Below are 57,671 nucleotides of genomic sequence, written 5' to 3'. Positions count from 1 at the left end.
TTCCGTGAGAACTTCGTAGACGGATTGAATATTATCATCCTTCTTCTTCTATTCATTGTACTCATCGCGTTAACCGTTCTTCTGACTCAAGGTGTACGTAAGGTTCCTTTACAGTACGGTAAACAAATGGTGGGAAGAAAGATGGTCCAGGCTAAATCTCAGAGCATTCCTTTTAAAGTGAATGGCGCGAGTGTTATGCCGATCATATTCGCTTCTTCTTTATTACTTTTTCCGCAAACAATCATTCAGCAGATCTCCGAGCTTCCTAATTGGGCGGGCTGGGTTTTATTATTGGATTATCTGAATCCATTCTCGCAGACTTGGTATCACGCTGCGTTTTATTTCTTTGTGTATATTGCGCTCATCGTCTTCTTTGCATATTTCTACACTGCAATCCAATTCAATCCGGGAGAACTTGCGGAGAATCTTCGTAAGTATAACGGATTTATTCCTGGGATTCGTCCAGGTTCTCATACTAAAGAATACATTGAGAAGGTCCTAAATAGGATCACTCTTCCTGGCGCTGTTTTCTTAGCAGGACTTGCATTAGCTCCTTATATCATTATTCGTTTCTTAAATTTAGGGACCAACTCCGGTGGTGGATCCTTGGTATACACTTTCGGCGGAACCTCACTACTGATCATGGTAGGGGTGGCATTGGAAACTCTGAAACAATTAGAGTCCCAATTGCTGATGAGAAACTACGACGGTTTCTTGAAAAAAACTAAGATCAAGGGAAGGTCTTAAGAAAATGAATTCTATCATTTTCATGGGCCCACCGGGTGCAGGTAAAGGCACCCAGGCGAAGATCCTTTGTGATACTTTGGGAATTCCTCAGATCTCTACAGGAGATATTCTGAGAGCTGCCGTTAAAAACGGGACCCAAATGGGATTGGAAGCTAAGAAATACATGGATGCCGGAGATTTAGTCCCGGATTCAGTGGTTATCGGTATTATCAAAGATCGTCTCGTAGAGCCCGATTGTAAAAACGGATTCTTACTGGATGGATTTCCAAGAACCGTCGAACAAGCGGAAGCTTTGGATAAGATCCTAAACTCGGAAGGTTTAAAGATCAAGAGAGCGATCAATTTGGAAGTTCCGGATGAGGAACTTCTACAACGTTTATTAAAACGTGCTGAAATCGAAGGTCGTTCCGACGACAACGAGACAACGATCAAGAGTCGATTGGAAACTTATAACAAAAAGACTCTTCCGTTATTGGACTACTATGCTGCAAAAGGAAATCTCTCCCGTGTAAACGGAGTGGGAAACTTGGATACAGTCACAAAACTCATCGAGAAGGAGTTAGCTTAACTTGGCGAAAGAAGATGCAATCACCGTGGACGGTACCGTTTTGGAACCTCTCCCAAACGCAATGTTCCGCGTTGAGCTGGAAAATGGTCATAAGGTTTTGGCTCATATTTCCGGTAAAATGAGAATGCATTATATCAGGATCCTTCCAGGCGACAAAGTCACCGTGGAACTTTCTCCTTACGATTTGACCAAGGGTAGGATTACCTACCGCAAAAAATAGGAACACGTTATGAAAGTAAGAACTTCCGTAAAAAAAATCTGCACTAGCTGCAAAGTTATCAGAAGAAAAGGTGTGATCCGAGTGATCTGCACCAACCCGAAACACAAGCAAAGGCAAGCATAATCATGGCTCGTATCGCAGGTATTGATCTTCCAAGAGAAAAAAGAATCGTTGTTGGTCTAACGTATATTTACGGAATCGGCCGATCCACTTCTCGCAAACTTCTCGCGAAAGCGGGAGTAGATGAGGCTATCAGAGTGAAGGATCTTTCCGACGCTCAAGAAGCCGCTCTAAGAAAGGCAATCGAAGAAAGTATCAAGGTAGAAGGGGATCTTCGCTCCGAAAACCAACTCAATATCAAAAGGTTGATGGATATCGGATGTTACAGAGGCCTGCGTCATAGAAGAGGTCTTCCGGTTCGTGGTCAAAGAACCAGAACGAACGCCCGTACTCGTAAGGGTGTCAAAAAGACCGTTGCCAATAAGAAGAAGGTGACTAAGTAATCATGGCTGAAGATAAAAAAGGCAAAAAAGAGAAAAAGGTTAAGAAGAAGGAGAAGAAGGTCGTTCCTCGCGGAAAGGTCTATATCACCGCTTCTTTTAACAATACCATCATCACCATCACCGACTTGGCAGGAAATACCCTGGCTTGGTCTACTGCCGGTGCTATGGGTTTCCGTGGATCCAAAAAATCCACTCCGTATGCGGCTCAGATCGCAGCGGGGAATGCTGCCGAGAAGGCGATCGACTCTACCGGTTTAGCCGAAGTAGATGTTCTGGTTTCCGGTCCAGGTATCGGACGCGAATCCGCAATCCGATCCTTGGTTGCTAGAGGACTTTCCATTAAAATGATCAAGGACGTTACACCTTTACCGCATAACGGCTGTCGTCCCCGTAAGAGAAGAAGGGTTTAAGGTAGGAATAATATGGCAAGATATAGAGGACCTGTCGTTAAACTAATGAGGAGAGAGGGAGTGAACCTCTACCTCAAATCCAGTTTTACTTTCAATAGAGATAAGTTCCATAAAAAGGGACCTCCTGGTATGCAACCAAAAAGGAAACCGAAAGTTTCCGAGTACGGTTCTCAGCTTCGTGAAAAGCAGAAGTTGAAAAGAGCTTACGGACTTTTAGAAAAGCAATTCCGTAGCCTTTACGAAGAGGCATCTCATGCTCACGGCGTAACCGGTGAAATTCTTCTCCAACTTTTGGAAAGAAGATTGGATAACGTTGTATATCGTTTAGGTTTCGCAGTGACTAGACGTCAGGCGAGAAACTTTATCGCTCACAACCATATTCTGGTGAACGGCGAGAAAGTTGATATTCCGTCTTTCCGTTTGAAAGTAGGCGATAAGATCGAGATCAAACCTAAATTCAGAACTTCCGGTTTTATTACCCAAAATATCCAACTGGCTCAGTCTCTGAATAATATTCCTTCTTGGGTGTCTTCCGATTTCATTCAGTTCTCGGGAGAAATTCTGTCTTTACCGGAACGTCATCATGTCGACATTCCAGTGAAAGAACAGGTGATCGTGGAGTTGTACTCCAAGTAATTTATTGGGAAGGGTTTCCAAGTGTCTCTAAAAAGTTTACTCAAAGGATTTAAACGTCCCAAAAAGATCGAATTTACTACGGAAGCGAACACTCCGAACTACGGAAAATTCGTAGCGGAACCTTTCGAGCGCGGTTTTGCGACCACGATCGGAAATTCTCTTCGTAGAACTCTCATGTCTTCTATCGAAGGAGCGGCAATTTCCGCTCTTCGTATCGAAGGGGTGAACCATGAGTTCTCTTATATCGAAGGAGTCGCTGAAGACGTTACTCGTATCATCCTAAACCTCAAACAAGTTCGTATCAAGTACGAGCCTGAGGACAAGGATCAAAGCAAAGTTATCCATTTGGAATTGAAAGGTGCTGGATATTTCAGAGCCGGAGACCTGGCTGTGGATTCCTCCATCGAGATCATGAACCCGGATCTTCATATCGCGACTTTAAACGAAGACGCGAACCTTGTATTGGATCTCGAAATCCAAAGAGGAAGAGGATACGTTCCGGCAGAAGATAAAAAGAAGGATATTGAAGTTCTCGGAACGATCCCAATCGATTCTATCTTCTCTCCTGTTCAAAAAGTAATTTTCGAAATTTCCGAGACCCGTGTGGCTCAGAGATCCGATTACGAAAAACTGACTCTGGAAGTTTGGACCGACGGATCCATTTCTCCTGAGGATGCAGTTGCGCAAGCGGCTAAAATCCTAAAAGAACACCTTACGGTATTCATCAACTTCGAAGAAGAATTAGAGGAAGAAGAAGACGAGTTAGACGAAGCGGACGAGAAGTTGAAAGCTTCCCTTTCCAAACATGTGGAAGAACTCGAACTTTCCGTACGTTCCCTGAACGTTCTTCGTAGTCTGGAAATCGACTTCGTTGGAGATCTGGTGAAAAGATCCGAAGAAGAGATGTCCAAATCCAAACATTATAGCGAGCAAGGTCTCGCGGAACTGAAGTCTAAACTCGCAGGTTTGGGACTTTCGTTCGGAATGAGAGATTTCTAATATGAACAAAAGAAATAAAGTAAAACATCTCAACCGCGAAAAAGGTCATAGAGATGCGCTGATCAATAACATGATCACTAGTCTTTTCAAATACGAGAGAATCGAATCCACTCAAGCAAAATTGAAAGTGGTTCGTTCTCACGCGGAAAAGATCATCACTAGAGCGAAAAGAAACCTTGCGACTGATATCGCTCCGGCGGTTGCACTTCACAATAAACGTGAAGTCCTGAAAAGAGTGAAAGATCGTAATATCGTTACGAAACTTTTTGAAGATATCGCGGTTCGTTATGCAAGCACTAACGGTGGATACACCAGGATCCTAAAAAAGATCAACAGAGCTTCCGACAATTCTGAAGTAGGGATTTTGGAACTCACTAATAGAAAGGATCGTTCCTCCCTCATCAAAGAGATCAAAGATAAGAGAGAGGCTATTTCCGAGGCTAAAAAAGAGAAAGCGGCAGCTCCTGCTCCGGCTAAAAAGGAAAAAGCTCCTAAGAAGGTAGCTGCTCCTAAAGCTAAACCGGTTAAAAAACCAGCAGCTCCAAAAAAAGCGGTTAAGAAAGCCGCTCCTAAGAAGAAAAAATAATATATATTAATCCCCGAAGAGATGGGAGATATGTAGGCCCCGGTGTTGGAAACGACATCGGGGTTTTTTCTTTTTTGAGGGGTGGAGTATTTAGGATCTTTAGAGACTTAAATGTTTAAGTAAGAAGGATATCGTTTCAGAACCCTTTCGATTTCAGAAACTCGTCTAGTTTGCCCACGAGTGCGCTTTCCCCATCTAACTCTTTCGCTTTTTCCAGAACGGATCTTGCGTCTTCGAATTTATTCAGAAGTCTATAATTGTCCGAAAGATTGATCAGGTTTGCTAATCGATGAGGTTGAGTTTGTCGGACCTTCTCCGCTGCGTCCGCTGCACGTTGGAATTCCTTCATATGTTTATAACATAAGGATAATAAGAACCAGATATTATGAGAATCAGGATCTAAGTTCAAATAACGTTCGAGCCATTTAGAAGCTTTTGAAAATTCCTTTTTGTCGTAATAGATCTGTCCGATCAATCTTGCGGATTCTTTAAAATTTGGAGCTAAGTTCCAAGATAATTCTAGGAGTTCGAGAGCGATCGGTACTTCTTTTTTCGCCAAATGTTGTTTCGCTTGGTTGTACTTTGCTACGGCGTCGTTATACTTAGGATGTTCCGGATCTATCAGTTCCTTATAGCCGATACGAATGAGAGAAAGGTCGTCCGCAATCGCTCCCACTCCGTGTAATTTTCCTGCGATCGTGTCCAGATCTCCTTTGGAATCTTCAACGATACGGACAAATAGGTTTTCGTCCTCGTTCATCTTCCAGTTGACACCGTCTGAACTGATATTGATATCATCCCTTCCGTCAGATCCTAGAAATAGAACATCTCCAGGTTGTAGATTAGATTCATGAATTTTAATATTTCCTCCGAACGGAGATCCTAATTTCCATGCGGAAAGTTCCGGAGCGATGAAAGAGGATCTATCATCTCTGAATAATACCGGCCAAGGATGTTCTGCGTTCAGTATTAACAGCCTTCCCGTTTTGTCATGGATCAATCCGAAAATTGCGGAAGCCATCATAGTTCCGTCGAATGTCCTAAATATTTCGTCCAGCTCTCTATGAGTTTGTAGCATCCAAGCTTCAGGATTGATATCTATGGTCTTTCCATGGCTTGCGGAACGGGTAAGAATATTATTCACAGCAGTCCCAAGTACGATCGCTCCTCCCGCACCTTGGAGAGATTTCCCCATTGCATCTCCATTTAAGAAGAAGGTCCATTTTTCTTTTTCAGCTCCGAACAGAAGATTGCCGCTGATACAAATATCTCCTCCCAGCTCGGATTCCCTATTCTTAAAAGTGAACTTTTTCTTTTGTTCTATATAGAAGATAGTGCTGACATCTTGAGAGGTATTCCAATTTGTCATGAGAGGTTTACTCAAGAGAGAGGTGAGATAATAATCTCCGTCTTGTTGGACTTTTAGAGCCTGGATCTCCTCCATTCTTCTTGTGACTTCCGTTGTTCTTTCATCCACCTTTTGTTCTAAAGTGTTCGCATATTCCTCTTCTACCGCGCCGATCCTACGAAAGATCAGGATCACACTTCTGGTGATATAGGATACCACCGCTAAAAATACTAACTTTAAGGACTGTTCCGAAATGGAAGCATAACCTGGAGAAATAACTTTGAGTTCATCCTCGGTGAATTCTACTCCTCTGAAGATCGTATTTAAGATCACGAGTCCTTGTCCGACTACGCTGAAGATCCCTGAGAGTTTTGCGACTGTTGGTGATAATAATAGTACTGAATATACTATGAAGATCATGTTGATCGCATATAGAATGATCTGACGGATCACTCCGGATGCCATATTCCTATCAGTCCAGGAAGCTACGAACATGACTATGGATAAGATGGTGATATCGGCGAGCACACAAACCTTACCGACCATAGAAGGTATCTTACCGAACTTTTTATAACAATAATGGTTATAGACAGCATATCCGAGCATGGACCCAATCCCGATCAGATACACGATATTTTGGACCATGGAGCTTTGGGTCCAAGCGGCAGCGAGGGAAAGCAGGAAAAGTCCAGCTAGTCCAAATCGGATCCGATTGATTGTAAGTGGACCGGAGGCTATAATCCTCTCCGTAATGAGTTCCTTTTTTTCTTCCATCCCTAATCGGCCTCTTTTTGGAAATCGCCTCTTGTATTTGGATTAGTGAATATATTTTAGAAGGTATCATCTACAAATTTTTTACAGAATGTAGAATACTTGTAAAAATATAATCCTGCTTCCAAATACGTAAGACGAAAAAAATAAGAGAAAAGTAAGTGGCTCCTTTAAAAACAAACTCGCAATTTAAAACTTTCTTTTACTGTTCGGCAGGATAACCGCCGTAAGTCATTTTGCCCGTAAAGTAGATAGGACTTTTCTTTTCGTTTTGGAGTCGAATATTCAGGCCTGCTTGCAGAGTTTGCAATGTCTGGATATTGAACGTAGAGCCTAATCCATCTACCAAAAGTGCATAATGTATGGTCTCGTTAGGATCTTCTTCCGGATCGAGATCATCCCAAACTAATGCTAGATTTCCGGATCCGTTTTCTCTACTTCTATCTTCCGTTAAGATCGCTTCGTTCGATTCTTGTACTAGGGCTCCCGGGATCTGCTTGTTGTAGATTCGTTTTTCCGTTATTAGAACGACGTCGTTTTTATTAAAATGCGGAGGCAGATAAATTTCCGTAGGAGCATCGGAATTCCTTCCTTTCCAAACGACTAAGATGAACCTTTTATCTCCGAAATATTTTGTTCCGTTTTGGACGGTTTTGATCGCGGCCCAGGCGAACACATTATTCCATGTATCGTAGCCGATGGCATTATAATGAGAGCTTATCGCTCTACCTTGGAGTTTTCTTACATAAGCTCTTTGGACCACATGGTAATCCATATTGAAAGTTGTTCCATAATTTCCGACCACGGAGAAGTCTTCGTTATTCCAAGCGTCTTTAGTGGTGATCAATTTAGAACTGTTTCCGTTCATATACTCATGATGTTTATCGTAATAATAATCCCAATGCCATTGGGTTCCTGATACGATCGGATTGTAGAAGTCCGCGAATCTAGTTTTAGTATTTTGGGCTTTGTCGGAAATTTCCATCGCTTGGTAGACTGCATTGATCATTCTAGGAGTGTCTTTTGCACCTACACCTTTTAACCACATTCCGAATTCACTTAAGAAAGATGGAATATTCAAGAATCTAGCTTCTTTTCGGATCTCATCCAGGTATTTGAAATACGTGGCATTGTCTATCCCGGTCAGATCCGTTCCCATTCTTCCTGCATCGTAAAAGTGAGAGTTAAATGCGAATCCTTCTCCTGGAAGGGTTGTTAAATGTCCACCTCCGGTTGCCGGAGCTACTATGCCTACGTTGGTGTTCCAAAATACCAAAGGTTCTGCGAATACCAGTTTATTCTGCCATCCATTTTGGGTAAGTGTTTCCCTTACCTTTCTATAAAAAGGCCAGAGTTTTTGATTATCCCATTGAGCTGGACTTAAACCCTCCATTCCTCCGTCGACAGGCTCATTAAACGGATCTAATCCGACTATATAATCGAATTCTTCGGGACTCAATTTCTCTTTAATATAGGCCGCCGTCTTTCCTATTTGCCAGAGATACTCGGTTTGAACATATCTTGTACCGGAAGAAGTTGAAATGGATGCATTATTCCAGAAGTTACGGAAACCTCTACGGACTGCCTCGTTTGTAAGATTATTCTGGCTCCAGTTAGCGCATATAATGCCGCAATATTCGGAAGGATAAGAACTTCCGGAAATAATCCAGGAAGGTGCTCCGTTTCCGGTATGCCATGAATTTTTATTAAAAAGGTGTCTTGAGTAAAGATCTTGGTGGTAATCCAAAAGAATATACATCCTTTTAGAGATCGCTTTTCTCATTTGAGATATGATTGAGTCCAAATATGGATAATTGATCGTATTTACGGAAGGATGTGTTCCTTCCCACGCGATTGTGAAACGGATCATATTGGCCCCGGTTGTCTTGCCTAATCGGTTAAAAGCAGTTTCCGCATCCGAATCGTTAGCAAACGGTTTAAATCCGTGTTGAGCAAGTTTTACATTTCCTGAAATATTAAATCCTCGGAAGGATACTTCTCTTCCGAAACCGTCTAGGAAAATTTTATCAACGGTTCCATTATAAGTTTTATCACCAACTAAGATCTTCCGCTCTAATTCGTTGTTTATATAGTCCAGATTATGGTTAGCGGAAACGTTCGTATTTGATTCCAAAACGGAATATTCGGATCCGGAATTCGGATTAGGTTGATTCCCAAGTAATCCGAGTAACTCCGGAGAGATGTTTTTTTCCGGAGTGCAGGCAAAAGTGCTGATAGCACCGAGGCAAATTATGTATTTTCGTATTCTCTTCATGAGCAAACAAGATAGTAATGCCTTCCAGATCTCCAAGTCATATTTGATAATATGGAAATTTATAGACTTTGCATATTTTTTCTCTTACTAAATAACTATGTTTAAATTAAGTTTTTTGAAATTGTTTTATAATTAAGGAAATCTGCGGATACTTATATTTCACTTAATAAGAATAAAAAGAAAATACGAGTGAAAATTCGTTAGATTAGTCAACCTTCGTGTATCAGAATGACGATTTTAAGACCGACATTCGGATTGTTTGATCTGAATGGTCATGCGCCAAGTGTAGAAAAAAATATACACTTAGAAAAAGTCTCTCCGAATGATTAATCGACTGAGATCGTATGCGAAAATTTCCTCTTTGAGGCGGTTACAAATTCAAGATAGTCGATAGATCCCGTGTTGCATGTTGTGAATACTAAACGAAAAATAACGGAAAGAAGATTTTGTAAAGAATCCTTTCGGTTAGGTATTCTTTAGGTATTATCTAAATTTTTAATCGGCCACTATGCAATGAAGAATACAATTTTGGAAGAGGTAAACAAGCGGTTAAAGACTCTATTAAGACGAACGGATTTTTAAAGAACGAGTTTGCAGAAGAATTGGATCTGCTTGAAAAGAATAATTTTTGGTTTCGTTTGTTGGAATTCCAACAAACTTAGAATGGCAAATTTTAGTTGCGGAAGATCGAGTTTTATGATAGGGGAGATGCGGAGTGTAAATTTCTCCACCGCTACGCTCCGGCCCCCACCCAAATAGGGCGGGGCCGCCCGCAAGCTAAACCAAACCTACTGTAGATTGCTCTTAGCGCGAGTCCACAAAAGAGCTTTCTATCCTCGGTTTTTCTCCGCTTGTTTTGAGTATTTTCTTTGATATACGAATCGGATTGCTTCCGCTTCCAACCAAGGAACAGGTTTTCCACCCCCTAGGATACGAGATTCTACGAAAGCTTTACTTGCTTTTTCCAGAACCATACATACAGCATGCACATCATCCAAACTTTTATGGGCGCATAGAGCTCCGGCGTTTTGGAGATACACTGCGTTCCTTCTTCCTATAGCGGAGATGATCTTTTTTAGCCCTTTTTCATCGTTTGCGTTAGGCACAACTTTTGCGTTTGGTCCTACAATTTGAGCCATATCGTCCAAGAAAGGGCGAACGGTCTCTCCTGCCATGGAACATGTCATCACGTTTTCCTGAGTGGAATGAACGATAACGTTGAATTCAGGTCTTGCTAAATAGAGAGAAAGATGTTGTGGAGCTTCGTCCGGGATATCTTTCGGAAAGATCTGATTTTCTTCCAAAGGAATTTCCAGAAGCGCATTCTTCGCTTTTTTGCCGATCGTATTTAGATCCGATTTTTTTGGAGTGATCCAGATACTTTTTCCGATCTTAACACTGGCGCATCCGTTCTTCGCTAAAATTCCTTCCTTCACTAATTGAGGCAGAAATTTTTGAAGATCCATCGGGCTATCAGGCGCTTTCATGCTGTTTTTACCAATCCGTAGTTTTTGAGATACCAAGAACGAATGGAATCCCTGTCTCCTTTTTTGTAACCGGAAACTTTTAAGAATTCTTTCTCTATAAATAGCTGGCAGACTCGTTCTAATTCGAGTGCGACTTGGAATGCATCTTCCATGTCTTTTCCAACACAAAGGGTTCCGTGGTTTGCTAATAGTACCGCTTTACTTCCGGATTTATCCAATGCATGGATTGCCATCTTGATCAATTTTTTGGTTCCAGGAAGAGAATAGTCGGTACAAAGCACCGGACCTCCGATGATCTTTTTCATCTGCGGATTTAACACAGGGACATCCTTTCTAGCGGCTGCAACCACCGCTGCCTGTAGCTGGTGAGTGTGGATAACTGCACCAATGTTCGAACGGAGTTTGTAAGCTGCGGAGTGGAGTCCTTTTTCATAGGAAGGTTTGATCTTTCCGATATGAGTTAGGTCGTCGATGTTTACCTGTACGATCTCCTCAGGAGTTAGATCTTCATAAGTCCTGCCGGTTGGAGTGATCGCAAAATAATTTTCATCGATACGTTGGCTGATATTTCCCCAAGTCCTTGCGATCAGACCCGACTTAAGAAGTCGGATCCCGGTATCTCGAACGATTTTTTTGGCCTTATCTATTTCCATGTTCTTCTCCTATTCAGCGGACCTACGGGTTATACACCTTCGACTTTTTGGAAAACTCTTTCGAATCTTTTTAAAGCGTCGTCGATGACTGCGTCCGTGTCGGCTGCGCTCGTATACAATCGGCTTCCTGCTAAAGTAACGATACCTTCCGCCATGTAAGCCGCTCCCATTTCTTCCATCGCTTTTTTGCGAGTGTGAGCTTCTTTGATCGTGGATTTGATCTTCCAGAATTTTTTGATATCGATCTCTAAAAGCATGGTTCCGACGGTTTCCAAGTGGCAGATAGAACCTTGATTGAATGCTACGAAAGGTAGATTATACTTCTTAATTAGTTTTTGTAAACCTGCAGTGATCCTATCTCCCGCTCTTCCTGCTTTTTCACAGGCCTTTTGTTTTTCGATCTCTAAAAGAGTATAATAACCTGCAGCAGAGCTGAGAGGGTTCGCTGCCATAGTTCCGCCGATCAAAGCTTTTTTGACACCGGTTTGGAGTCCTGCAGAAAGATACTTCATGTATTCCTTCTTCCCACCTAATCCTCCTGCGGAAGGATAACCACCGGCTACCACTTTACCGAATACGGTTAGATCGGGAGTAACTCCGTAGTAACCTTGCGCCCCGCTTAGACCGATACGGAATGCGGTAACAACTTCATCAAAAATTAGTAATGCTCCATATTTGTCGCAAAGTTCCCTGACTCCTTTATTGAAGTCCATATCTATCGGGCGAGTTCCACTTTCCGGTCCGATCGGCTCCAGGATAACTGCAGCAGTACCACCTCTCCAGCGGTTTCTTTTTAAGGTTCTTTCCAATGCGTTTAGGTCGTTCGGATAGAATTCTTGGGTATATTTGAAAACATGTTTCGGAATTCCGTGCGATTCAAAATGTCTGGTACCCGGAAGACGGAGTCCGTAAGCAAGCTGATCACTCCAACCGTGATACGCGCCTCCCATCTTCACGATATTTTTCTTTTTAGTGGCAAGCCTAGCGACACGGATAGATGCCATACAAGCCTCCGTTCCGGATCCTAACATACGGAACATCTGCACAGAAGGCATGTGCTCAACGATCTTCTCCGCAAGTCTTAACTCGTATTCATGGAATAAGCCGGTCACAGGTCCTGTGGTTTCTAGAAGTTGTACCACTTTTTTGCGAATATTCGTTGGATTACTTCCTAACACGGTAGGACCGCCGGCTTGTAGGAAGTCTATGTATTTGTTCCCGTCCAAGTCGTATAAATGTGCTCCGGAAGCTTTAGTAAAAACAAGAGGGAAGGGGTAGTTGAAAGCAAGATTATGCTGCACGCCGCCGGGGATATACTCCGAGGCTTCCGCGATCATGGTCTTGGACTTTGAGCATTTTTTTTCGAAATATTCCTGAAGGTATTTCTCCATTTCATTCTTCTTAATGGAGCGAATTGGCTGGCGAATCAGGTCATGAAGTTGTTTATAAACCCCTTTTACGTCTGGGTATTGAGAAATTGCGAAGCCGGTAGACATATCCTTTTTCCTTTTTTTGCGGAATATAGGTTGACAGTGAGTGAATACTCACTCACTGTCAACTAGAAAATACAGAAAAGAAGCTTTCGAGGATTTTTTCCGTATTCCGGAGCTTAAGAACCGCTTAGGTAGTAAATATAGGGAAGTACAGTGACCGAATTTATCTCATCAAAATACAATAGGGATACTTTTGATAAGATCCCGGAAGAAAAAAGGACCAGGATACTTTCCGTAGCGATTGCAGAATTTGCGAACCGAGGGTTCAATAATGCGAACACGAATATTATCGCAAAGAAGGCCGGTATCTCCGTTGGCTCTTTGTACAAATACTTCGATACAAAAGAGGATTTTTTTCTTACAGCTGTAGGTTACGGGATACATCAGCTGGAAAAAACCTTGGAAGAAGTCCTTAGCGAAGATAGCGACCTTTTCGGTAAGATAGAAAGAATATTAAGAATTATCCAAAAACATTCCAGAGAGAATAGAGATATCATTCGTTTATACAATGAGATCACTGCCGAAGGGAATTCCGAATTGATCCGAGGACTTTCCTCGGATATGGAAAGTGTTTCCGCTAAAGTTTATACTTCTTTATTGGCGGATGCGAAAAAGTCCGGATCTATCGGGAAAGAGGTAGACGAGAAAATTTTCGCCTTTTGCATTGATAATCTTTTTATGATACTCCAATTTTCTTATGCGACCGAGTATTATCGCGAAAGAATGAAAGTATATTTGGGAAAAGATTTCGATAACGATGAGAAGGTCGTAAAAGGAATGATGTCTTTTATTCGAAGGGCGTTGGAAAAGAAGTAATCTTAGCTATCGTGCGAAATTCATTCTATACATCACTCCGAACTCCAAAGAAGACGCTCTATTAGTAGCCGGTGTGGATTTTGCGGTTGCATCTATCAAAAAATTACTGAGGAAGACTATGTCTATTGGAGGTGGAGATGTCGCATCTCCTAGCCCTTGAAATCTTTGTTCCATTGAATTTACCGTATACTTCCATTCGAATAATTGGATCCCTACCCAGAAAGAAATTGTAGGAGTCCAGCGATAGAATAGCTTATTCGAAAAATTGAATCCTTTTGCAGTCCAAGTCGTAATCAGATCGGATCGGTAATAATCAAAAAAAGAACCATCTATAGAGCTTGCCGTTCCAACTGCGGCCGCGTACTGAATACCGGTCAGAGATAAATAATGAAGTTCGATCCTATCCTCCCATTTCTCCCCCAAACGAATTGTTGTTTTTACCCCTATCGAAGGTCCTTTCAAGATCTCCAGAAAATTATAATTAAATTTGGTCACAGAAAGTAACAAGTTCGCAAAATAATCGCTAGAGGTACTGTTATTATCCTCAGTTTTACCCCAAAACTGCGAATATCCAAAACTAGGTCTTATATCAAATTTTTGATTGCTGAAGGCTAAGTAAGAAATGTCTAACTTTAAAGAATTTTGTTTTTCAGGAAACGTTCCTTTATTTTCCTGAAGGAAGGAATTTCCTCCATATACAGTAATTCTTTCCGACGTTTTCCCGCCGAAGTGATTTGCAGTTAATCCGAATCCGAATTTTTTCCAATAATAGATCGCCCCCATACTATAAGCAAGGCCACGTTCATAGGCGGAATCGTCTACTTGAGTAGGAATGCCGTTTAGGGTGTTGATCTTTGCACTCATACGACCCGTATAATTTTCAGTAGGAGGACGATAAGAACCCATTCCTGCTCCGAAGTAGATCTCTAGATCCTTTCTGTCTGCTTGATCGATCGTATAAGGGCTAGTTGTTTTGTCTGTTTCCGGTTTTTTGCTCGGTTCAGGGGCTGGGGGAGGAGGTTCTTCTACAACTGTAGTTTGTTGTTTTAATTTTTCTTCCGACTCTTTCTTTTCTTGGACGGTTGGCTCTTTGTAACTAACTCTTTGGATATCTTTCTTGTTGAGTTGTTTGATCTTTCCGTCTTCCATTTTGATCTGCATCGTGGTGGCGGTTTGTTGGATCACGTCTCCTCGCAAGATTTGACCGTTTCTCATATAGATAGTCTGATGTTCTGCAAGCAGTGCGGCCATGGGCAAAGCTAATAAAAGGATGAATAAGTAAATTCTTATGTTAGAGCTTCCCATAACGCTGGCTATTAGAGCAAATCTTAGTTGGGTGAGCAATAACTTATTAAATGGTTAGAGATAAGAGATGCGCTAATTCTTCGATTATTATTGAATGGGGGTGGGGGAAATAAGGGAACTGTTCGGTCTTGGAGATTACCACAAATAGGGAAAAAAGTACGCGCCAAAATACGGATTATAAACCCGTTCATTTTATGGGATATTTAATCTTTTTTCGGCTCTTGGATTTCTTTTTCCCCTTGCATTGTGGGGTTTGCGACAGAGAAGATTTTTTCTCATTGCGGATCGGTATTTGCAAAAGTTGTGTTCGGACTTCTCGGAATTCTAAACCCTCTTTCAGATGTAATGTATGCTCTTCTCCTTTGACTAATTCATCCGAAATCTGCGGTTTCTGCGATTCCAGAAATATATTCTTTACTAAGGCGTTCAGCCTCCGTGATAGAAACGATCTTTTGGCGGAAATATTGAATAAACTTAAGGCAAACAACGAATATCCAGTTTCTATTTTTCTTTCTTTAGGAATACGAAAGGTTTTAAGAGGACTTAGGGCATTAGACTTGGATGCCTGCATACTTCTTCCCAGCTATTCAGGTAACAAAATTTTCAATCCGTCCCTTAGGCCATTCTTACCTAGCGCCAGATTGTATGAAGAGGCAAAAAGAATATTAAAAATCCCTTTAATAGAACCATTGTTGAAGAAAAGCCCGGAAAGACAGGCGGGTAAAACTTTTTCGGAAAGATTCTTTCATGCGTATTCCGCCTGGGAAATCAAATCGGATTGGAAGGATCGTTGTCCTTCTAAAATTCTCTTATTGGACGATGTTTTTACTACCGGAGCGAGCGTGAACGAAGCGAGCAGGATCCTAAGGAAGAATGGTACGAAGTCGGTCTATGTTTTAACGTATCTTAGGACGTCGGATTAAACTTGACTAATCTATATATCCGTTTAGTATAGATAACAAGAGATGGTTCGTAAAATTCTGCATGTGGATATGGATGCATTTTATGCTTCCGTAGAACAAAGGGACAATCCGGATTATCGGGGCAAGCCTATCATTGTGGGAGGTCCTCCCGATTCGAGAGGAGTTGTCTGTGCCGCAAGTTACGAGGCTAGAAAATTCGGAGTTAAGTCCGCTATGCCTTGCTCCCAAGCGGCTAGACTTTGTCCCTCGGGTATCTTTGTGACTCCTCGTTTCGAGGCATATCGCAGAGTATCCTCTAAGATTAAAGAGATCTTCTTAGAATTCACCGACCTAGTGGAAATGCTGTCCTTGGACGAGGCATTCTTGGACGTCACCGAAAATAAGAAAAATATACCCTATGCAAGTCAGGTTGCAAAAGAGATCAGAGAAAGGATTTTTGAAGAGACTCAGTTAACCGCTTCAGCAGGAGTTTCCATCAATAAGTTTTTAGCCAAGATCGCTACCGATCAAAACAAACCTAACGGTATGACGATCGTTCGTCCGGAACAAGCGGAAAAATTCATAGAATCGTTGGATGTATCCGTATTTCCCGGTATCGGAAAAGTTACATTAAGAAAAATGCATGCACTTGGGATCAAAAATGGTAAGGACCTGAAAGAAAAAAGTCTGGAGACGTTGGACCGAAATTTCGGGAAATCGGGGCGCTGGTTCTATGCGGTCTGTAGAGGTTTGGATGATAGGCCGGTACAACCTTATCGAGAAAGAAAATCCTTAGGCGCGGAATCCACTTTTCCAAAAGACTTGGAAAATAGTCCGGAAATATTCAGAGAACTTGCGGACATAGCGGAAGAATTGGAAAGAAGACTTCTTCAAAAACCTTTTCCAGGAAAAACGATCACCCTCAAAGTGAAATTTTCTGACTTCACACAAAAGACCCGAAGTATTACGGAGGATTATTCTTATCTCGATAAAAACGAATTGTATCGCATCGGATCCAAACTTTTGGAAGAATTTATATTAGGATCCGGTAAAGCGGTTTTTCCGATCCGTCTTTTAGGGTTAAGTCTCTCTCATCCGGAAAATAATTCTAACCATTCCCGGATCAAGTCCGAGGAGGAAGAGGACCTATTTCCTTCTCTTTTCTGATTATTTAGGACCATCTCCTGATTCTATCCCGGACGGTACCAAATTTGCGATTCCCTGTCTTAGATTCGCCCATTCTTGCCTACATTTTTTGTCGGAATCTTTTTCCTCGTTGTAATGTAACATTGATCTTCCTGCGGCGAGACTAGCTAATTTAGAATTATCGAATATTTTCCAGGCTATACTTAAAATGAACAATCCCACAAAAGGTAAGGCGATTTTCAAGATCCCGTGATGTTTGGAATCCATAATAGATCCCAAAAAAGTACAGATAGAACCTATGCTGAACAGATACCAACCTATATACAAATAATCCTCCGAAATTTCGGATGAGGTATTGATCATGTATCTACAGAAGGATCCTTCCATCTCCACTAATTCCGTTTTTCCGGAAGGAAGGAGGTTCTCTATAAACGGCTTTTCCAATCTGGATTTTCCTAGATAAGGCCGGATCTCTAGAAATAAGTTGATGCCAAGATAGAACATCCCTATGAAGAAGAGGATAAAAAAAGGTCTGTAAATAATTTTCGTCCTTTCAGTAGATCTGTAAACTTCCAATTCGGATTCAGGAACTCCCATTTTTTTTGAGATCCTATCTTTGTATTGTTGGAAAGCTAGATTATCCATGAAAGGAATATAATCGGTAGCCGGAAGTGAGTCCTTTATCTCTTTACTTTGGAGCCAAGTATTAATTTCGTTCAAGGCCTTGGTTTTAGAAACCTTAAAATACGGAAAGATAAGACGGATGAGAAACATAATGTTTTCCTGTTATAAAATCAGAAGGACCGGATTGGCTGGACAGATTAGAAAATCGTTACGTTGTATGCAAGGCGATTTTTAGAATAAAAAGAGATATGAAGATCAAAACTTCTCTAAAATAGCTAAAATTTCTCTTCCATATTGCCTAACTTTCGCTTCCCCCATTCCTTTGATCGCCATTAGATCGTCCATATTTTCGGGTTTTTGGGAGGCGATCCTGGCAAGTACAGGATTTTGGAGAACCATAAACTTTTTCCATTTATTACGCCTTGCGATCCGGTCTCGGAAATTTTTTAGTTCGTTTAGAATGAGTTTGTCGCCCGTAAGTTGGGCTTTTTTACGGGGTTTTTCCGGATCTTCGTTTGATATTTTAGGTTTTCCGAATGCAGTCAGGTAAATTTTAGGATATTTATCTCCCTTAACCGAAAGTTTTTTGGTCCTCTGCCAATCTTCTAAAAGTTTGAGAATGGATTCTTCCGGCACGTGCTTTAAAGAAGAATAATATTTGGACTTATCCAATCTTCTGCGAAGTATATCCTTGGATTTCGCTCCTCTTAAGGTGCCTGCGATGATCTTTTTTCCGAACTTTGCGGGATATTCCGACAAGAGTCCTTCTACCGATTCGATCTCGTCTGGATCGAAGATATGGGATTCTTTTTCCTTCTTCTTTTCCGCTTTTAATCTTTCTCTTTCCGTATAAGCTAGTCTAGCGGTATGAGAAGTTGTAGAGTCCGCGCAGGTGTCGCAGGACCCGCAGTTGGAGATTTTTTCTCCGAAATATTCGCATAAGATCTTTTGTCTGCAATCGGGTGAACTTACGTAAGATTTAACATGAGAGAGTAAGGTTTCTCCTCCCTTGTAGTTTGCTTCTTTGGATAAAAGAAAACTTTGGACGCTCAAGTCGCCTGGGAGAAAAAATAATACACAATCCGAATTTTTACCGTCTCGTCCAGCTCTTCCCGCTTCTTGGTAATAACTCTCCAAAGAAGAAGGTACCTGGTAGTGTAGGACAAGTCTTACATTCGGACTATCCAATCCCATTCCGAAAGCGTTTGTAGCTACGAGTATATTCGTTTTTCCGGATGAATAACCTTCTTGGGCTTTTTCTCTGCTGGAGTCGGTCCTTCCTGCGTGGTACTTTCCCACTTTGTATCCGGATTTGCGGAGAAGTTCAAAAATTTCATCCACCTTAGCACGAGTGGAACAATAGATTATCACCTTACCTGAAGTCGATCTATGAAAATTCCCTTTTTCTAATATTTCTAAAAGTAGATTCTCCTTTTCTCGTTCCGAGTCGGGATATACTACCGAAAATTTTAGATTTTCTCTGGCATAGGTGCCTTGCACATGTAATGGGTCTTTTAATCCTAAACTGTCCGAGATATCTTTTTTAACCCGGTCTGTTGCGGTCGCGGTCAGTGCCACCCATGGAGTTGCTCCTTGCAAATAGGAACGTAATGTATGCAGTTTTCTGTATTCTGGACGAAAATCATGTCCCCATTGGGAAACACAATGTGCCTCATCCACCGCCATTAAACTTACCGGAAGTTTCGGCAACAGATTTAAGAAAGAGCGAGAGACAGCTCGTTCGGGAGAAATATATAATATTCTAATTTTTCCGGTTGCTGCGGAAGATAAAACCCTGACTTGTTCCAGATCGTCTTGAGTGGAATTACAATAGGCTGCTTGTATACCTCTCGCTTTTAAACCGTCCACTTGATCTTTCATAAGGGCGATCAACGGAGAAATTACTACGGTAAGGGAGTCTGACTCTGCGAAGGAAGGTAATTGATAGATGAGTGATTTTCCGGCGCCTGTAGGAAGAATGGCGAGCACATCCTTTTTTTCCAATAATGCTTGGACTGCCTCCCATTGGCCTTGCCTGAATTGGGAAAATCCGAAATGGGTATGTAGGATCTTTTTCCAATCCTCTATCGAAGAGGAGACTGTTCCAGTATTTGCGGACAAGTTGAAACTTCTTCCTTATTCTTGATTTCGGATCTTACGGTATAGAAATCTTGAGGGATGTAGCGCGGAGTACAAGCTATTTTCGATGGATAACGGTTCGTTTAAAAGAATCTCCGCCAAAATTTCCCCTCCCAATAGGGAAGATAGAACTCCCCTGGATCCCAAACCGCCGAACACATACAGGTTTTTTTGCGGTTCTAAAAAAGGGAATTCTTTCTTTCGATTTTTAGGCAACCCTATACCTGAGTATGTTTTTCGAAAAAGTTGCGGAGAATGGACCGGGCCCAGGATCGGAAATCGGTCCGGTGTTTGGGATCGGATCCCTACGAATTCGGAGCGAACCTTGATATGATCCCAATCTAACCCTAAGAATGTCTTTTGGGAGTATCCTAAAATTTCTTCCGCGTCCTTACTTCTTGGATCCGGATCTAAATCGAATTCATTAAATGTGGAACCATTGACCCGGATCCCGTTTTTAGAAGGTGTGAGATACTTATCTCCCACTCGGATCGGATCCTTTTCGGATTCTATATTCGAATCTTCTAATATTTCCAATTGTCCTCGTACGGAGCTAATGGAGAAGGGAGATTCTCCCCATAAACTTTGTAATACACTTTCTATCCCGAAAGAATTTGCTAAGATTAAAACCTCCGTTTTATTTAAGATCTTTTTATTCTCGGAGAATAAACTCCATTCTTCGTTTTCGTAAGAGATCGAACTTACTTTTCCTCGTTTTAGAACAATATTCGGATGGTCTAAAAGTTTTTCGTTGAGAAGAGGAGTATCCGTCCAGAAGCCGGAAGGATAAAAGATACCTTTTGTATTTTCGGGATAATCTTTATCCAATTCCGGTCTTAGATCCGCCAATTCTTTAGATAAGGAATGTGATCTTACTCCCTCTTCCAATCTGTCCCAAGGAAGATCTTCTCCGGAAAGTTGTACCGTGCCTGAGATTCGGTAGGAACCGTTAGGAAGCAGATCGGAATAACGACGGATGGAATTTCCGAGACAACGTAAAGTCCATAAACTTGTAGGAGTTTCCCCTTTGGTGATATGAGGATGTGAGACTGCCATCGGGACTGAAGATGCGCGTAACGCATCGTGGTCGTCCCAGACTTCTACTTGAATTCCTCTCCAGGCAAGCGCTCTCGCAATGCTCGCTCCTGCGAGTCCACCGCCAAGCACGGATACTTTTTGTGGGATTTTATAAGAAGAATAATCTCTTCCGAAAAATGGGAGCGGATTTAGGTCGGGTTCCGGATCAGATCGGTAAACTCCGATCAGCATTTCTCTTTTTCTGCCATAACCTGGGATCTTAGAAAGAGTGAAGCCCGCTTTACTTAAACTATCTTTAACGGGTCTCGCCACTGTGAATGTTGCTAAACTTGCGTTTTTATTGGAAAGTTTTTTGATCTGAAGGGCGATATTTTCTCCCCAGAGTTCCGGATTTTTAGAAGGTGCAAATCCGTCTAGGAAAAATGCGTCGAACTTTCCGGAAACCTCCGGAAGATATTGGACTGCATCTCCTATCCATAAGTCCAATATCAGATTTTCCGTTTCGAATAGAAAAGTATTACATCCCGGTATTAGTACTTTATATTTTCGTAAAAATAATTCCAGCAGATCCGAAAGTTCGGGAAAAGCGGAGATTGCTCTGCGGATATCATCCGACTCTAACGGATATTTTTCGAATGAAGTAAATCTTAGAACTCGGCAGTCGGATTTATTTTTGCAATTTCTCCAGAGCTGCCAGGCTGCGAAAAAATTTAAACCTGTTCCATATCCTAATTCTAAAATGGAAAAAGCGTGATGTGTCTGAGAAGAAGAAAATCTTTCCTCTAATCTGTTACCTTTCAAGAAAACATGTTTGGTTTCTTCCAACCCGTTTTCCGGAGAAAAATATATATCGTCGAATTCTCTGGAAACGGGAGTGCCGTTTTCTTTCCAGTCTATCATCCGGGATTTTCCGTATCCGTTTTAGTATCTTCCTTAGGGGGAAGACCTGCTGAAGGTAGATTTCGTAAAGGAGGGTAGGCCGGTCCTTCTTCTTTTTTATGAGGTTCTTTGGATAGTTGTATTTCTTTTCTGACTCCCATCCTGTAGGTAGTCATGTTCATATAAAGAGATGGCGCAGGCAATCCGTTCGCAGTTGCCACCTGGTTTCTGATATTGAGTCCTTTCCCGTCCAAATCACCAAAACTTGTGATCTCCAAAAACACGTAGGCGTTATATAGGATCGTATCCGGAAAATATTGTCCTATATTATATTCAAATAATAAACGAAGACCTTTTAATTCTTGAAGTTGATTTTTGACACTGGAAATCCTTTGTTCTCTTTCTATAATATCCATTCGATAGACAGCAAGGCCGTATATGGGGCCAAGACCGAAGTTTACATTCTTCCCTTCATAATAACCTAGATAAAGTGTGAAATACATCTGATAATCTTCGTAGGTGTATTCCATATTTCTTCCTAACTGAGGGGGAAGGGGGAATAGTTGGTTGGAAACATATTCGTCGAATGCCAGGTAATGTCTTCCATCGTCCGGATAATTGATCAGGTTTCCTCTATACGTTCTGGGGGAAGTTAGGTTGAAGGACCAGGCAAGCCCGCTTAAAAGGGAAAAAAATCCTTTGATATCCCTTGTACCTGGGATCCTGCTCGGCACGGAGCCGATAGAATAGAAAGCACGAGTCGTAGTGGAATCCCGACTGACCACGCTTGAATCCGTGTCTGAACCCGGAGCAGTAAACTTACTAACCGGGATCCCTTGTACACTTGCGGGGTGGGTAAAAAAATCCAAGGCAGTATATTCAGCACCCGCATTAATAATGATCGAGTCTAAAATCCCACTCATACTTTTACAGGATGATAGAATTAGAAATAGGCAGAAGATTATGATCTTGGGCTTCAAAACCGGATTTAGTCTCTTAGAATCCATCGTCCAGAACCAAAATGAATTGGTCGGAAATCAAACCAAGTCCATTTCATGGGGCTTGACTGCTCACGTCGAAAACCGAGGATCGTATTAGTCGAAGTATATGTCTTTCGAAAAAAAACAGCCGATCCTTTATCCTGTTTCCGTAGCCCCGATGATGGACTGGACGGACAGGCATTTTCGTTTTTTCTTAAGACTGATCACTAAACATTCCCTATTCTATACTGAAATGGTGACCACCGGTGCCATTCTGAGAGGAGATAAACACAGATTTTTACGTTTTTCTCCTGAAGAATCCCCACTTTCCTTGCAATTAGGCGGAGACAACCCTTCTCAACTCGCGGAATGTGCGAGAATTGGGGAAGAATACGGATACTCCGAGATCAATCTGAACGTTGGTTGTCCGAGCGATAAAGTACAAGAAGGAAATTTCGGAGCCTGTTTGATGAAGGACCCGGATCGTGTAGCTGATTGTATCTCGGAAATGGATTCTAAAACCTCTATCCCTGTCACAGTCAAATGTCGTATCGGTGTTCGAGGAAAAGAAACATTAGAAGATTTGCATGAATTCGTGAAAACAGTAAGTGCAGCAGGCGCAAGAAGGATCACAATACATGCAAGAATCGCAATATTGGAGGGCCTAAGTCCCGCTCAAAACAGAACTGTTCCTCCGTTACGTTACGAGGATGTATATTCTATTAAAAAAAATTTTCCGGATCTTGTCATAGAATTGAACGGAGGTGTCAGATCCATTCCGGAGATACGCTCTCATTTGGACAAAGTGGACGGAGTTATGATCGGAAGGGCTGCATACGAAAATCCTTTTTTATTTTCCGACGTGGATTGCGAATTTTTCGGGGTGGAAACTTTACACGTAAGTCGCAGAGAGATCTTCGAGTCCATGCAGGAATATGTTTCTTCGCAAACTGCAGAAGGTGAAAAACCGAGCCGTATCTTAAGACATTTACTTGGTGCTTTTCATGAGATCAGAGGCGCTCGCTCCTATCGTAGGATCCTGACGGAAAAAATGCATTCCAACCCGGGACCTAAATTACTTTTAGAAGCTTTGGAGTCCATCTCCGCCGAATATCTTGATCGTAAATTAGGAAATCCGAAAATCGAGGCTAAAGAGACAGTTCAACCGGTGGTTTAATCGGAGAACACTCGTCTAAAAACTGCAGAATATTTGCGGAGAAACTTTTGGACACGATTCGAACCATAGATTGCGGATATGTAGAAGCGGGACTCGCCTGCGCTTATCTGATCGTCGATGGAGACAGGGCTACATTCGTAGAAAATAATACGAATTACGCGGTCCCACTTTTATTGGAAGCTTTAAAAGAAGAAGGGCTTACTCCTGAGTCCGTGGATTATATTATCATCACCCATGTTCACTTGGATCATGCGGGAGGAACGGGAAAACTTGTTTCTCTTTGTCCCAATGCGACGGTACTGGCCCATCCGAAAGCGGCGCCCCATATAATAGATCCGACTCGTTTGATCAAAAGTTCCATTCAGGTATACGGAGAAGAGAATTATTACAAGTTGTACGGGGAAATACTTCCCGTGCCTAGTGATCGTGTACGTACTATGAGTGACGGAGAGGAACTGGCCTGGCAAAAAAGAACATTCAGATTTTTGCATACAAGAGGACATGCGAACCATCATTTCTGTATTTATGATCCTTTAACGAACGGGATTTTTACAGGAGATACTTTCGGAATAGGCTATACATTATTTAGAAAAGGACAGGATTCTTTGTTATTCCCATCCACAACTCCGACAGACTTTGATCCGGAAGAAGCGATTCTTTCCATAGACAAGATCCTCGCAACGGGTGCGGATAAGGCTTACCTCACTCACTTCGGAGTCTGGGAAGATATCTCTTTGGGCGCTTCTCAAATGAAAGAAGGTCTTAACGTTATGAAAAACATCTTACTCTCCGCGGAAAAGACAAGTTTGGAGGGAGAATCCTTGGTTGCATTCTGCGAGGGTAGAGTTCGTTCTTATTTAGAAGACCAAATCCGTATCCGACACTTACCCTTTGGTGAGAAGGAAGAAAGATTTATCGGATTTGATTCTCAGATCAATGCGCAAGGGATTGCATTTAAAATAGAAAGATCTCGAAAGAATAAAAAATAAATTCCCATCCCTTAAGTATCTATTTATAATTCTTCTAAATTTCAGTAATGAAGCTCCAAAATAGTCTAGTATCTCTTAGGTGAAGTTTTTCATTTGCTTTCCCCGTTCCGGGTTTTTTGAATATACTTGTGGGCTTAACTTCGGATGAATTCGAAAAAAAAAGAAACTTAGTAATCCTTCTTTGTGCCTTCTTTCTTTTAACCGCTTGCTCTCCCAAAACTTCCGAAAAGGTTCCTGTACTGTACAAAGGAAGTATAGATATGAGTACAGTCAGTCCTTGGGGAGAAATTTATCCCCTCAAAGGAGATTGGGAATTCAGTTGGGGAAATCTTTACTCACCTAATACGGGTTATGTGGAGAGCGGCCAATACTTTCCGGTCCCGGGGATTTGGAGGGATTATTCGTCAGAATTTACCTGGCAAGGACATGGTTCCTATAGATTAAAGATCCGTAAATCTCCGGAAGAAAAAAATTTAGGGATTTATGTTCCTAGGATCCCGGGAGTCTATTCCGTATATTTCGGAAAACGATTGATCTTTGCCAATGGGATTAATGGGACCGGCCGGGCGGATACGGAGTTTTTGGCTCATCCGAATACTCAGATCTATCCATTAGATTCCCTGGATACGGAACTAATCGTAAACGTTTCGAATTATAGGGGAAATTTCCTAAAAGGTGGGATCCGCAATCCGTTTCTGATCGGAGATCTGGATAATCTGAAGTCAAAAGTGGTACAGGATTTTATCTGGGAGACACTTTTAGTCGCCATTATTTTTTCAGTCGGTTTGTATCATCTCATTTTCTTCGCATCATATAGAAAGGACTTGGTGCCGCTATTTTTCGCGTTATTCTGCTTTTTAGTCGCATTCTATTCCTTCGTGACTTCCGGACTTCAATATTTTCTTACACCTGAGCTGAGTTTGGATCTTCGGATCAGAATGGAATATTTCTGCGAAGCGAGTCTGGTGCCTTCCGTGTATTTGATCCTGAAAACGATGTATCCGAAACAGTTCGGAGCCAGATGGATGGCGATATTAATGAGCACCATGCTCATTTTCGTCCTATCCGTGTTCGTATTAGGAGAAGAAGAACTTATCTATCTATATTCCTTCTTCATGCATCTGCCTCCATTTTATACTTTGGTGCTGTTAGCCGCATTAGGATATGCTTGGTGGCAGAAGGAAGATAGAGCGAGGACCGTGTTTCTTTCGGGTATGATACTAGCAATTTCTATGGTGAACGATGTCATCTGGGGATTGTACGAAGTTTACTTTCTCATCCCTTATAGTTTCCCGGCTGCACTCGTCGGATTTATAGCATTCAATTCTTATATTATATCATTAAGATTTACTAAAGATCTGGAGAAGGCGGAGACATTCGCGGAATTACAATCCAAATATAACGAACAACTCCGATTGAACGCCGAGGAAAAGGCAAAGTATGCCGCCTTGGTGGACCAATCCGTGGACAAAGGATTTCATTCTCTGATCGATCAATTGGAGTCCAAAGAAAGTTCGGATAAATCCCTTTCTAAACTCAAAAACGAACTAAACCAAACTCTTTCCGGGGTCCGGGATATTTTGGACCTAATGCACCACCAGGGTGGAAAAGAGGAATTAGTGGAAGAAGAGATGAGAAAGTTCGTTCAGAAAAACCCGTTATTCTCTCATTCAGAGATCCAAAAAGTGTCTCAGTTTTTGAGGATAGACGAATGCCTTCAGGTCCAGAGGATCTTCTCCGATGCCGTAAAGATAGGGGCGAGAAGGTCCGGAGAATCTAAAATTTTTTGGGGAAAAGAAGGAGATTCTATATTACTTAGGGTACAGACCACTGGAGTTGCGGAAACCAAAGAAGAACCTTCTTCCATTTTAGAAGCGGACCTAAAAGTAAGGGCGGAAAAATTAGGAGCAAGATTTTTCCTATTGAGTGAGCCTGGTAAATTCGAATTCGAGCTTAGATTGCATCCGTAACTGAATTTTTCGGAGAAGTGATTGGATTCTTTCGAAAAAGAGTTGTCTCTAATTCTCCGCGCGAGATCCTACACAAGATTAGAATGATTCTAATCTGTGGTGATGAAAAATGAAGAAAACACGAATACTGTACTTGGGCCTAATTTTGGCTCTTGTCTCGGCATGCGGGCCATCCGAGAAAACAAAACAGCTCATGCAAGACGCGAAGACCTCCTTCGGGATCCTTCCGGAAAAAATGCCTGGTTCGGAAAAGGATACTCCGGCTAGGATTGCTTTAGGCGAAAAACTTTATTTCGAAAAACGTCTTTCTATCAACGATTCACAATCCTGTAGCTCCTGCCATGGAACTCTGGGTAAGTCGGCAGGAGTGGATAATCTTCCGACTTCTCCGGGAGCTCTCGGGAAAAACGGAGATCGGAATTCTCCGACTTCTCTGAATGCCGGATTTCATTTCGTCCAATTTTGGGACGGAAGAGCGGCAGACCTAAAGGCGCAAGCAAAAGGCCCGATCTTAAACCCGGTGGAAATGGCTATGCCTTCCGAAGCAGCTGTGGAGAAAAAACTCTCCGAAATTCCTGAATATGTGGATCTGTTTGCAAAAGCATTCCCGGATCAGGATAAAAAAATCACTTATGACAATTTGGCAGAGGCGATTGCTGCTTTTGAAAGAACCTTGATTACCAGAGACCGTTTCGATGAGTTCCAGGCTGGAAATCATAGGGCTTTAACTTCGGAAGAACAGAAGGGATTAGAGACTTTCTTAAGCGCCGGATGTATCCAATGTCATAACGGTCCTTTGTTGGGCGGAAATAGCTTCCGCAAACTAGGACAGGTGAACCCGTACGAGAATACGACTGACGTCGGAAGATCTGCTATTACTAAGAACGATGCTGAAAAGTATTTCTTCAAAGTTCCGTCTCTTAGAAATATTGCCTTAACCGCTCCTTATTTCCATGATGGAAAGGTGGCAACCCTACCGGAAGCGGTGAAAAAAATGGCATATTTGCAGCTTGGAAAAGAGCTTTCCTCCGAAGAGGTGGATTCTATAGTATCTTTCCTGAAGGCATTATCGGATAAAAATCGGTCTAATTAATTAGATCTTAGATCAACGAACTTACAGAATTGAAACCTATTCAGACCGGCTCCGAAAGGAGACGGTTTTTTTTTGTTTTTGGAGACACAGAGTTAAAAGAGATTTCGGCTATAAGATCAATCGCCTTTTGGATGTTATATGAGAAGTTTCTGGGTTTGCGCACTTCTTCTTTTTCAATGCTCTTATTTGGGCAACGATCAAAAAATGAAGAAGGAGTCGAGAGAGGATGATCTCACCCGGGGGTGTACTTGGCAGTTTGCACAAAATTAAACGATCCGGGAGATCCGCAAAACCTAAGTGCAATCGTTTGTGCAGTTTTAGTATGTGATCAATTCGATTGCGACTGAGGTTTTGAAAAGGAGGATTATCTTTCCAGGATCTGTTTGTACTTTCTGTGAGTTTCTCCCGTAAAGATCTGACGAGGACGTACCTTATGAGATGAGTTCACGCCGATCCTTTGTTCTCTCCAGTGAGCCAGCCAACCCGGAAGTTTACCGATCGCCTGCATTGCTGTAAAAAGTTCTTTAGGAATTCCTAAACTATGGAATAGGATCGCACTATAGAACTCCAAGTTCGGATACAGATTTTTTTCCAGATAAAAAGGATCTTTACTTACGAAATCATCCACTTGTAGAGCGATCTCTGCGATCGGATCCAATTTCTTCTGCTTATAAAATTCGGAGAATAGTTTTTGGGCGATGGTAGAACGTTTGCTCTTTACCTTGTATGCATCGTGACCGAAGCAGGTGGAGTGAAGTTGGGATTCTCCCTTTTTGAATCTTTCGAAAAATTCCGGAACGGAAAGTTTGGATTTGATAATATCTTCGATAAGCTCTACCGCTGCTACTTGTCTTCCGCCTTCTCTGGAGCCCCAAAGCGCGTTGATCGCCGAGGAAACGGATGCGAATATATTTGCCTGAGTGGAACCGATCAACTGGACGGTGGTATTGGAAACATTCTGTTCATGATCCGCGTACAAGATCCAAAGCTGGTTCAGGATCCTATCATGTTCTTCCGAAGGTTGATATTTGACCGACGGAATGGAAAAAAGCATATATAAGAAATTCGTACAATACGGATGACGATCCAACGGATAAACGAAAGGTTGCCCTATCATTTTTTTGTAGGAGAATGCGGAGATCGTTCTGATCTTCGCCAAAAGTCTGGCTGCTTGGTCGATGCCTCTATCCAGATATTCTTCGTATTCGTCCTGGTAATAGCTGGATAAGGAAGAAACCATTACGGAAAGTACCGCAAGAGGGTGAGCTCTTCCCGGGAAACCGTCGAATAGATTGATCATATCCTCGTGGATCAAACTATGTTTGGAAAGTTTCATGGAGAATTCTTTCAGCTGCTTTTCGTTAGGAAGATCTCCGTAAATCAGCAGGTAGCTAGTCTCTACAAAAGTGGAATAATGCACTAATTCCGCGACATCATAGCCTCTGTATTGTAAATCTCCGGTGAGAGGATCTCTTCTGGAAATTTTACTCTGGGCGTACGCTGTATTAAAAAAACCTGGATCGTAAGATGTTAGTCCCGTCTTAGTATGCAAATCCCTAATATCGATTCCTTTATTTCCGTCCGTTCCGGTGATTACAGGAAGGCGGTGGACTTGGTCTCCGAATTTCAACTCTACGAAATCGCTCATACCGATAGGAAACAAGGGAAGGGTGCAATAGTCAAACCTTCCTTGGCGCCGACTGCAATTTTCCCTTTCGGCTGGACAAAACTTTCGCCTTAGATTTACTCACCCGAAGTTTCGAAGGAATTTTGTTTTGGAGCATCTGCCCGGTTTTTTTCTTCATTTTTGGATCCAATTTGGGACCGCACTTTGTCTACTTCTCGCGGCGATGGAACTCGCTAAAAAAAGGGAAAATGCGATACCCGGCGGGATCTTCTATCTCGCTGTCATTCTTGCCTTGGTAGAGAGTCGATTGGGCTTAGGTTTGCTACCATGGGCCGCGGATCATATATGGTTTTGGCCGGCATTCTTCCCTGCAGTCTGGGCCGTGGGTCCTACTTTACTTTTGGTTTCAAGAAATATGGTCCAATTTGCCTTGGACAGAGAGATCCGGATCGGAAAACATTTTATCCCGGCCATTCTACTCTTGCTAGGCGAGTTAACAGCTTATATCATTCTGCCTGCAGAAGAGATCAAAGAGTATATCCGAAATGCGATGTTCGGATCCAAGGTGGATATTCTGACTGGGGTCACAATCTTCGGTTCCATCCACCAGACGGTGTATTCCATCTTTCTTTGGGTATTGTTCAGAAAGGCTTCTAAGGAAACTGAGATTCCGCTTTCTTCTTTGGTTTATACGATCCTGATCGTAGTGTTTACCACGATACAACTTTGTTGGTTCGGATATTTTTTGAAGAACCAATTTCTGTTAGCGGCAGGTTCTAGCTTCCAGACTTTGGGGATCGTTCTTGTGTTTTTATTCTCCGCAAGGTATCCGAATTTTTTCATTTCTTTGAAGTCGGAGATCCAACAGAAAAGATACGAAAGGACCCAACTGAACGGATTGGATCTGGACCATCTTCATTCCCGCATCAAGGAATTGGTCGAGGTCGATAAAATATACAAAGAAGAAAGTCTGAAAATCCAGGACTTTGCCGAAAAACTATTGGTCTCTCCCCACCAACTTTCCCGCATTTTAAACGAAACCTACGGCAAAAACTTCAACGAATTCTTGAATTCATTTCGGGTAGAAGAGGCTAAAGCACTGCTATTAGAGGATTTGGACCGCACTGTTCTCTCTATCGCTTATGATGTAGGCTTTAATACAAAGTCCACATTTAACGCCCAGTTCTTGAAAATCACCGGAATGACTCCTTTGGAATGGAGAAAAAAGGGTAGCAAACTATAAGTTCGGACGATTGTTTTTCACATATCGGTTAGGATAAAACCTTCCTGTCGGATTCCGCAAGGAAGGAGAAGAGACCGATGTCCCGTGAAACATATCCTAAAGAAGAACTAGAATCTTACCGCAAAGTGCAAGCCTTGGCTTACGAAGCGGTGGAATCCGTACGCAAGGAATTGTATCCGGGGATCACCGAAAAGGAAGCGGCCCGTAAGATAGACGACTATATCCGAAATGCAGGTGGCACATCCTTCTTCCATTATGGGTTTGCATGGTTCGGAGATCGGACCGCATTCAGAGGATTCAAACGTCCACTCTCTCTGAATTATTTAAGAAATGGAGAAGGTTTACTTCCCCATTTTGGCGGAAAGTTCCAACCTTCCAACCGCAGATTGGAAGAAGGTATGGCTGTGATCCTGGACGTTGCTCCTACGTTTGCAGGAAGAGCCGCAGACGTTGGATACGCATTTTCTTTCGGGAAAAATCCGGAACACGACAAGGCGCTCGCAAATTTAGAAGAATACAGAGAATTAATTTTAAGAAGGGTCTTGGAAGAAAGAACCTTATCCGAGATCTATTTGGAAGTGGATGCAAGGATCCGTGCTTCCGGATACGTTAACTGCCATTCCATTTATCCCCAGGGAGTTTTAGGGCATAAGGTGGGAAGACTCCCGGCTTATAATCTCCCAGGCGGAAGAGTGAACGGATTTCCGTTCCAAACATTCGCCTATTTATTTCCACAAATGATCAAAGATCTGATCCCAGGAGTTTCCGGGCACTCGCCATTATGGGGAGAAGGTTCCGACTTCAGAGCGGAACCCGGGCTCTGGGCGGTAGAACCGCATATAGGTAAAATCTATAACGGCGCAAAAGAGTCTGAATCGTTCGGTGCAAAATGGGAGGAGATCTTAGTGGTTACCGATTCGACTGCGTATTGGCTGGATGAGGATCTTCCTCATGTTCGCCTTTGGAAGGAAAAGAAAAAACCAAAGTCCCCTTCTAAGCCTGCAGTTAAGAAACAAAAAGTCCCGGCTTAGTGAAATACATTCAAGAATTTTAATATTTTATTAGAAGGCTTATTATGAGCAGCGAAATTTTACAGGATAAGGATTTTCATTTTTATCCGGTCAGAAAACCTAAATTCGAATTTAGCGAGAACGGCACGAGCAAACATTGGATGGACGGTTCAGCATATAAAACCCATATTCTGAATACCTGGACATTGTTTTTCCCGGACGGAGAAAGATTTTTTATTAGAAGTATACAAAAATTTCTACCAAATATTAAGGATCCAAGAGTCCTTAGGAACGCAAAAGCATTTATGGGCCAAGAAGCGCAACATGCGGGAGAACATAAAAAGACCTGGAAAATACTGGAAGACCAAGGCTTTAAGATCAAAACATTCACCGATTTTGTGAATTCTTTCTTCGTAAATTTCGTGGAAAAGATCATGTCAGCTAAGTCTTGTTTGGCGGCGACAGCCGGGGCGGAGCATTATACTTCTCTGGTAGCGACGATAGGCTTGCAGATCAAGGCCTTAGACCAAGCGGAATCCGAAATGAAACGCCTTTGGGAATGGCATGCAGCGGAAGAGATAGAACACAAATCTGCGGCTTACGATGTATTCTTGGATATCAGCGGAAATTATTTCAGAAGAATGATCACTTTCCTCGGAGTGACTATCGTGTTCTGGGCGGCAACATTTATAGGTGCGGAAATCCTTCTCTGGCAAGAGGGACTTACTTTTAAATGGAAAACCAGAAAAGATGCTTTCCGTTTTATCTTTATAGACGAAAAGGTCTTCTTTCATGCGGCGGGTGCATTCTTCAGATACTTCCGTCCCGGGTTTCATCCGGAACAAGAAGATAATCTGGAATTGAGTAGAGTGATCTTCGAATCCCCAGAGCATAAATACAAGGAAATTGCATGAGCAGATTAAGCGGGAAAAATATTTTAATCACCGGAGCAAGCGGTGGTTTTGGGAAAGAATTAACCAAACAACTGTTAAAGAAAGGCGCCAATCTAGTGCTTACGGATATGAAAGCGCCTGAAACAAAACCTGAATTCTATTTGGAAAATTCCAAACCTGTACCCGGTAAAATACTCGGAAGTTTTGCTGCGGATTTAAGCAGCGAATCAGGTTGCGAAAAAGCTTATAAAGCAGCGATCAAGATCCAACCTAAGATAGATATATTAGTCAATAACGCAGGTTTGGCTTTCGGCGGAAGATTACTGGATGTTCCTATGGACAAATGGAAATTGATCTTGGACGTGAACTTATACGCTCCAATCTATCTTTCTCGTTTATTCTTACCTGCAATGTTGGAAAGAAAATACGGACAGATCGTAAATCTATCTTCCTGTGCCGGGATCACTGCCCCCGGTGAATTGGTATATTATTCCGTATCCAAATTCGGGATCAGGGCCTTGGGAGAAGCGTTGGATTCCGGTTATAGACACCAGGGGATATATACGACTAACGTGTATCCTTTTTTTGCAAATACAAACATACTACATTCTCAGCAATTCGGAACGGATAAACCTAAAGTAGTTCCTCCTTTGATCGTAGACAGTCCGCAGATGGTGGTTCGAGCCATAGTGAGAGGGATTGAAAAAAAGAAGATGCATGTCTTCCCGGGTTTTACCGCGAAGTTACTGCGCTTTTTGACGAGACTGTCTCCCGGTTTTTTAAGAGGAATGGAAAGACTCGGACAAAAATTTTCTTAAATAGTAAGAGGCGAAAATATGGCGGCTACCCAACTGGAAAATGGAGTAAAAAAGGAAAAGGCGGAAGTTTGGACGGAAACCTTCGTTCAGAACGGTGATGTTTCTTTGTATGTAAAATACAATCATACAGCCAAAGAAAGACCGAACAGGCCGACCGTCTTATTCGTTCATGGATATCCGGACGATCATAGGGTCTGGTCCTACCAGATGGAATCCTTAAAAGAGGATTATAATGTAGCCGCTCTCGATCTCAGAGGTTCCGGAAAATCGGATAAGCCCAAAAAACAAAAAGCATATAATGTTCGTAGAATATTCGAAGATCTGGAAGCAGTGATCCGGTTCATCGGAAACGATAAACCTGTACATCTTGTCGCTCATGACTGGGGATCTTTGATCAGTTGGGCATTTGTTGCTGACGAGCAAAGATCGGTTTGGATAAAATCCTATACTGCTATGGGCGGACCGCATCCGGTATTAGGGAAGAGGAGCGCTTTTCAAATGGCTTTTTCCGGAAATCCGATCTCTTTGTACAAGGCACTTTCTCAACTTAAAAGATCTTGGTACATTCTATATTTCCAAATTCCTTTCGTTCCTGAATGGATCTGGAGGACTTTCAGTAAATTTTTCTGGAAGTATACGATGAATTCCGGAGGCGTTCCTAAGAATGATATCCTTAGAAATAAATCCAAGGAAGAGATTGTAGCGACCACCGTCTCCAATGTGAATTTGTATAGAGAGTTGCTTAGAGGGGAAACGTATCCGGAGCCGAAACATATCAAGGTGCCGGTCCAAGTTCTAATTCCGCTCAAAGATTTTGCGATCCGACCGGAGTTATATAGACTTCATGAAAGGATTTGCGATTCCTATCGAGAATATACGTACGATAGCAATCACTGGATCCAAAGAACGATCCCTGATGTGGTCAGTGAAAAAATCAGAGAATTTGTGTGGGAGATCGGCTGAGAAACGCAAAATTGTAATTGCTTCGAACTAGAAAAAAAGAAACCGGATCCGTTCGAAAAGGGTCAGATAAGCATGATCTTGAACGGAGTCCAAAAAATTCTAGTTTTATGGAAAGAGAAAGTTCTTCCAAATTTAGGATCGCTTTCTTTTTTGATCATACCTTTTTTCGCTTTGGTCCTCGTCGCAGACCAGGCAAAATCATTTTCTGAGAAGGAAGTCCAAAATTACTTTTCCGAAACTTGGAAATTAGAGATCGATCCCAAAAGTAATTTGGAATTGTTTAAGGAAGCCCAACGTTGGATCGGCACTCCTCATAAAGACAACAGCAAAAACGAGTCCGGGATAGACTGCTCCAGTCTTGCCGCCAAGTTGGTGCAAAAAGCGTATTCCAAAACGATCACAGGGTCTTCCGAAAGCATTTCCAAACAGGTTAAAAAAATACCCGAATCCGATCTGCAAGAGGGAGATTTAGTATTTTTTAATATATACGGCGAGAAGATCAGCCACGTTGGAGTCTATCTTAAAGATAGAAAGTTTGTACACGCTTCTGTGGTCAAAGGTGTAACCGTCAATTCTTTGGATGAGAACTATTACAAAACTAGATTCGTATTTGCCGGAAGACTATAGTCGCTTCGCTCCTGAAGCCCGCGACTTTGTTATTGGTCGATAATTTGTCTTTTCAAACGGACTATAGTCGCTTCGCTCCTGAAGCCCGCGGCTTTATTATTGGTCCATAATTTGCCTTTTCAAACGGACTATAGTCGCTTCGCTCCTGAAGCCCGTGACTTTGTCATTGGTCGATAACTACCTTTATGAAACGGGCTATAGTCGCTTCGATCCTGAAGTCCTTGACAATCAGAGCAGAAGGACCGAAATCAACTCCTGCATGAGAGTCCGCAGTTTCGGTCCGATCTTACTTCTGCTTAACTTCTTCTATTGCCAAAAATCTCCTGTCCCAAATTTAGAAGAAGTTAAACCTTCCTTAAGGATCGAAAAAGGATTAGTGAACATAAAAGATATAGATCCGAATATAGAGATCGATCTACGTTATTCTACTTCGAATAATTTTACCGGCTCAGTTATCTATCCTTTCCAAACTTGTTTACTTAGAAAAGAGACTGCAGAAAAATTGAAGGCTGCCAACTCCGAATTCCAAAGTTATGGATACAGGATTAAGATCTGGGACGGCTATCGCCCTCCGTATGCACAAAAGATCTTATGGGAGAAAGTTCCAAATCCAAGATACGTAGGAAATCCTACTAAAGGAGGCTCCGTTCATAATCGAGGTGGAGCAGTTGATCTCACACTTATAGATTCGAGAGGAAAAGAATTGGAAATGCCAAGCGCTTACGACGAATTCACATACAAAGCTTCTCCCTTTCGCAAAGACTTGGAACCGGTTGTTTCTAAAAATCTGGAGGTTCTTGTTGGAATTCTGACAAAGCATGGATTTAAACAGATCAGTTCCGAATGGTGGCATTATAACGACGGGGATGCAAAAGTTTATCCCTTAGTAGAGGTGGATCCGAAACTTTGGGAGAAATGAAACATTTAGAAATGTTCTCCAATCGTTTGACCAGGATGTCCAAACATTGGAAAAAATGGGCGAGGAGAAGGGGGATCACTTGTTTTCGGGTCTATGATCGCGATATTCCTCAGGTCCCGATCTCAATCGACTTATACGAAAATTACTGCCTAGTTTCCGAATACTTGAATTCCTATCCGATGTCAGAAGATGAGAGAGAATCGGAACGAAATTCCATCCGCAATTTTATAATCGAAATTCTTCAACTTGCTCCTGAAAATTTGTTTTGGAAAACCAGAGAACGAAAAAAGGGCAATCTCCAATATGAAAAGTTCGACACTCAAGAAAAATCCATCCAAGTAAATGAAGGCGGATTGAAGTTCAAGGTCAATCTAAGCGATTATTTGGATACGGGCCTTTTTTTGGATCACAGAACGACTCGCGATCTTTTCAGAAAAGAGGCCTCCGGGAAGAATATATTAAATTTATATTCTTATACCGGTGCGTTCTCCGTTTATGCTGCTGACGGCGGCGCGAAAAAAATCACAAGTGTGGACCTCTCCCAAAAATATCTGGATTGGTCCAAGGAAAACTTTGAACTAAACGGATTTTCTCCCGAAGAACATGAGTTTATCAGAGAAGATATTACGGAATGGCTGAAGAGAGAAAGAACCAATCCTAAAAGAACTCAATACGATCTTATCGTGGTAGATCCTCCTACATTCTCTAATAGTAAAAAGATGAAGGATATATTCGATGTGCAAAGAGATTATTCTTTTTTATTGAATTCTATCTATAGGGATTTTTCCGCACCTGGTGCGATCCTTTTTTTCTCCACGAATTTTAGAAAATTCAAATTGGATACGGATGAACTTCTTTGGGAAGATATTCAGGATATTACGAAACAAACTCATCCGGAAGATTTTCGGAATGAGAAGATCCGGTTTGTCTGGAAGATGAGAAAGTAGGCCACTGCAAATTGAATTCGGGTTTGTTGGAACTCCTACAAAATTGCCCATAAATTGTGATTGAAGATTTTACAGTTTTATGATATAGAGCAAACGATTCCCACGAGCCACTCCCCCCAATCCCAAATGCAGGGCGGGGGCGAGCCTTGGCCCCTGTAGGAATTCCTACAAAATCAGGTGACTGCCGTCTTAGACAAAAATTTCGCGAAAAACTTAGGAAAATAATGTCTTAAAAATAGACCGAATTTCTCTTTTCCACCTGCAATGATCACTTGTAGGTCCTCGTTCTCGATCGCGTCCAGGATCCTTTTTGCACATTCGTCCGCATCGATCCCATTCTCGATCACTTTGTCCATTTTTTTCTGAGGAGTTCCGTCTCCTTTGAGTGCGTTATGCGAAATATTGGTCTTTACGAAACCCGGATATACCAAGGTAACTTTCAGATTCTCTTTCGTATTTTCGGCTCTAAGAGCCTCGTAAAAACCGGTTAACGCAAATTTGGTGGACGAATATCCGGTTCTCAATGGAACCCCTATGAGTCCTGCAACACTCGCGATCGTGGAAATCCATCCTTGTTTCCTCGCTCTCATGTGCGGAAGTACCGCAAGTGTAAGGGCAATATTTCCGAAATAATTAACCTTCATCAAGGTTTCATAAGTCTCAAGGGAAGTTTCATGAGCCAAGGAACGTTGGCTGATCCCGCCGTTGTTGATAAGCACATCAATCTTTCCGAAAGTTTTGATGACTTGAGCCGGGGCCTTTCCTAATTTTTTATAATCCTCCAGGTCCAAAGGAAGGATCATGCTGTTTGAATTCGTTAGTCCGTTCTCCTTGCGGACCCTTTTTAATTCTTTTTCTCTTCTGGAAGAAAGAACCAAAGTCGCTCCTCTTCTCGCGGCTTCCTTTACTAAAGATTCACCGATTCCGGAAGAAGCTCCTGTAATCCAAACGACTTTGTCTTTGAAAAAGTCTCCCATATTTTTATCTCCGATATTAAATTTCTTAGGCGGTTGTTCGGATTTAAAAGGAATTTAAAAACCAAGGGACCAAGCCCAAGATATAAACCCCTTCTCCTAAAATCCTATACTTTTGAGAATCTTGGAATTGGTCCGCGTAACGCAGGATCCCTCCGGGAACGGCACAAATTAGGGCGATCACTAAAGAGGCCGAAACCGATGTACCCGGCGCCCATTTCCGTATTCCGCCGGCCAATACTAAGGCGCCCAGAAATCCGAGCAAGGACAATCGTAATACCCATTCCTTAGCAAGTTTGGGAGAAAGAACTCCCAATAGATAGACCTGGCCTTCCTTGGCGTCCAACTCCGCTTCCATGAGAGAATTCATGACTAGATTTAAAGTCGTACCTAAGAAGAATAAGAATAGAAGTAGGGGAACGGTCCAGGAACGAAACCCTACAAGTAATATGGGACCGAACCAAACTCCTAGGGTATAGATCAATGCCACGGAGAATTCTTTTCCGAAACGTATTTTTCCCCATCGAGCAATTCCTAAATGAAGCACTGCTAAGGTTGCCAATAAGACTCCACCTAATAAAACAATCTCTCTCAATAACAGAAATGCAAGAACTGCGGCGATAATTGTTGCGATAGCACAAAGTATCGTTAAAATTCTAGAATGATCGTAGTGGAATTTATGACGCGGGTTGATGGAATTTTCTCCCACCTTTTTTCCATCCAGTAAATGGTCCAAGGTATAGATGACCCAAACGCTTAAAGGAAGAAGGAGCCACCATACCGTTTTCATCTTGGCACCGGTTACTACTGTGGCTAAGGCGCCGGAACCCAAAACGCCAAGACATATATCCAAACTAAGTACATGAACATAAAACCAAAGTTTGTTTTCTAAAACCTTTCGCATACGATCTCTATTACGACAAATTTCCGCGAATCAATTAGTCTGTTTCGGATTATTTTACTGCTTTCGCGGATATGTTATCGATTCCTTCTGATCTAAATTGGGAATGCAAGGATTTTATAAAAATGGATTTAATTTGCCCGGAGTCATCTACGTTCTTTAGCGGAATGTAGATCACCAAATCGATATTAGACGGTCCGAAAGAAACATAACGAAACGAAATTTTGGATTCGTTATAACCTCCTTTCCCATAGATTTGCGCTAATGAAAAGTTCGCAGCTTGTATAAGAATCGATTCCAACTTATCCAAATTTCCTTCCTTAGGAATACCTATCTCTAGTTCGGTCCAAAGTCCTGTATTTGTAAGGCTATAGTTCGTGTACGTGGTCTTGGACATCTTTGCATTCGGAATAATGATCCTGCTTCCGTTCCTTTTTTTGAGAGAAGTAGTTCTCCAGTTGATATCTTCTACTAGGCCTTCTTCTCCGGTTTCTAAAGAAATATAATCTCCTACGGATACTTTTTTACCGAGTAAAACCCCAAGTCCTGCAAACAAATTGGAAAGAGTTTCCTGCAAACCTAACGCAAATGCAAGACCTCCCACCCCTAATGCAGTTAAAGCAGGAGTAACGGAGATCCCGAGCGTTTGTAATGCGACCAAACCTCCTGTGAGTAAGATTAGCATCCGAACAATATTATTCAGTATGGATGCCGAGGGGAGAAGTCCTTCTGCCTTTGAAGAATATAAAGTAAAAGCTCCGGAACCTACTCTTGCAAAAGAAAACGTGAATGCTAAGATGCCGAATACCTTCAGATAAAGAGAAATTTTTTCATCCGTAGAAGATTCTAATTTTAAGAATCGAAGAGCGGTATATAATCCAAAAATAAAAAAGGAAAATCGAACTAGTGAAAGAAGTGCGGTATATAGAGGATGACCGGTGTCTAACTGGTCTTTAGTAAGAGTTTTTGCAAGCCTTGGAACGATGAATCCGCCGAAAAGATAACCCAAAAGAATTCCGGAAATAACCGAAATTACTCCGAGCAACCAATTCGTTTCTAAAATCGTGTCCATCCAAATCATTCTCCCAGATTAAGAGGAAGTATTTTATAGAAAAGAAAAAATGGAAGTACCGAATTATGTGGCAAACCGAGGGCAAATCTAGAGGGAGATAAAATCGGATTTTGTAATGACAAACTAGAGAGATTTCAGAGACTCCTATCCCCATGCAAGAGGGAATCGCGAAAAATCAAATTTTAGAAGTTCCTCTCACGGGCACTATGTCCGCCTACGCTAGACGATTCCCGGAAGAAAGATCAAATCTTTCCGAATGGATGGACGAGATCCATACAAAAGGCATCCAAGAGGTAGTTTTTTGGGGAACGAAATCGGAGGCGAGCGCTTGGAAAAATAGCCAAGTCTTCAGAGATCTTGTAAAAAAACTCCAAGATGATAAGATCCGTCTCTCTACGATGGATGGGACAAAGTTCCGTTCTTCACCGGACTCAGCCCGAAAACTGGATCGTTTTCTTAGGTCTCATTTGGGCTCCGTACTGGTTTGTTATTCCGAAAACGAATCCGATGCATTCGTAAAATTGATCCAAGAGATACTTTCCGGCAAAAAGGAAGAATCTACCAAAGTATATACACCATATTCTCCTAATATAACTTCCGAAAAACCGCAAAAAGAAAAACAAGAACCGCCTAAAAACCATGGGGAGGATTTTAAGGCATCTAGGATCACTATTCGAGTGAAACTTCTTGCGATCGTTACCGCGATCGTAGTGGTGAGTATGGGATTAATGATCGGACTCGCTACCACTCTGTTCCGAAATTATACCGTATCACTTATTCAAGAGTATAACTTGAGTTTGGCGAGATTGACAGGACTTCAGGTCGGTCTTCGGATCAAAGAACTTTCCGCCAAATCATCCGAGTTTACGGATAAATGGAATATTCGTCCTTCCAAGGGATCTGATTCTAAGAAGATCGCTCCGCCTGCTTTCATCTCGGGATTTTTTTCCACTCATCCTAAAATTCTAGCCTGGGGGAAATACGAACAAGGAGAATCTACGCTTGTTTTTAATCCAAGGTTCGTCCGAGATCTTAGAAAAGAAGAAGATGAGATCCGCGGTTTATGGGTCTCGATCCCGAAAGAAGATAAGGAGAAATATTTTGCTTCCGAATTCGAGGCCACTCGGTTGGAAAATATCAGTTCTAAATTCGGTTTCCCTGCGGTTCTATTTATCGAAAAAGACGTTTCGGGAAAAGGGTATGGTTTCTTCTTAATTTCTCCCCAAGATCTTTGGGAATCAGCGAGATCCGCTTTACAGACCGAACTATTTGCGATCTGGGTTGTGGACTCCAGAGGAAGATTAGTCGCTCATACGGAAGAATCCGAAACGGTTTCCGCAAAAGATTATTCTAAAAATCCTTTGGTTCAATTTTTATTAAGGAGTCCCGCGGATAACGGATCCCAAACTTCTATCTTCGAAGGAAAGGAAACCTTAGGATCTTTCCAACAATTGGAAGACGGTAACCTCGCAGTTGTATCTTCCATCGAAGCTGACAAAGCATTCGAAGCGGTGTATAAGATCAGAAGGCAGAATTTTTATATTCTGATCTCCGTCTTAAGCCTCGCATTCTTAGTGGTATTTCTATTCTCCCGAACTCTAACTGTTCCTTTGATCAATCTACTGAGTGCGACTAGGCAGATCGAACGAGGAAATTATAAAGTTGGGATCAAACCGGTAACCAGAGACGAGGTCGGAGTTCTAACAAATTCATTCCTCAAGATGGCCCATGGATTGGAAGAAAGAGAGAAGATCAAAGACACTTTCGGAAAATTTGTGAATAAGGAAATCGCAGAAAGGGCACTGGCGGGAGATATGCCCTTAGGCGGGGTTACTAAAGATGTTACCGTATTTTTCTCCGATTTAAGAAACTTCACCGGGATGTCCGAAAAATTAAAACCTAGCGAGGTGGTCGACTTCCTAAACGCATACTTCACAGAAATGGTGGAATGTATCTATCTTACGGAAGGGATCGTAGATAAGTTCATCGGGGACGCGATCATGGCCCACTGGGGCGCATTGTATACGGATGAGAATGATGCAAGGAACGCGATCAACTCGGCACTTCTGATGAGAAACGCATTGTTGGAGTTCAATCGGATCGGTAACGAGATAGGAAGACCCCAGGCAAGATTCGGATGCGGGATCAATACGGGACCGGTGGTGGTAGGGCAGATCGGCTCGGAAAAAAAATTGGAGTTCACGGTCATCGGCGACGCCGTCAATCTCGCTTCTCGTATAGAATATTTAACCAAAGATTTCGGGACGGATATATTAGTCTCTGAAACATCGTATGAAAAAGTAAAAGATCACTATAAATTCGAATCACTTCCTCCGGTTTGGATCCGAGGAAAAGAAAAACCCCAACGACTCTATGCCGTATTGGGCTGGTTGGAAGATCCGGACTGTCCTAAAAATATAGAAGAACTCCGTAAGATTTGCGGGATACCGGAGCCTGATTCTCCTTCCAAGGCGATTGCGGATTAAGATATGGATTGGAGAATTTACAAGAGAGAATGGCAGGTAGGCATTGGCTGCTTCATTATACTTTTCTTATCTTTATACCTTCTATATTTTGAGTCCAAGTCCAGTGGTGGTACGGGGAAGGAAATCATGGGAACTGTTTCTTTCCGTTATAAAACCGCACAAAGAAAATTTCCAGACAGAATGTTATGGGAAGATCTGGAGCAAGGAATGCCCGTATACGATAGGGATTCCATCCGAACGGACGAGGCTTCCGAGGCAGTAGTATTTTTAAAATCAGGCACTCGGATAGAATTAGATCCTCAGTCCATGGTGGTTCTCCAATTAAAGGAGAATAAGGAGAACCTGGATCTAACCGAAGGAAATATATTGGTAGAGAGCGGAAAAAAAGTACTCTCCGTGATCGCTGGAACGGTAGGTTTAGAAGCGGAACTCGGCTCCAAATTCCAAATCACCAAAAACGAGAACGGCACTCGAGTAGACGTGGAAAGAGGCCAGGTAGAATGGTCTGAAGACGGAAACGTCAAACAAACATTAGGTGAAAGAGAAAGCTCCTTAAATGGAAATAAACTCAACCAAAATTGGAGCCTTGTTAGCCCCGAAGATTCTTATCGATATTTTCCTGCGGAATTGGAGCAAACGGTTGAGTTTCGTTGGGAAGGAGGAGAAGATGGTATATTAGAAATTTCTCCTAGACGGGACTTCACCGTATATATTTCGAAAAGGCCTTCCAAGGAGCCTTATTATAAACAAAAATTCCCGGAAGGGATCTATTATTGGAGGGTCAACTCTAAGGACGGCAAAAAAATATCCGAAGTCCGAAAGTTCAGAGTTCTCCCGAACTTTCCGGTAGAATTACATTATCCTAAAAAAGATCTTTCTCAGGAAGATAGGACCGTGGCATTTTCCTGGGCAAAACAAAAGATAGCAAGCGGATATAAATTGCAGATCTCTAACGATCCTAATTTCGGAGCCTTGTCCGAGACCCAAGTATTCCGTACGAATTTTTCACTCACCTTGGATCCCGGGACTTATTATTGGAGAGTACAATCTTATACCAATCTTCCCGGAACGGAAACATTTTCGGAAGTACGTAAATTTTCCATTTCACTTCCTGTGCTCCAGGTTGCAGAAACAAAACAAGAGATAGCAGCTATTCCGGAGACTCAGTCAAATGCGGATCTTTCCGTAGATTTCCCGAAAAACGGTGCGGTGGTGGATATGACCGGTAAGGAAAGTATCTCTTTCCGATGGAAATTCTCCGCCAAACAGAAACAAAGCGAATGGAAATTTCGTCTTTTTTATAAGAGAGGCTCAGGTGACGAGTTGATCTATGAAAAAAAGACAAAAGGGGATCGGTTGGTGTTCAAAGATTTGGAAAAACTGGATGTAGGAACATTTCGTTGGACGATCGAATCGGATTCCGATCCCAACCTCAGATCGGAAGCGGATTTTAAAATATTACTTAGGGAAGAATTGGAAGCCCCGGAAACAAAATCCAGTGGCGCTCGCCCTTAAGGAGAAGGCATGTTCTTATTCCGCGGAAAAGATTTCGGTATTGTATTTCAGTTTATTCTAATATTCTTTTCAATATCCTCGGGGGTTTTTGCCGAGAAAAAAAGTTTCGTTTATTATATAGAATGGAAAGAAGTAAAAGGAAGCCGCGGTTATTTGGTGGAAGTAAGAAAAGCGGAACCTTCTCAGGAATTATTTTTAGAAAAGAAGGTTTCCGAGAACGAAATAGAATTCTCCTTAGAAGCAGGTACCTACGAGTACAGGATCGCTGCACTCAATAGATTCGGAAAGCCTGCTTCTTATACTCCATGGACCAATTTTAAAGTTGAACAAGACCGTCCGAAAGCGGTCGCTTTGGCGGAAAAAGAAGAGGCTAGTAAAGGAAACAAAACCTCCAAGTTTGTTTGGATCCCGGGCACTGGATATTATTCCAAAGGAGAACGTTGGAAGTCCTACAGTATTTGGGCCTGGTTCGGGGCTCTTGCCTATCTTGGAAATTCGGAACGAGAGGCCGGGAATATTCTCGCCTCAAAGCCGTTAAACGATCCGATGAATATTGCGGTCTTAAGTTTAAATCTACCTTCTTCCTTTACTCTTTATCTTTGGCAGGCAAGAGAGAACGATAAGAAAGAATATGAAATGCACCAAAACAATCAGGCCCTTATCGGGGGAGTTGCTGTCCTAAGCGTAGCACTTTCTCTTTGGTTGGAAAATAAACTTCCACAAGGAGATTCGGTGCAGTTCAAGGTGAGCCCTGATCGAGGCGGAAATCAAAATACTTTTGCAAATACCGGATTCTCTCAGAACAGATGGGAAGTCCAATATACAAGGAGCTTCTGATCAATGGCTCTTCGAATTACCACTTTACTCATTTTTCTTTCCGGTTTTTTTAGCTCCGCTTGTTCCAAGCCGTTTCCCGGAGGAGATGAACTCATCCTCTTAGGGATTCTTGGAAAAACACGTTATCTGTTCGTTACGACTTCCCCCAATACGGGAAACTTGGGCGGAGTTGGAGGTGCGGATCTTATCTGTCAAAGTGCAAAAACTTCAGAAGTCCCCGAATTACCCGGTTCCGCTTTGGAATACGTTGCATTGATCGCGGCTTCGACTCGGGTACCGGGAGGAGCGGGCTGGCCTCTACTTGCAAATACGAATTATTATGCGATGGATCCTGGACAGACTCTCATATTTCATACGAACAGTTCCGCGATCCCTGTGGTCCCGATGGATAGTGCGACCGGAATTCCTGGAGCAGGAAACTATTGGACGGGTATCAGTATGACTTTTGGAGTAGGAGATACCTGTCTTAATTGGGGCGATGGTACCGCTGGGCAATTCGGAGAATACGGAGCCCCCGCAGACAATACCATTGGGGGATTCAACCAAGGCTTCTCGGATGGATGCGATCAGCCTAAAAGCCTACTTTGCGTTAGAAATTAACTCTCTACGATCCCTGCCCGGATGGCGTAAACTACCAGGTCCGCCACTTTGTGTAAGTCCAACTTCTTCATGATGTTTGCCCTATGCACCTTTACGGTTGCAGGCGAGATATGAAGAAGTTTCCCTATTTTCTCGTTGGAATTTCCTTCTGAGATCAATTTTAAGATCTGTCTTTCTCTGTCGGAAAGAACCGAGAATACTGACGGACCTTCTTCCTGGAGTTCTCCGGTCTTTTTGCGGCCGATATTGGAAAGTACACGAGTTGCGATCCTTGGGCTTAAATATGTTTCCTTTCTGCGGACCGCATCTATCGCTCTGAGTAGATCTTCTCCTGCGTCGTCTTTTAGGACATAACCGTTGATGCCAAGGTCCACCAGTTTCTGGATGTATTCTTCGTTATCATGTCGGGATAGAATGATGACCTGGACTTTGGGATAATATCTTTTGACTCCTTTAACGAGGTCGATACCGCTAACTCCCGGCATGGAGATATCCGTGATGAGAATATCAGGCTCTAATTTGCCTATCTCATCTAATGCCTGTTCGGCGTTCCCGTTTTCGCCGATGATCTCCAGATCGTTTTGTCCGGAAATGATCAGCCGAAGACCTTCTCTTAAGATCGCGTGGTCGTCTACAAGATAGAGTTTGCAAACGGAGGGTTGGGCGTTCATACTTTCTCCTTGGAACGTTTTTTTAACGGGATCCTTAGCACGTATTGAGTGCCTTTATTGGGCTCCGTTTCTAAAAAAAGAGTACCGTTTAGGTCCTCGGTTCTTCTCCGAATATTTTCCAATCCGTATCCGGTAGATTTTATTCTGGCTTCTTTTTCTTTAAATCCTTTTCCGTTATCTTTTGCAGAAACTACCAAAGTATCATTCTCCGAAAAGATCTTCAACTCCACTTTATTCGCTTGGGAATGTTTCAGAATATTAGCGCAAATTTCCTGTAAAATTCTGAAAACTTGGTTCTGTATTTCCTGTGGAATTTTTTCGGGAACCTTGAACTCGGATTTTACTTTAATTTTTTGTATCGGAAAAATTTGATTCGCTAGAGATTTCAAAGCGGCCTCCAGCCCTAGTTCTTTTAAGGAAGTAGGTTGCAAATTTGTGTAAATTTCGCGGAGTTCTTGGCTAGCTCGATCGATGAGTCCTAGACCGGAGCCGAAAGATTCAGGATGCTCCTTCTCGGATTTTTGATACGCTTGGAAATGTAATTTTGCAGCAAGTATAAGTTGTCCAACTCCATCATGAAGTTCTCTTGCGAGTCTGGATCTTTCTTCTTCTTGGGAAGCTAATACCTGTGTGTGGAGAGTGGCGATCTTCTTCTCTAACTTTTTATTCTCGGTGATATCTTTTAAGATCATTCCAAGGCTGTCTTTGAATCGGAAAATAGAATATCCGTAAGACTTCTTTCCTTTTCTGAATTCCTGGTTCTGTAATTTTGTTTTGAGAGCCTTGTGAAGATTTTCTCTTAGGTTGGCTTCTTCCTTTGAATCCAACTTTAATAGATTGAATAGATTTTTGCCTACTGTGCTTGCGAATCTGAGTTTGAATTCTTTTCGAAAGGATGCGTTTGCAAATCGGACAATATTGTTTTCATCCAAGGCAACGATAGGAGAGATCTCCTCTACCAAGGAAAGGAATTTAGAAGCCTGCTCCTTACCGGAGTAAGAGCCAGATTGTTTGGTTTCTTTTCGTTTGAGAAGTCCTGAAGCCACTTAAAGTTCAGGATATAGTCCGGCTTATGGATCGAAAAGAAAAAAACCCCTCCCCTCGGCCGAATGAGGGAAGGGGGAGGTTGCTTTTACTCTTTCAGGAGTCCCAAATTAGGGCGTAGCGGGAAACACATCCGAAGTATTCGGAGTTCGGAACCAATCCGAATTAGTGGTTCCAAGAGATTCATACCAAGTTTTAAAAGTAGGATACGAATTTCGAATATCCGTAGCTTCGTAAGGCCATTGGAAGTTTCCAGGTACAAGAAGTACCCAAGGGAAACCGGAAGCATCCCTATAGATGTCCTTACCTTCCGCATCGAAGTACCTTCCTGCAGCATGTATATCTTTACCGGTATTGACGACTCTTATGAACGTATCGTAAGGAGCAGGTCCAAGCGCCAGTTTAGAGATCGGTTCGGACAGAATAACTTCCAATTTTGCCGTTTTTCCTTTTATGAAAACGGTATCCGTTCTGGATGCGTTCGACTTGGAAATTGTAGTAGAGCTATTTCCTAAAATTTCCAGATCAGCAATCGATGTCGGAGTTCCGCTTAAGTTTTCTTCCAAGGTAGTCCCGTCTGCAGCGTAGCGGAGAAGTGAATAACTTGCCACACTTGCTCCAGGTAAACCGAAACGGAGAGTATGATTGTATCCGGCGCCTTTCGCAACATGAGTGAAATAACCCCTCACTCGTACTACTTCGCCGAATTTATTCAGGTCTTCTTCGAAATAAGAACGGATCACATAGTCGTTGAAGTCCGCATCTCCTTGTTTCGGGAATAAGTCTTCGTACGATGTGGTGTAATAATCTTCCGCAGGAACACGGATCGAACTCACTCTTGTCGGATCGTTCGGAAATACGTCCTCGAAATCTTGGACACCGTCTCCATCGGAATCGATGATCTGTTGGCCGGTCGCTGTGAAGCTGATAGAGATCCTTCTATCTACTTTACTTACCGTCGCGATGGAAATGTCTGCTTCGTAAAACTTGCCGTACGCTTCTACGGTTAGATGAACTGTTTTAGTATCGCCATCTACCGTAAAACTACCCGTAACTTCTCCGCTGGGATTCGTATAAGCTTTAAAAACCGATTTATTACTAGGAGCACCGGGAACGGCGGAAGGCACTGTAACTTGCACCATGGACCCGTTCACAGGAGCCACAGGATCTATGACTTGAACGTTAACTGTGATTGTGCGAGTGGTATCGAATACGAAATCTACCGGAGCGGTCTCGTCATTGATATCGATCCCGAAATCGGTAGGCCCGGAAGGAGCCTCCACTGGAGTTGCCCCTGCTACCAGACTCATCAACCAAGCGTAGTTCGGATCGCTGGAAGACGTGCAGGACACGAAAGAGATACTGAGAGAGGCTAAAAAGCAGGTTAGGATTTTTTTTGTCATATATGCACCCGTAGGGATGTCATGATTATGCTTATCTCTCATCAATACGCAATACACCCGAAGGTATAGATTTCCGGAACCTTCGGCTAATACTATTTTTGGTACTTTGTTCGAATGAGATCTCTAATTGCCGGAATTCCGGCGAATTAAAGAGTCGCTTGGAAACTTTCTAAAGCTTTGGTCCGGAAAGAATGGAAATCCCCGGAAGAGAAAAATTTACAATGTTTCAATACTTCATCAGGGATCTCGGAGAACTTGGCTTCTTCGTTGTTGATCTTGATCATCATATCCCCCAGATAAATAGGGAAAATGATCTCTTTGTACTGTTCTTCCGCTAATTGGGGCCTATGATGATATTCCATCGTTTTAGAGTATAGTTCTGGGAAATTCCATTTTTCCGCGATGAGCGCTCCAATCTTAGTATGAGTAATGCCGAATGCGGCTTCTTCCATAGAAAGAGAAGATGCGATCTCTTTGGATGCGGAATAATTTTGGATCTTACCCATCCGTTCTTCTTCCAAGGATAGAAGAATGATCTCGCCTATATCATGAAGAAGCGCCGCCGACATCAAATTACTCATAGCTTCCTTAGGAAGATTCAATCTTTGGGCGATCAATTTACAGTAATATGCACATTGATTGGATTTTTCCCAGATCGTTAAGAAGGCAGGGAACTTGTTCTCCAGGATCTGTTTTGTTCCGAGAGAATATAACAAAACCTGCAATTCTTTCAAACCGATCAGTTGGATCGCTCTATCCAAGGACTCAACTTTGTTCCCTCTGCGGAAAGCCGCCGAGTTGGATAATTTCAGAATGTTTGCAGAAAGAGCCACGTCCTTCTTTACCATCTCGGCAATCTGACTGATGCTAGAATTCGGTTTATCGATAGCTGCTTGGATGTCTTGGATTGCTTTCGGGAAGGTAGGAAGTTGGTCTACTTCCTTAATGATCTCTTCCGCCTTTTGGATCTGAACGTTCTCTTTTTGGATCTGGATCGGAATATCTATGATTACGGATGTATTATTGCCTTGGCTTTCTACCTTATAGGAACTCGCGCCCAAGCCGTCGTTTTTTAACATCATTAAGGTCATGATGAGCCCGAGACCTGCTCCTTCCGTCTCGTCCCCTTTTTCTAAAAAAGCTTCCGCAAGATCGTTATACGTTTTTGCTTTTTCGATCCTCTCATTGATACGATCCACTTCTTCCGGACTGAGTTTTACGTTATTCATCACTCGGATGCGGATGGTATCCTTATTATGAATGAAGGAAACTAAAACAACGTAATTGTTTTTAAAGAGAAGATCTTCGTATTTCTCCTTATTATCCAGATAAGTTTTTTTAAACCCTGTGATCTTACTACGATACACGCTCGGATTTTGGATATCTGCTTGCAGTTCTCTAAAATAGATCCTTTTGATATTTGCTTTGATGGTGTTCGTGATGGTTTCTTTTAAGGCAGCAAGAACAGAGTCCCTCACGAATATGATATCCAAATGTAAAAGATAACGATCCAAGGTTTTGGAGAGAACGCTGTCTACACTCTCCGTAAGATTAAAAAATTTAAAATGAAACGGGATATTCTCCGAAATGGGATGATCCAGGTCTTTCAAATTGCTGAATATACCGTGGTCTTTGTGATGGAAAAGTTCTAGGGTTTTCCCTTGGCTCATATCATAACTCTGAAAAACGTTAGTGGTCTTTGTCAAGAATTAGCGAAACTTAAAAATGAAAAATAAGATTCTACTAAGCGAATTATACGGATTAAACTTGGAAAAAAATACCGATCGGAAAATTTATCTTTCCATTCTTGTCGGAAATAAATTTCCAAAAACGTCAATGGTAATTAGTCCTTTTGGACTAAACCATCACTCGATCGAGTAGGAAAATTCTTGGCATAACAGGTTGAATAAAAAGCGACTTTGGTCTGGAGAGGAGACTTTTTCCAAAAAAGTTACGGAATGATCATTCAATAAAAAGGTTGCGCCAAAATCCTGAATTTGATGAAATTAAATCTTGGTTCTCTACCAGTCCGGATTTCCGGCAGAATGTTAGAACTTAGGAGACCCCTCATGTCCAGCACAGCTACACAACCGGCGAGCTCAGTCTCTTCCGCCTCCGGCGGAACGGCTTCTTTTCCTGCTCCGAACCCTAAGGAGATGCAAAGAGTATTCGATGCTCAAAAACGTCATTTTCATAAGGTTCTGAAAGTTTCCAAGGCGAAGGATCGAATCGTATTATTGAAAAAATTACTGGCGGCAGTGGAAAGACTGACCCCGGAGATCAAACAGGCTTTACAAAAGGATTTTAGAAAAGCTCCTCACGAAACGGATCTAACGGAGATCATGCCTTCTATCGCAGAATTAAAAGATGCGATCCGACATGTTAAAACCTGGATGAAACCGGAAAGAGTAAAAACCCCAGTGTCACTTTTCGGTGCGAGAAGTTCCATTTCTTACGAACCAAAGGGAGTAACGCTGATCATTTCTCCATGGAACTATCCGTTCTATCTTGCGATTGCACCGTTGACTGCCGCACTTGCAGCCGGAAACACTGCGATCATCAAACCTTCCGAATTTACACCCGAAACTTCTAAACTACTTACGAAACTAGTAAAAGAAACCTTTCAAGAGGGAGAAGTAGCCGTATTCGAAGGAGATCACACGGTTTCCACCGCTCTAATGGAGTTACCATTCGATCACATCTTCTTCACGGGGAGTACACATGTAGGAAAGATCGTAATGGCTGCTGCGGCAAAAAATCTTTCTACAGTGACATTGGAGTTGGGAGGAAAATCTCCGGCGATCATCGTACCGGGAGCGAACCTGAAAAAGGCGGCTCAAAAACTGGTTTGGGGAAAGATCATGAACGCAGGACAAACCTGTGTGGCGCCTGATTATCTACTTCTACCGGAAGGACAAACGGAAGAATTCGTAAAACAAGCGAAGGCCGCTGTAAAATCTTTCTATGGAGAAAGTTCTGCGGACATTAAGAATAACAAAGATTTCTGTCGTTTAGTGAACCAAAGGAATTTCCAAAGAGTTTCCGGTTATATTCACGAAGCGGTTGAAAAAGGTGGAAAGGTAGTAATGGGAGGAGAAACAGATTCTTCTCAAAACTATATAGAGCCTACACTGATTGCCGATGTTCCAGCAAATGCAAGGATCATGGAAGATGAGATCTTTGGACCGGTGCTTCCAATCCTAACATACAAAAACCTGGATGAAGCAGTGGAGAAGGTTCTTTCCAAACCGAAGCCGCTTGCACTCTATGTGTTCGGAAGTAATAACAAGTATATCAACAAAGTCCTCAAGGAAACATCTTCCGGAGGAGCTGCGGTGAATGACGTTATCGTACATTTGGCGAACCCGAATTTACCGTTCGGAGGGATCAATCACTCCGGACACGGTAGTTACCACGGCTGGTGGGGATTCAGAACATTCTCTCACGAGAAGTCCGTCTTTAAACAAGCCCCATTCTCTTCGATTGAAATGTTGTATCCACCTTATACCGGCTTCGTGGATAAAATGCTTCAATTCACCAAGAAGTTCTTCGTTTAAGAACTTCCTCTACTTTCTTCGATTTGAAAGCCCTCTTCGGAGGGCTTTTTTGTTTTTAGGGGCGGTTCCTCACTTCGTTCGGACCGGGCTACTACGGGTTCGCGCATTCGCGCTCATCCTGGCTTCGCCAGGACTAAAGCCCTTCGTATCCCTGCCGCAGCGACCCATAGGGAGCGAGGCAACGACCGCGAAGCGAGTCGGTGGCCGAAGGCCAAACGAGCGAGGAGTTAAATCAAAACCAAAAGTTTGAATCGAAAGCTTACCTAAAATCACCGCACAGCATTTATCCGCAGCGACCCATAGGGAGCCGGTGAGCGATTATGGTGCAGTTTGTTTGATTTGAAATTTAGCTTCGCTTTGCTCAGCTACCCTTCGGGAATCTCACTCCCTATGGGTCGTTCGATTGGCAACGACCTTGCGAGCGATCCGTAGAGAGCGAGCAAGCTCGAGATAGACGGAGGCGTAATCGAGAGCACCCTAAGTTTATTCGAAGCGAGTCGGTGGCCGAAGGCCAAACGAGCGAGGAGTTAAATCAAAACCAAAAGTTTGAATCGAAAGCTTACCTAAAATCACCGCACAGCATTTATCCGCAGCGATTGTTGAATTGCACACGAACTGGCAAAGAGGAAACGGTTCTTTCGTTGGAGTTCCAACCTGGGTTGAAAAATGGCCCCCACCCTGGTTCGGGTGGTGGAGGAGGGCTCGTGGGAGAAGTTGATTTCTCCTATATCATAAAATCTTAAAATTTACAACTACATTTGCGGCTGAATTTGTAGGAGTTCCAACATTGTCACGCGAAAGGAATTTTCTTGACTTAGTGAATGTAACCGCGGCAGCGATGCGCAGGGGAAGTCCGAAGGACCGAAGCGAAAGCGTAGCCCGTAGCAGCGCGGCCCGAGCTTAGCGAGGGAGCCGCCCCAAAAGCCCTAATCCTTCCAGGAATTTGTCCGTGTATTTCCATGGTCTTTTCTTACCGAAATCGAACATGATACAATGAGAGACGGATTCGCAGGAAACTTTGCCGTCGGATTTTCGTATCAATTTTTGAAATGCCTTACATCTCGAGCCAGAGATCTCACCGAACTGAGTTTCGATTAGCGCGGTATCGGGATAGCGGATTTCCGCTTTGTAATCCGTTTCTCCTCTTAGGATCATCGGTCCTATGTTTTCGGATTTCATTTGGGAGAAGGAGAGGCCTGCTTCTTCTAAAGCGACCATTCTTCCTTCATGAAGAAATACTTGGAAGTTTCCGACATTCAAATGTCCGTTAGGATCACATTGGCTCCAAAGGACCGGGATTTCATAAATGAATGATTTAGAGATTTGCATATCCTTCTCCTGTTCTTCCTAAACTTGAAATAGAAAGGATTTAGAAAAGGGGAAAAATTGTTTTATATCAAATTATTTATTGGTTGGAAAAACAAAGTATAGTGCTAAAAACTTCTCCAACCCAAATATAGATAAGATGCTCCCAAAAGGATACAAACGGGTGAATATAGAAGATAATCGTATTTTGCGAATTTAGTATTTTTGATTTTTTTAAAGTAGCCAACTAGTCGAAAATCTCCGATGGCTCTTCCTATAAAAATGAGTGAGATTAATAGGGAGAAGATTGCACTCGTTCTATTTGGCGAGAAAATATTACCGGAGACCCAAAGAGCTACTGCTCCGAATGCGAAAAGAACAAGCGCAACAAGTAAGGTTAATCCTCTTCCCGGAACAAATGTAGGTTTGCCGTTGGTTTCCGGAATGACCGCGACTGATGTTAATTTTCCACCGAATGCCCAGTAGACATGTAATGCAGATAAAAAAAATAGAATTCCTCCTGTGAACAAACCGATCAATTTCTCTATCTGCATTTGGAACCTCTACTCTTTATGTACGTCCCGATATAGAAGCATGTCCAGCAATCTTTCTTCTTTTTCCGGATCAAAACCGCAGGTATAATCGAAAGTTTTAGGATTTTCGTAGGTCCCGAAAAGCATATCCCACCAAACTATATCTCCGTAATTGTTTTTATGTCTTCCGTATTGGTGATGTATTCTGTGCATCTCCGGTCTTTGGAAAAAATATCCGATCCAGCGTGGAGTTTTGATATTTGTATGATAAAAGAATTCTCCAATGGCGGTGCAGAAAGTATAAACTGCTCCCGCTTCATAGCTTAATCCTAAAATCACGTAAATTAAGATACTTCCTATGATAGAATTAAGAATCATTTCTCCCGGATGTTTGTAGAAGGAAGTGATTACTTCGAGTCTTTGAGGACTATGATGGATTTGGTGAAATCCTCTCCAAAGAAAATCAAACGTGTGTCTCCATCTATGCCACCAATAAAAAATGAAAGTGGCGATAAAATAAGCAAAGAGTCCACCCATTGCTGGATTCAGAAATTTTGATATATGAAATATTGAATTTCCATAAAACCATTTTTCCCAAGTGAAACCGGCTAATACCACTATCACTAATTGGATAAAATTTACTAAGACGACTCGGATCGGCCAAGTTTTTACATAAGGCAATTTCCAGCCGGGGATGATTCGTTCGATTGCTAGGCATATCCCAGCTATAATAAATATTTCAACTAACATACTTTATTCTTACGTTATTTGCCTCTGGTATATTTTGAGGATAAGAACTTGGTCGGAAAAATCGGGTCCCGAAAAATATCGGAAAATTTTTATATGAGGGATTTATTTTTTAAAGATTGAAAGAACGAAAATCGTCTAAACGATTTCTTACTACGGATTAGGAGCTAATCCCCGAAAAAGTGCAAATATCCAATTTTAAATCCGCGGTCTATATTCGAATCTGTCCTTGTTTGCCATAGCAAGGAAAAAGTTAGATATCCGTTTTGGTTTATTGGATATTGGACTCCCGGTGCGACCACAAAATAATCCGAGTACGGCGTAATCGTATTCGAGACGGTAGTCCTATGACTAAATTCTAAAAGTAGATTCGTCTTGGACGTTAGACTATAAGAAAGAGTGAGCCCTGAATATAAGAATCTTTTAAAATTCTCTTCCGCGGTTTCTTTTCCGGAGGAATTGGTTTCGGATTCGAAGTTCGCGGTCGTTTGGATGGAGAATGCGCCGAATCTTTTTAAGGCTCCGAAATACGCCCGGATCAAGAATAGATCCGGGTTGATATCCGCTTCCTTTGGTTGAGAAACGGAAGGCCCGAAAAATTGGACCCCGCCCCCGAAGGATGCAAGATCCGTTTTTACATAATATTTTACGCCTACCGCCCAACGATCCCAACCGCTCCAGATCTTTCTAGTTGTGGCATAATGATCAACGTATCCGTAACTTGCAGTAACTGAAAATGAATCCGTAAATTTTATTTCTCCTGCGGCGGAGAGTTTTCGATCTCTTTCGTATCCATCTTCTTGTCGGGGGGTTCTGTCTGTGGCTGTTCCGGATACGTAAATTTTATTATATACTGCCAATTCCTGGTTGAGGTTTGGATGCACCGGTCTTTCTTCATTTCCTGGAGCGGATAAAACTGGAATTATAAAAACGGAATATATGAAAATCCAGACTTTAAGGCTTTTTATTCTCATTATTATGGCTTTATTCGTTTAGATAAAGGATTGGAAAGAAGGGTTTTAACTGCTCTCTTACGGCTTTGGAGAGAACATAATATCCGTTTTTATTGGGATGATTTCCATCGCTCAGCATATCGTTTTGGATCAATAGTTCCGTGTCTATTCTTGGGACAAAATTAATTCTTTCTTTCATCCCTGCATTGATCATTGCGACCGCGAGTGTAGGCCATGGAAATTCTACATTCCAAAGATTTAATGCAACTACATGTTCACATCTTGTTACAAGGATTTGTATACTTTGGATCTGTCTATCTATGGTCGCATCTACCTGGCTTTGGGTGGGAGAATAATTTCCTAAAAAATCGTTGATCCCTCCTTCATAGAGACAAGCGTTGTAACGATTCTTATCGTTCTCCACGGAAGAATGGATTTCTGCGGTGTCTATCCCGGGAAAAGCGAACTTGACCGTATTAAAATCCGAGAGTTGTTCTTGTACTGGCCAGGAGGCCACGATACTGTCCCCATACATTGCCAAAGAGGGTTTTGAAAGATAAGAGACTAGTTCTTCCGTATTAGAAGAAGGTTCTTTGTCGCAGTTATTGAAGAGGGATATTAAAAGCAGAAGCAAGGTCAGGTTTGAGATTGTTTGCAACCTTCTACCAAAACCTTTCCGCTTCCGCATAAAACATTCTTTTTAAATAGAATGTTTTGATTAAACTAATTTTTTTGCCGCTCCGATTGCAGCTTCATAATTCGGCTCGCTTGCGATTTCCGGAACTAACTCCACATATTGGATAGTATCGTCCTTATCCACAACGAATACGGCTCTTGCAGAAAGTCCTTTTAAACCTCCATCCGCAATATGAGTTCCGTACGCTTTAGAAAAAGAAAAATCCCTGAATTGAGAAAGTGTGACTAGATTCGGAGAATCCAACCCTTCCATAGTGCAAAAACGATTCATTGCAAAGGGTAGATCACCTGAGACAACCAAGGTTACGATCCCATCCAGCTTAGTCGCTCTTTCATGGAACTTTTTGGTTTCCATGGCGCATACGGATGTATCTAAACTTGGGACTGAAACTAAGATTTTCACTTTTCCGTTATAATCTTTGAGAGACTTGGAGCTTAGGTCTTTTGCCGTTCCGTTAAAATCGGGAGCCTTTGCTCCTACTTCTACTAATTTTCCTTCGAGTTGAACTGGGTTACCTTTAAGAGTGACGCTTGCCATTTTTATTTCCTTGAGATGGGATGATATGTCGAAAGCCGATTAGAGCAACGAAAATCCTTTTTTGGACTTCCTTTTCGGACTAAGGTGAGATATTAAAAAGTTCTTGCAAATTTTTATGAGTAAATCGTGAATATCTTCAGCGGTTTATCCGTCATTTTCTACAAAATGAATACATTAGGTCTACAGTCTAACCAAACCCTTTGGGTCGTCCTCTGGATGGTGGTAGTGGTCACGCTACCCTGGTTATCCTTTACGCCCTAAGGTTCTTTTGTAGGCAGCAATCCTCGAAAAGCCCCTCTCGGCGTAAAGCCGAGGGGGGCTTTTTTTATTTCTACATTGTGAGGCAAAAATGGAAACGATTACTGAAAAAAACAAGGCCTGGCTTAGAGAAGATAAGATCCCGCAGAATGGAGCGGAACTGATCGTTACCTATTTAAAAAGAAGAAGGATCCATAACGTATATGGGATCCCTGGAGGCGCCAATCTACCGTTATACGATGCGCTTCATAATAGCGGAATACGTCATATCCTTGCCAGGCATGAACAGGGTGGAGGATTTATGGCTCAGGGAGAAGCCAGGATCACTAAAAAACCCGCAGTATGTCTGGCTTCCTCCGGCCCGGGAGTTACAAATCTGATTACGGCGATTGCGGATGCGAAATCGGATTCAATACCGTTAGTCGCAATTACGGGCCAGGTGCCTTTATCTCTCATTGGAACGGACGCTTTTCAAGAGATCGATACTTATGGATTATCGGTACCAATTACTAAAAAGACTTATTTAGTTCGTTCCGTATCGGAACTCATTCGTATACTGCCGGAAGCTTTCCAAATTGCGGAAGGTCCCAGGCCTGGTCCTGTTTGGATAGATGTACCCAAGGATGTACAAGCTTCTCCTATTTCGCTTTCTATGTCCCAGATAGAATCTATTTGGAGTTCTCAGGAAGAAACAAATCCTCCTAATATCTTTATCTCGGAAGCGGACATACTCAGGTTTTATTCTCTATTAGAAAATTCTAAAAAACCTGTTTTATATAT

54 protein-coding genes (2 of these 54 running past the window's edge) are annotated in these 57,671 nt (G+C 42.3%); 30 read left to right on the top strand and 24 right to left on the bottom strand.

Annotated elements, in window-relative coordinates; translation table 11 throughout:
• The 9 genes in view from secY to rplQ are tightly spaced (at most 22 nt apart) and all read left to right on the top strand, a layout consistent with a single transcriptional unit that may run on beyond the window.
• Positions 1 to 747: the 3' portion of a preprotein translocase subunit SecY gene (gene secY, locus AB3N61_RS13700; protein ID WP_020770525.1), read on the top strand. Its footprint begins 636 nt before the window's first position; the window shows 747 of its 1,383 coding nt (coding positions 637-1,383); its start codon lies off the left edge, out of view; the stop codon is at positions 745 to 747.
• Positions 748 to 769: 22 nt separating this feature from the next.
• Positions 770 to 1,315 carry an adenylate kinase gene (locus tag AB3N61_RS13695; RefSeq protein WP_036090132.1) on the top strand — a complete coding sequence of 182 codons (546 nt, stop codon included), beginning with the start codon at positions 770 to 772 and terminating at the stop codon, positions 1,313 to 1,315.
• A gap of 1 nt (position 1,316) precedes the next feature.
• On the top strand, positions 1,317 to 1,535 hold the full coding sequence (infA, locus tag AB3N61_RS13690; RefSeq protein WP_008595303.1) for a translation initiation factor IF-1: 219 nt from the start codon (positions 1,317 to 1,319) through the stop codon (positions 1,533 to 1,535).
• A gap of 9 nt (positions 1,536 to 1,544) precedes the next feature.
• Complete coding sequence (rpmJ, locus tag AB3N61_RS13685) at positions 1,545 to 1,658, top strand: 50S ribosomal protein L36 (RefSeq protein WP_008594142.1); 114 nt, start codon at positions 1,545 to 1,547, stop codon at positions 1,656 to 1,658.
• A gap of 2 nt (positions 1,659 to 1,660) precedes the next feature.
• Positions 1,661 to 2,038, top strand: a complete 378-nt coding sequence (gene rpsM, locus AB3N61_RS13680) for a 30S ribosomal protein S13 (RefSeq protein WP_008595550.1) — start codon at positions 1,661 to 1,663, stop codon at positions 2,036 to 2,038.
• Between the two features lie 2 nt (positions 2,039 to 2,040).
• Positions 2,041 to 2,448 (top strand): 30S ribosomal protein S11, encoded by a 408-nt coding sequence (rpsK, locus tag AB3N61_RS13675; protein ID WP_016547062.1) that lies wholly within the window; start codon positions 2,041 to 2,043, stop codon positions 2,446 to 2,448.
• A 12-nt stretch (positions 2,449 to 2,460) separates the two neighbouring features.
• Positions 2,461 to 3,084: a 30S ribosomal protein S4 gene (gene rpsD, locus AB3N61_RS13670; protein ID WP_020770429.1), complete on the top strand. Its 624-nt coding sequence runs from the start codon at positions 2,461 to 2,463 to the stop codon at positions 3,082 to 3,084.
• Positions 3,085 to 3,105: 21 nt separating this feature from the next.
• Positions 3,106 to 4,083 (top strand): DNA-directed RNA polymerase subunit alpha, encoded by a 978-nt coding sequence (locus AB3N61_RS13665; protein ID WP_008593478.1) that lies wholly within the window; start codon positions 3,106 to 3,108, stop codon positions 4,081 to 4,083.
• Between the two features lies 1 nt (position 4,084).
• Positions 4,085 to 4,669: a 50S ribosomal protein L17 gene (rplQ, locus tag AB3N61_RS13660; protein ID WP_020770402.1), complete on the top strand. Its 585-nt coding sequence runs from the start codon at positions 4,085 to 4,087 to the stop codon at positions 4,667 to 4,669.
• Between the two features lie 136 nt (positions 4,670 to 4,805).
• Here rplQ and AB3N61_RS13655 read toward each other — a convergent pair whose 3' ends face one another.
• The 5 genes from AB3N61_RS13655 to AB3N61_RS13635 all read right to left on the bottom strand — a co-directional run bounded on the left by AB3N61_RS13655 (position 4,806) and on the right by AB3N61_RS13635 (position 12,699).
• Positions 4,806 to 6,791: a SpoIIE family protein phosphatase gene (locus AB3N61_RS13655; RefSeq protein ID WP_367897849.1), complete on the bottom strand. Its 1,986-nt coding sequence runs from the start codon at positions 6,789 to 6,791 to the stop codon at positions 4,806 to 4,808.
• Positions 6,792 to 6,990: 199 nt separating this feature from the next.
• The gene (locus tag AB3N61_RS13650) at positions 6,991 to 9,063 is read right to left on the bottom strand and encodes a glycosyl hydrolase family 5 (RefSeq protein WP_367897848.1); all 2,073 of its coding nucleotides are present in this window, start codon (positions 9,061 to 9,063) and stop codon (positions 6,991 to 6,993) included.
• A gap of 830 nt (positions 9,064 to 9,893) precedes the next feature.
• Positions 9,894 to 10,550 carry a class II aldolase/adducin family protein gene (locus tag AB3N61_RS13645; RefSeq protein ID WP_020770354.1) on the bottom strand — a complete coding sequence of 219 codons (657 nt, stop codon included), beginning with the start codon at positions 10,548 to 10,550 and terminating at the stop codon, positions 9,894 to 9,896.
• A complete protein-coding gene (locus AB3N61_RS13640; protein ID WP_008594098.1) occupies positions 10,547 to 11,203 on the bottom strand; it encodes a class II aldolase/adducin family protein in 657 nt (218 codons plus the stop codon). The genes AB3N61_RS13645 and AB3N61_RS13640 overlap by 4 nt, the downstream gene beginning before the upstream one ends.
• A 29-nt stretch (positions 11,204 to 11,232) precedes the next feature.
• Positions 11,233 to 12,699, bottom strand: coding sequence for an aspartate aminotransferase family protein (locus AB3N61_RS13635; protein WP_020770501.1), 1,467 nt, complete (start codon positions 12,697 to 12,699; stop codon positions 11,233 to 11,235).
• A 150-nt stretch (positions 12,700 to 12,849) separates the two neighbouring features.
• Between AB3N61_RS13635 and AB3N61_RS13630 the strand changes: the two genes are divergently transcribed.
• The gene (locus AB3N61_RS13630) at positions 12,850 to 13,512 is read left to right on the top strand and encodes a TetR/AcrR family transcriptional regulator (protein WP_020770418.1); all 663 of its coding nucleotides are present in this window, start codon (positions 12,850 to 12,852) and stop codon (positions 13,510 to 13,512) included.
• A 6-nt stretch (positions 13,513 to 13,518) separates the two neighbouring features.
• Here the strand turns inward: AB3N61_RS13630 and AB3N61_RS13625 are convergent, their stop codons facing one another.
• On the bottom strand, positions 13,519 to 14,727 hold the full coding sequence (locus AB3N61_RS13625; protein ID WP_367897847.1) for an LA_0442/LA_0875 N-terminal domain-containing protein: 1,209 nt from the start codon (positions 14,725 to 14,727) through the stop codon (positions 13,519 to 13,521).
• 368 nt (positions 14,728 to 15,095) lie between these two features.
• Between AB3N61_RS13625 and AB3N61_RS13620 the strand changes: the two genes are divergently transcribed.
• Positions 15,096 to 15,740: a ComF family protein gene (locus tag AB3N61_RS13620; protein ID WP_367897846.1), complete on the top strand. Its 645-nt coding sequence runs from the start codon at positions 15,096 to 15,098 to the stop codon at positions 15,738 to 15,740.
• Positions 15,741 to 15,782: 42 nt separating this feature from the next.
• The gene (gene dinB, locus AB3N61_RS13615; RefSeq protein ID WP_020770428.1) at positions 15,783 to 16,886 is read left to right on the top strand and encodes a DNA polymerase IV; all 1,104 of its coding nucleotides are present in this window, start codon (positions 15,783 to 15,785) and stop codon (positions 16,884 to 16,886) included.
• Here the strand turns inward: dinB and AB3N61_RS13610 are convergent, their stop codons facing one another.
• From AB3N61_RS13610 to AB3N61_RS13595, 4 genes are all read right to left on the bottom strand, one after another.
• Positions 16,887 to 17,639 carry a hypothetical protein gene (locus AB3N61_RS13610; protein ID WP_367897845.1) on the bottom strand — a complete coding sequence of 251 codons (753 nt, stop codon included), beginning with the start codon at positions 17,637 to 17,639 and terminating at the stop codon, positions 16,887 to 16,889. It abuts the gene before it with no gap.
• Between the two features lie 105 nt (positions 17,640 to 17,744).
• Positions 17,745 to 19,610: a RecQ family ATP-dependent DNA helicase gene (locus tag AB3N61_RS13605; protein WP_412758375.1), complete on the bottom strand. Its 1,866-nt coding sequence runs from the start codon at positions 19,608 to 19,610 to the stop codon at positions 17,745 to 17,747.
• Between the two features lie 15 nt (positions 19,611 to 19,625).
• Positions 19,626 to 21,566: a bifunctional tRNA (5-methylaminomethyl-2-thiouridine)(34)-methyltransferase MnmD/FAD-dependent 5-carboxymethylaminomethyl-2-thiouridine(34) oxidoreductase MnmC gene (gene mnmC, locus AB3N61_RS13600; protein WP_367897844.1), complete on the bottom strand. Its 1,941-nt coding sequence runs from the start codon at positions 21,564 to 21,566 to the stop codon at positions 19,626 to 19,628.
• Complete coding sequence (locus tag AB3N61_RS13595; RefSeq protein WP_020770324.1) at positions 21,563 to 22,468, bottom strand: LIC10647 family lipoprotein; 906 nt, start codon at positions 22,466 to 22,468, stop codon at positions 21,563 to 21,565. The genes mnmC and AB3N61_RS13595 overlap by 4 nt, the downstream gene beginning before the upstream one ends.
• Before the next feature lie 184 nt (positions 22,469 to 22,652).
• On the opposite strand from AB3N61_RS13595, the gene dusA reads away from it, so the two are divergent.
• The 4 genes from dusA to AB3N61_RS13575 all read left to right on the top strand — a co-directional run bounded on the left by dusA (position 22,653) and on the right by AB3N61_RS13575 (position 27,754).
• Positions 22,653 to 23,702, top strand: coding sequence for a tRNA dihydrouridine(20/20a) synthase DusA (dusA, locus tag AB3N61_RS13590; protein WP_367897843.1), 1,050 nt, complete (start codon positions 22,653 to 22,655; stop codon positions 23,700 to 23,702).
• A gap of 47 nt (positions 23,703 to 23,749) precedes the next feature.
• On the top strand, positions 23,750 to 24,691 hold the full coding sequence (locus AB3N61_RS13585; RefSeq protein WP_367897842.1) for an MBL fold metallo-hydrolase: 942 nt from the start codon (positions 23,750 to 23,752) through the stop codon (positions 24,689 to 24,691).
• Positions 24,692 to 24,819: 128 nt separating this feature from the next.
• A complete protein-coding gene (locus AB3N61_RS13580) occupies positions 24,820 to 26,661 on the top strand; it encodes a 7TM-DISM domain-containing protein (RefSeq protein WP_367897841.1) in 1,842 nt (613 codons plus the stop codon).
• A 109-nt stretch (positions 26,662 to 26,770) separates the two neighbouring features.
• Entirely contained in the window at positions 26,771 to 27,754 is a 984-nt protein-coding gene (locus AB3N61_RS13575) for a cytochrome-c peroxidase (RefSeq protein WP_367897840.1), read from the top strand.
• Positions 27,755 to 28,118: 364 nt separating this feature from the next.
• Here AB3N61_RS13575 and AB3N61_RS13570 read toward each other — a convergent pair whose 3' ends face one another.
• The gene (locus tag AB3N61_RS13570) at positions 28,119 to 29,402 is read right to left on the bottom strand and encodes a citrate/2-methylcitrate synthase (protein ID WP_036090046.1); all 1,284 of its coding nucleotides are present in this window, start codon (positions 29,400 to 29,402) and stop codon (positions 28,119 to 28,121) included.
• Positions 29,403 to 29,529: 127 nt separating this feature from the next.
• On the opposite strand from AB3N61_RS13570, the gene AB3N61_RS13565 reads away from it, so the two are divergent.
• From AB3N61_RS13565 to AB3N61_RS13530, 8 genes are all read left to right on the top strand, one after another.
• Positions 29,530 to 30,624 (top strand): AraC family transcriptional regulator, encoded by a 1,095-nt coding sequence (locus AB3N61_RS13565; RefSeq protein WP_367897839.1) that lies wholly within the window; start codon positions 29,530 to 29,532, stop codon positions 30,622 to 30,624.
• 77 nt (positions 30,625 to 30,701) lie between these two features.
• On the top strand, positions 30,702 to 31,655 hold the full coding sequence (locus AB3N61_RS13560) for a M24 family metallopeptidase (RefSeq protein ID WP_367897838.1): 954 nt from the start codon (positions 30,702 to 30,704) through the stop codon (positions 31,653 to 31,655).
• A 44-nt stretch (positions 31,656 to 31,699) separates the two neighbouring features.
• Entirely contained in the window at positions 31,700 to 32,548 is an 849-nt protein-coding gene (locus AB3N61_RS13555; RefSeq protein WP_367897837.1) for a metal-dependent hydrolase, read from the top strand.
• The gene (locus tag AB3N61_RS13550) at positions 32,545 to 33,345 is read left to right on the top strand and encodes an SDR family NAD(P)-dependent oxidoreductase (RefSeq protein ID WP_367897836.1); all 801 of its coding nucleotides are present in this window, start codon (positions 32,545 to 32,547) and stop codon (positions 33,343 to 33,345) included. Before AB3N61_RS13555 ends, AB3N61_RS13550 begins: the two co-directional genes overlap by 4 nt.
• Before the next feature lie 18 nt (positions 33,346 to 33,363).
• On the top strand, positions 33,364 to 34,308 hold the full coding sequence (locus AB3N61_RS13545; RefSeq protein WP_020770311.1) for an alpha/beta fold hydrolase: 945 nt from the start codon (positions 33,364 to 33,366) through the stop codon (positions 34,306 to 34,308).
• Positions 34,309 to 34,380: 72 nt separating this feature from the next.
• Positions 34,381 to 34,935: a C40 family peptidase gene (locus AB3N61_RS13540; RefSeq protein WP_020770377.1), complete on the top strand. Its 555-nt coding sequence runs from the start codon at positions 34,381 to 34,383 to the stop codon at positions 34,933 to 34,935.
• 259 nt (positions 34,936 to 35,194) lie between these two features.
• Complete coding sequence (gene ddpX / locus AB3N61_RS13535; protein ID WP_367897835.1) at positions 35,195 to 35,854, top strand: D-alanyl-D-alanine dipeptidase; 660 nt, start codon at positions 35,195 to 35,197, stop codon at positions 35,852 to 35,854.
• Positions 35,851 to 36,801, top strand: a complete 951-nt coding sequence (locus AB3N61_RS13530; RefSeq protein WP_367897834.1) for a class I SAM-dependent methyltransferase — start codon at positions 35,851 to 35,853, stop codon at positions 36,799 to 36,801. The genes ddpX and AB3N61_RS13530 overlap by 4 nt, the downstream gene beginning before the upstream one ends.
• A gap of 173 nt (positions 36,802 to 36,974) precedes the next feature.
• Here AB3N61_RS13530 and AB3N61_RS13525 read toward each other — a convergent pair whose 3' ends face one another.
• Genes AB3N61_RS13525 through AB3N61_RS13515 form a run of 3 tightly spaced genes read right to left on the bottom strand, consistent with a single transcriptional unit; the run spans position 36,975 to position 39,748 of the window.
• Positions 36,975 to 37,778, bottom strand: coding sequence for an SDR family oxidoreductase (locus AB3N61_RS13525; protein ID WP_020770342.1), 804 nt, complete (start codon positions 37,776 to 37,778; stop codon positions 36,975 to 36,977).
• 43 nt (positions 37,779 to 37,821) lie between these two features.
• On the bottom strand, positions 37,822 to 38,679 hold the full coding sequence (locus AB3N61_RS13520; protein ID WP_367897833.1) for an LA_0991 family prenyltransferase-like protein: 858 nt from the start codon (positions 38,677 to 38,679) through the stop codon (positions 37,822 to 37,824).
• Positions 38,680 to 38,728: 49 nt separating this feature from the next.
• The gene (locus tag AB3N61_RS13515; RefSeq protein WP_367897832.1) at positions 38,729 to 39,748 is read right to left on the bottom strand and encodes a mechanosensitive ion channel family protein; all 1,020 of its coding nucleotides are present in this window, start codon (positions 39,746 to 39,748) and stop codon (positions 38,729 to 38,731) included.
• Between the two features lie 152 nt (positions 39,749 to 39,900).
• Between AB3N61_RS13515 and AB3N61_RS13510 the strand changes: the two genes are divergently transcribed.
• The 4 genes from AB3N61_RS13510 to AB3N61_RS13495 are packed head-to-tail and all read left to right on the top strand — an operon-like array spanning position 39,901 to position 45,186.
• Positions 39,901 to 42,234, top strand: a complete 2,334-nt coding sequence (locus AB3N61_RS13510) for an adenylate/guanylate cyclase domain-containing protein (protein WP_367897831.1) — start codon at positions 39,901 to 39,903, stop codon at positions 42,232 to 42,234.
• Positions 42,235 to 42,237: 3 nt separating this feature from the next.
• Entirely contained in the window at positions 42,238 to 43,749 is a 1,512-nt protein-coding gene (locus AB3N61_RS13505) for a FecR family protein (RefSeq protein WP_020770328.1), read from the top strand.
• Between the two features lie 9 nt (positions 43,750 to 43,758).
• Positions 43,759 to 44,586, top strand: a complete 828-nt coding sequence (locus AB3N61_RS13500) for a fibronectin type III domain-containing protein (protein WP_367897830.1) — start codon at positions 43,759 to 43,761, stop codon at positions 44,584 to 44,586.
• A gap of 3 nt (positions 44,587 to 44,589) precedes the next feature.
• The gene (locus tag AB3N61_RS13495) at positions 44,590 to 45,186 is read left to right on the top strand and encodes a DUF1554 domain-containing protein (RefSeq protein WP_020770339.1); all 597 of its coding nucleotides are present in this window, start codon (positions 44,590 to 44,592) and stop codon (positions 45,184 to 45,186) included.
• Here the strand turns inward: AB3N61_RS13495 and AB3N61_RS13490 are convergent.
• The 4 genes from AB3N61_RS13490 to AB3N61_RS13475 all read right to left on the bottom strand — a co-directional run bounded on the left by AB3N61_RS13490 (position 45,183) and on the right by AB3N61_RS13475 (position 49,974).
• Complete coding sequence (locus AB3N61_RS13490) at positions 45,183 to 45,857, bottom strand: response regulator (RefSeq protein WP_020770534.1); 675 nt, start codon at positions 45,855 to 45,857, stop codon at positions 45,183 to 45,185. The two genes, AB3N61_RS13495 and AB3N61_RS13490, sit on opposite strands and share 4 nt — an antisense overlap.
• Positions 45,854 to 46,903, bottom strand: a complete 1,050-nt coding sequence (locus AB3N61_RS13485) for a sensor histidine kinase (protein ID WP_020770321.1) — start codon at positions 46,901 to 46,903, stop codon at positions 45,854 to 45,856. Before AB3N61_RS13485 ends, AB3N61_RS13490 begins: the two co-directional genes overlap by 4 nt.
• Positions 46,904 to 47,011: 108 nt before the next feature.
• The gene (locus tag AB3N61_RS13480; protein ID WP_020770527.1) at positions 47,012 to 48,304 is read right to left on the bottom strand and encodes an LruC domain-containing protein; all 1,293 of its coding nucleotides are present in this window, start codon (positions 48,302 to 48,304) and stop codon (positions 47,012 to 47,014) included.
• 146 nt (positions 48,305 to 48,450) lie between these two features.
• A complete protein-coding gene (locus AB3N61_RS13475; RefSeq protein WP_020770468.1) occupies positions 48,451 to 49,974 on the bottom strand; it encodes an HDOD domain-containing protein in 1,524 nt (507 codons plus the stop codon).
• Between the two features lie 486 nt (positions 49,975 to 50,460).
• Between AB3N61_RS13475 and AB3N61_RS13470 the strand changes: the two genes are divergently transcribed.
• Complete coding sequence (locus tag AB3N61_RS13470) at positions 50,461 to 51,861, top strand: aldehyde dehydrogenase family protein (protein ID WP_232421022.1); 1,401 nt, start codon at positions 50,461 to 50,463, stop codon at positions 51,859 to 51,861.
• Between the two features lie 900 nt (positions 51,862 to 52,761).
• On the opposite strand, the gene AB3N61_RS13465 is transcribed toward AB3N61_RS13470, so the two are convergent.
• The 6 genes from AB3N61_RS13465 to tpx all read right to left on the bottom strand — a co-directional run bounded on the left by AB3N61_RS13465 (position 52,762) and on the right by tpx (position 56,633).
• Entirely contained in the window at positions 52,762 to 53,190 is a 429-nt protein-coding gene (locus tag AB3N61_RS13465; RefSeq protein WP_020771008.1) for an acyl-CoA thioesterase, read from the bottom strand.
• A gap of 104 nt (positions 53,191 to 53,294) precedes the next feature.
• Positions 53,295 to 53,720 carry a DUF3995 domain-containing protein gene (locus AB3N61_RS13460; RefSeq protein ID WP_020771003.1) on the bottom strand — a complete coding sequence of 142 codons (426 nt, stop codon included), beginning with the start codon at positions 53,718 to 53,720 and terminating at the stop codon, positions 53,295 to 53,297.
• A 9-nt stretch (positions 53,721 to 53,729) separates the two neighbouring features.
• Positions 53,730 to 54,449, bottom strand: a complete 720-nt coding sequence (locus AB3N61_RS13455) for a sterol desaturase family protein (RefSeq protein ID WP_020770989.1) — start codon at positions 54,447 to 54,449, stop codon at positions 53,730 to 53,732.
• Positions 54,450 to 54,613: 164 nt separating this feature from the next.
• On the bottom strand, positions 54,614 to 55,420 hold the full coding sequence (locus AB3N61_RS13450) for a hypothetical protein (protein WP_020770984.1): 807 nt from the start codon (positions 55,418 to 55,420) through the stop codon (positions 54,614 to 54,616).
• Positions 55,421 to 55,430: 10 nt separating this feature from the next.
• A complete protein-coding gene (locus tag AB3N61_RS13445) occupies positions 55,431 to 56,057 on the bottom strand; it encodes an SGNH/GDSL hydrolase family protein (protein WP_367897829.1) in 627 nt (208 codons plus the stop codon).
• A gap of 60 nt (positions 56,058 to 56,117) precedes the next feature.
• On the bottom strand, positions 56,118 to 56,633 hold the full coding sequence (gene tpx / locus AB3N61_RS13440; protein ID WP_020771011.1) for a thiol peroxidase: 516 nt from the start codon (positions 56,631 to 56,633) through the stop codon (positions 56,118 to 56,120).
• Positions 56,634 to 56,982: 349 nt separating this feature from the next.
• Here tpx and ilvB point away from each other — a divergent pair, with 349 nt between their 5' ends.
• Positions 56,983 to 57,671, top strand: the 5' portion of a protein-coding gene (gene ilvB / locus AB3N61_RS13435) for a biosynthetic-type acetolactate synthase large subunit (protein ID WP_367897828.1). The gene runs 1,039 nt beyond the window's last position; 689 of the gene's 1,728 nt are visible here — the first part of the coding sequence; its start codon is at positions 56,983 to 56,985; its stop codon lies beyond the right edge, outside the window.

Source organism: Leptospira sp. WS58.C1, assembly GCF_040833995.1.
Classification (GTDB): Bacteria; Spirochaetota; Leptospiria; order Leptospirales; family Leptospiraceae; genus Leptospira_B; species Leptospira_B cinconiae.
Note: the sequence above shows the minus strand (reverse complement) of the source record. Positions and strands in the feature narration are given on the sequence as shown.

What these genes read in the sequence shown, in the direction of transcription:
- AB3N61_RS13695 (WP_036090132.1), top strand. Translation starts at nt 770, where the DNA reads ATGGGCCCACCGGGTGCAGGTAAAGGCACCCAGGCGAAGATCCTTTGT.
- rpmJ (WP_008594142.1), top strand. Translation starts at nt 1,545, where the DNA reads ATGAAAGTAAGAACTTCCGTAAAAAAAATCTGCACTAGCTGCAAAGTT.
- rpsM (WP_008595550.1), top strand. Translation starts at nt 1,661, where the DNA reads ATGGCTCGTATCGCAGGTATTGATCTTCCAAGAGAAAAAAGAATCGTT.
- rpsK (WP_016547062.1), top strand. Translation starts at nt 2,041, where the DNA reads ATGGCTGAAGATAAAAAAGGCAAAAAAGAGAAAAAGGTTAAGAAGAAG.
- rpsD (WP_020770429.1), top strand. Translation starts at nt 2,461, where the DNA reads ATGGCAAGATATAGAGGACCTGTCGTTAAACTAATGAGGAGAGAGGGA.
- rplQ (WP_020770402.1), top strand. Translation starts at nt 4,085, where the DNA reads ATGAACAAAAGAAATAAAGTAAAACATCTCAACCGCGAAAAAGGTCAT.
- AB3N61_RS13655 (WP_367897849.1), bottom strand. Translation starts at nt 6,791, where the DNA reads ATGGAAGAAAAAAAGGAACTCATTACGGAGAGGATTATAGCCTCCGGT.
- AB3N61_RS13650 (WP_367897848.1), bottom strand. Translation starts at nt 9,063, where the DNA reads ATGAAGAGAATACGAAAATACATAATTTGCCTCGGTGCTATCAGCACT.
- AB3N61_RS13645 (WP_020770354.1), bottom strand. Translation starts at nt 10,550, where the DNA reads ATGAAAGCGCCTGATAGCCCGATGGATCTTCAAAAATTTCTGCCTCAA.
- AB3N61_RS13640 (WP_008594098.1), bottom strand. Translation starts at nt 11,203, where the DNA reads ATGGAAATAGATAAGGCCAAAAAAATCGTTCGAGATACCGGGATCCGA.
- AB3N61_RS13635 (WP_020770501.1), bottom strand. Translation starts at nt 12,699, where the DNA reads ATGTCTACCGGCTTCGCAATTTCTCAATACCCAGACGTAAAAGGGGTT.
- AB3N61_RS13625 (WP_367897847.1), bottom strand. Translation starts at nt 14,727, where the DNA reads ATGAGAAACGGTCAAATCTTGCGAGGAGACGTGATCCAACAAACCGCC.
- dinB (WP_020770428.1), top strand. Translation starts at nt 15,783, where the DNA reads ATGGTTCGTAAAATTCTGCATGTGGATATGGATGCATTTTATGCTTCC.
- AB3N61_RS13610 (WP_367897845.1), bottom strand. Translation starts at nt 17,639, where the DNA reads ATGTTTCTCATCCGTCTTATCTTTCCGTATTTTAAGGTTTCTAAAACC.
- mnmC (WP_367897844.1), bottom strand. Translation starts at nt 21,566, where the DNA reads ATGATAGACTGGAAAGAAAACGGCACTCCCGTTTCCAGAGAATTCGAC.
- AB3N61_RS13595 (WP_020770324.1), bottom strand. Translation starts at nt 22,468, where the DNA reads ATGAGTGGGATTTTAGACTCGATCATTATTAATGCGGGTGCTGAATAT.
- dusA (WP_367897843.1), top strand. Translation starts at nt 22,653, where the DNA reads ATGTCTTTCGAAAAAAAACAGCCGATCCTTTATCCTGTTTCCGTAGCC.
- AB3N61_RS13575 (WP_367897840.1), top strand. Translation starts at nt 26,771, where the DNA reads ATGAAGAAAACACGAATACTGTACTTGGGCCTAATTTTGGCTCTTGTC.
- AB3N61_RS13570 (WP_036090046.1), bottom strand. Translation starts at nt 29,402, where the DNA reads ATGAGCGATTTCGTAGAGTTGAAATTCGGAGACCAAGTCCACCGCCTT.
- AB3N61_RS13560 (WP_367897838.1), top strand. Translation starts at nt 30,702, where the DNA reads ATGTCCCGTGAAACATATCCTAAAGAAGAACTAGAATCTTACCGCAAA.
- AB3N61_RS13555 (WP_367897837.1), top strand. Translation starts at nt 31,700, where the DNA reads ATGAGCAGCGAAATTTTACAGGATAAGGATTTTCATTTTTATCCGGTC.
- AB3N61_RS13550 (WP_367897836.1), top strand. Translation starts at nt 32,545, where the DNA reads ATGAGCAGATTAAGCGGGAAAAATATTTTAATCACCGGAGCAAGCGGT.
- AB3N61_RS13545 (WP_020770311.1), top strand. Translation starts at nt 33,364, where the DNA reads ATGGCGGCTACCCAACTGGAAAATGGAGTAAAAAAGGAAAAGGCGGAA.
- AB3N61_RS13540 (WP_020770377.1), top strand. Translation starts at nt 34,381, where the DNA reads ATGATCTTGAACGGAGTCCAAAAAATTCTAGTTTTATGGAAAGAGAAA.
- ddpX (WP_367897835.1), top strand. Translation starts at nt 35,195, where the DNA reads ATGAGAGTCCGCAGTTTCGGTCCGATCTTACTTCTGCTTAACTTCTTC.
- AB3N61_RS13530 (WP_367897834.1), top strand. Translation starts at nt 35,851, where the DNA reads ATGAAACATTTAGAAATGTTCTCCAATCGTTTGACCAGGATGTCCAAA.
- AB3N61_RS13525 (WP_020770342.1), bottom strand. Translation starts at nt 37,778, where the DNA reads ATGGGAGACTTTTTCAAAGACAAAGTCGTTTGGATTACAGGAGCTTCT.
- AB3N61_RS13520 (WP_367897833.1), bottom strand. Translation starts at nt 38,679, where the DNA reads ATGCGAAAGGTTTTAGAAAACAAACTTTGGTTTTATGTTCATGTACTT.
- AB3N61_RS13515 (WP_367897832.1), bottom strand. Translation starts at nt 39,748, where the DNA reads ATGGACACGATTTTAGAAACGAATTGGTTGCTCGGAGTAATTTCGGTT.
- AB3N61_RS13510 (WP_367897831.1), top strand. Translation starts at nt 39,901, where the DNA reads ATGCAAGAGGGAATCGCGAAAAATCAAATTTTAGAAGTTCCTCTCACG.
- AB3N61_RS13505 (WP_020770328.1), top strand. Translation starts at nt 42,238, where the DNA reads ATGGATTGGAGAATTTACAAGAGAGAATGGCAGGTAGGCATTGGCTGC.
- AB3N61_RS13500 (WP_367897830.1), top strand. Translation starts at nt 43,759, where the DNA reads ATGTTCTTATTCCGCGGAAAAGATTTCGGTATTGTATTTCAGTTTATT.
- AB3N61_RS13495 (WP_020770339.1), top strand. Translation starts at nt 44,590, where the DNA reads ATGGCTCTTCGAATTACCACTTTACTCATTTTTCTTTCCGGTTTTTTT.
- AB3N61_RS13490 (WP_020770534.1), bottom strand. Translation starts at nt 45,857, where the DNA reads ATGAACGCCCAACCCTCCGTTTGCAAACTCTATCTTGTAGACGACCAC.
- AB3N61_RS13480 (WP_020770527.1), bottom strand. Translation starts at nt 48,304, where the DNA reads ATGACAAAAAAAATCCTAACCTGCTTTTTAGCCTCTCTCAGTATCTCT.
- AB3N61_RS13475 (WP_020770468.1), bottom strand. Translation starts at nt 49,974, where the DNA reads ATGAGCCAAGGGAAAACCCTAGAACTTTTCCATCACAAAGACCACGGT.
- AB3N61_RS13470 (WP_232421022.1), top strand. Translation starts at nt 50,461, where the DNA reads ATGCAAAGAGTATTCGATGCTCAAAAACGTCATTTTCATAAGGTTCTG.
- AB3N61_RS13465 (WP_020771008.1), bottom strand. Translation starts at nt 53,190, where the DNA reads ATGCAAATCTCTAAATCATTCATTTATGAAATCCCGGTCCTTTGGAGC.
- AB3N61_RS13460 (WP_020771003.1), bottom strand. Translation starts at nt 53,720, where the DNA reads ATGCAGATAGAGAAATTGATCGGTTTGTTCACAGGAGGAATTCTATTT.
- AB3N61_RS13455 (WP_020770989.1), bottom strand. Translation starts at nt 54,449, where the DNA reads ATGTTAGTTGAAATATTTATTATAGCTGGGATATGCCTAGCAATCGAA.
- AB3N61_RS13450 (WP_020770984.1), bottom strand. Translation starts at nt 55,420, where the DNA reads ATGAGAATAAAAAGCCTTAAAGTCTGGATTTTCATATATTCCGTTTTT.
- tpx (WP_020771011.1), bottom strand. Translation starts at nt 56,633, where the DNA reads ATGGCAAGCGTCACTCTTAAAGGTAACCCAGTTCAACTCGAAGGAAAA.